This is a genomic window from Acetobacter malorum (assembly GCF_001580615.1).
GTDB lineage: Bacteria > Pseudomonadota > Alphaproteobacteria > Acetobacterales > Acetobacteraceae > Acetobacter > Acetobacter malorum.
Genome location: NZ_LHZC01000030.1, coordinates 1 through 42,806, shown reverse-complemented (window position 1 = coordinate 42,806; position 42,806 = coordinate 1). Strand labels below are relative to the sequence as shown.

Genomic DNA, 42,806 nt, shown 5'->3' with positions numbered 1-42,806 from the left:
AATTGCTTCCGGGGCTTTTTTCTTACCAAACACAAGACCCTGCCGGTGCGAGACCGGCAGAGCTGTCCCTTATTAGCGGGACATCATGTGCAGGGCGGTGTTGTTCATGATGAACATGGTGCCGATGAGCAGAATCACGACGAAACCAACAGTGAAGAAGAAACACATGTTGTTCCAACGCTGCTCGGACCCATTGCCCATATGCAGGAAGTAATGCAGGTGCACGAGCACCTGAATGAAGGCGAGAACCGCAAGACCCGTCAGCGTGCCTGAAGGAGACAGGCTATGGCTCATAACGAGGCCAAAGGACGCTGCCGTCAGGATAACCGCAAGAACGAACCCGATAATGTATGACGATACACTACCGTGGCTTTCACCCGAAGGGGATGTGTGAAGATCGCTCATCAGATCATGCTCGCCAGATAGACATAGGTGAAGACGCAGATCCAGACGATATCCAGGAAGTGCCAGAACAGGCTCAGGCAGGTGAGCTTATTCATCATACGTTCCGGGATCTCAGTCGTGCCCATCAGCTGAACGATGAGGGTCACGAGCCAGATCAGACCACACGTTACGTGCAGACCATGCGTAGACACCAGTGTGAAGAAGGAAGACAGGAACGCGCTGCGGTCCGGCCCATTACCTTCATGGATCATGTGTGCAAATTCATTCAGTTCCAGGCCAACAAAGCCCAGGCCCAGAAGGAACGTTACACCCAGCCACATGATGACTTTGTTAACTTCATTCTTATGGGCGGCAATCATGCCGAACCCATAAGTGATGGAAGAGATCAGCAGCAGGGCTGTTTCCTGCGCCAGTCCGCTATACTCGAACAGGTCACGGCCGCTCGGGCCGCCGTTAACCTGGTTGTGCAGGACTGCAAACACGGCAAAAAGCGAGCCGAAGATAATGCAGTCGGTCATCAGATAGACCCAGAACCCGAACACCACCGGGGACTCGTGATGGTGTTCGTCGTGGCCTGCGGTCTGAACAGTTGTGTCGTGCGCCATTACTCAGCTGCCTGTGCCATGAGTTTACGGGAATGCTCGTTCTCGATCCGGGCAACTTCTTCAGCAGGGATGTAGTAATCGATATCCTTGTTGGCGCTACGGGCAATAACCGTCCCGATCACAGCGATCAGGCCGATGGCTGCCAGCCACCAGATATACCATACTGCAGCAAAGCCGAAGATGAGGCTGAACACACCGATAAGGAACCCGGCAGCCGTGTTTTTCGGCATATGGATCGGAGCATACGGCCCACCAGCACAACGCGTATCAATGCCGTTTTCCTTGTCGTGCATGAACGCATCGAGTTCATGAACGTGCGGGACAATAGCAAAGTTGTACGGCGGCGGCGGTGAAGACGTGGACCATTCCAGAGCGCGACCATTCCACGGATCACCCGTGACATCACGGTTAGCGGGCAGGTTGCGGTCACGAATTGTCACGTACAGCTGGGTCAGCTGACACACGATCCCCAGCAGGATCAGCACAGCACCGACTTCAGCAATCAGCAGCCAGATGTGCCATTCCGGATTGTCGTAGTGGTTCATACGACGGGTCATGCCGTCGAAGCCCAGCACATACAGCGGAACGAACGCAAAGTAGAAGCCAACGAACCAGAACCAGAAGGCACGGATGCCCCAGGACTCGTTCATCTTGAAGCCCATGACCTTCGGGAACCAGAAGTTCATGCCACAGATGTAACCGAAATACACACCACCGATAATCACGTTATGGAAGTGAGCAATCAGGAACAGGGAGTTATGCAGAACGAAGTCAGCACCCGGAATTGCCATCATCACACCGGTCATACCACCGATGGTGAAGGTCACCATGAAGCCAACGGCCCAGTACATGCAAGCATGGAACTGAACGCGACCCTTATACATGGTGAACATCCAGTTAAAGAGTTTCACACCTGTCGGGATCGAGATGATCATGGTTGCAATGCCGAAGAAGGCATTCACATCCGGACCAGCACCCATCGTGAAGAAGTGGTGAACCCACACGATGAAGGACAGAACCATGATGGAGCAGGTTGCGTAAACCATGGTGCCGTAGCCGAACAGCGGCTTGCCGGAGAAAGCAGGAACAACTTCAGAGAACACGCCAAAGGCGGGGATAACAAGAATGTAAACTTCAGGATGACCCCAGGACCAGATCAGGCTGAGATACAGCATCTGGTTACCGCCACCATCATTGGTGAAGAAGTGCATACCAAAGTAACGGTCCAGACCCAGCAGTGCGACAGCAACGGTCAGCACGGGGAAGGAGACCATGATCAGGATAGAGGAGCAGAAAGCCGTCCAGGTGAAGACAGGCATCTTCATCCAGGTCATGCCCGGAGCGCGCATCTTCACGATCGTCACGAAGAAGTTCACGCCGGTCAGCAGGGTGCCGACACCGGAGAGCTGAATGGCCCAGATATAGTAATCCACACCAACGCCAGGGCTGAACTGAGACTCAGACAGCGGAGGATAAGCCAGCCAGCCACACTGTGAGAATTCACCGATGAACAGGGAGACGTTCACCAGGATGAATGCAATGGCGGTCATCCAGAAGCTGAGGTTGTTCAGGAACGGGAAGGCAACGTCGCGGGCACCGATCTGAAGCGGCACAACGAAGTTGAACAGCCCGGTCATGAAAGCCATGGCCAGGAAGAAGATCATGATCGTTCCGTGAGCGGAGAAGATCTGATCGTAGTGATGCGGCGGCAGATAACCGGGGTTGCCAGCATAGGCCATGGCCAGCTGGGTACGCATCATGATGGCGTCCGCAAAACCGCGGAACAGAGCAACCAGCGCCAGCACGATGTACATGACAGCCAGACGCTTATGGTCAACGGAAGTCAGCCACTCTTTCCAGAGGTAGCCCCACTTGCCGTAATAGGTAATCAGCCCCAGAACCGCGAGACCGATGATGGCAACGCCCAAGAACGTGCCTACCAGGATCGGCACATCCAGCGGGATGGCCGAGAACGATAGTCTCCCTAGCATAGATCCTATTCCTTCATATTCATGTCGGACATCGCGGACTGCACCTGAATCATCTTGCCAGTGCTTTTGTCCATGACCATGCCGTTGTTGTATTTGGCAACGATCGTGTTGAACATTCCGGGTTCAACATGCGCGAAATATTCGACAGGATTGGCTTCGCTCGGCGCAGCCAGCTTCGGATAGGTCTGACCATCCAGCTGCTCGGAGGAAGACTTTACTTTATCAACCCATGCATTGAATTCATCACCACTGACAGCCAGCGTGCGGAATTTCATGTCAGAAAAGCCACGGCCGCTGTAGTTGGCGGATTCACCCAGGTAGTCACCCGGCTCGTTAGCCATAAGGTGAAGCTGAGTCTGCATACCGGCCATTGCGTAAATCATGGAACCAAGACGCGGGATGAAGAAAGAGTTCATCACGGAATCAGAGGTGATTACGAAATCGACGGGGGTGTTAACCGGAATAGCCAGCTGGTTGACGGTCGCAATACCCTGTTCCGGGTAGATAAACAGCCATTTCCAGTCCAGAGCCACAACTTCAACATGAAGCGGCTTGGTGGTTGCTTCGGCTTCCAGCGGTTTGTACGGGTCAAGAGAATGACACGTCTGGTAGGTGATCACCGCAAGAAAGAGAATGATCAGGGAGGGCACGCCCCAGATGATCAGCTCGATCTTGTTAGAATGAGACCACTTAGGAAGATATTCTGCACTGGTGTTCGACTGGCGATAATGCCAGGCGAAATACACGGACAGAATGATGGTCGGAATGACCACAATCAGCATTGCGATTGTAGAGGTGGCGATCAGTGATTTCACCCCATCGCCAACCGGGCCTTTCGGATCCAAGACATCCATCTCACACCCGGCAAGCAGCAACGCTGACGATAGGCCGCCCAATCGCGCCATTCTCGCCAGTAACTTGTTTTTCATCGCACGCCTCTTGGTTCTGACATCTACTTAGCCTCACAAAGACTCTTCGCTCCTGCTGCCATAGAAGCCCGACAACAGCAAGAAACCGCGCTCCGGCTCCCTTGGGTGCCAAAATGCCGGCAACCCTGCACAGACTGCCATCTCCTCCGGAAAAGAGATGGAAAAGCCTGAGCCGGAACGACAGTTCAACAGGCTCCTCGGGCAGCGAAAACGCCTTGCGCCCTACTTTATTCCTAAAGCGCAGATTCTCAATGTCCGAAAAGTTCCATCAGCCTTTCGTCACAGTCGATCTATTCCCTAAAGAACATTTCGTTCCTGTGTTATTTCGCCGAATTTCGAGGGTGACAAGACTTCACTATTTATTACTGAATATTACATACCAAAAATGTCCTGATTTTTTTTCTCTTTCAAATCAGGGTGTTATAGCACCATCCCTCAAATCACAGATCTGTGAACCACTTCATCACGCTCAACATAAGTCTTATTTTGAACGCATTCTGAATGGGCAGACGCCCTTTCCTTCACTGCATAGCTGGCCACACAAAAAAGCCCGACCTCTGCAGGCCGGGCTTTCCAGATTTATTCAGACTCCCCGGATTAAGGAGTCTGCACCTCTCATTCCAACCTTAGTCGTTGGAGTTCCGCACACCCATGAACTGGAGCAGGAACTGGAAGAGGTTGATGAAATTCAGATACAGGCTCAGCGCATCATAGACGCTGCGTTTGGCTGCTTCCTCCGGACCTTCATACGCCGCGAATTGCGGGTAGGTGACGCGGATACGCTGGGCGTCAAACGCACTGAACGCGGTGAAGATGAACACCCCGATAATGCTGTAGACAAAATAGACTGCCGAGCTTTTCAGGAAGATGTTCACCAAACCGGCAATCACCAGACCAAATAGCCCCATCATCAGGAACGAGCTGAACTTCAGCAGGTTAGCCTTGGTGGTGTAACCCCACAGGGAAGTTGCCCCGAAGGTGCAGGCCGTCACCAGAAAGACGCGCACAACGGAGACACCGGTGTAGACCAGAAAAATGCTGGCCATGCTGGCGCCCATGGTTGCACAGAAAGCCCAGAAAAGACCCTGCGCCCCCTGTCGGGACAGGCGGTTAACCCCAAAGGACATCACCAGCACAAAGCCGAGCGGGGCAATCATGGCGAGGTCACCCAGCAGCGTGGGGCGCAGCGCCAGACCACCCGCCGTGGGGGTCAGATGGAAAAACAGGTTCCGCAAGCCGGTAAAGGCTACGGCGTAGGCCACGATGCCTGTCAGCAGCAGGCCTGAGGCCATCCAGTTATAAACGCGCAGCATGTAGGCGCGCAGACCTGCATCCAGTGCGCCGGCCTGGGCATTTAAGCCCGCAGCTGCTGTGGGTGAACGGTAGTCGTGACTGAACGACATCTTTTCCTCTCCTTGTCCGGACAAGCCGGCGTTGCTTTATACTTGTGGCTGCCCTGCCCCTGCGTCAAGGGTTAGCAACCCCTTTCATGACCAGCCTGAGAGATGACGAAGGTCTGACGATGTACCTTATAATTGGCGCGACACTCCCTGCGGAACTCCGGACAACCCTGCTTGGGCTTCAGGCTCATTTTCCAGACAAGAGCTGGGTGCCGGAGTCTTTCCTTTTTTTGCCGTTCTGCGCGGTGGGAAACATTACCGACCCCACAGTTCTGGAAGAAATTGATCACGCTTTGCGGAACATTTGCCCCCGTATGCCGCTTCCCTTCACGATAGATGGATTTGAAGTCTCTCTGCGCAAGGACCGAATCTCACTCGGAATAAAAGTACAGTCCTCACAGATCGATCACCTTTCCGTGAAAATCCGTTCGGCCATGCAACGGGCGGGGGTGCAAAACCCAAAACTTTATACCCCTCTGACCATTCCTTTAGCGGGGGTTACGGACGTCCCTTCCCTTAACGTCAGTCAGTGGATTCAGATGCATCATCCACAGACATTTTCAGAACAGGCCATTTCCGAAATTACCCTTTTCAGCTCTTGGAAAAACGAGGAAACACCCCTCATCATTCCGGAGGAGGAATATCATTTTAGCGGGAATATTTAAGTCATCTGCTCACGCGTTATAACATAGGCTATTACAGTTCGTGATCACGCAGCTACAAGATAAGGCACCGCCTCTACGCTGCTGTAACGGCTAGATAATCTCCATGAACATGGAGGCAGCTATTCATCTGGCGTGATTGACAGAAACAGGGCCTCTTGGCTGATTGTGAGAAACCGGCCTGCCGGCTTTTTTCTTCTTTCCTCACCTTAATATCAGTCGAGGACGCTAACGCATGACCCGCCCCGCCTCCGCCAAGAGACGTTCGCTGCTAGGAATTCTCGCGGCTGGAACGATCTGCGCCGCATCACTGCCGTATGCGGCAGTGCCTGCCTACGCTGACGCCCAAAGCAACACAGGGGAAGCGATTATCCATGCGGATGATCACCCTGAAAACTGGCTCTCTTACGGCCGGACCTACACGGAACAGCGCTTCAGCCCGCTGGAGGACATTAACCGGTCCAACGTTGGTAACCTGAAGCTGGCCTGGTTCTACGACCTGGACACAAACCGCGGGCAGGAAGGCACGCCCCTGGTTGTGGACGGCGTGATGTATGCCACCACCAACTGGTCCAAAATGAAGGCGCTCGACGCCGCAACCGGCAAGCTGCTGTGGGCCTATGACCCGCGCACGCCGGGCAACATTGCGGACAAAGGCTGCTGTGACACGGTTAACCGTGGTGCGGCATACTGGAACGGCAAAGTCTACTTTGGCACGTTTGATGGCCGCCTGATCGCACTGGATGCCAAAACCGGCAAGCTGGTGTGGAGCGTGAACACCATCCCCAAAGACGCCTCTCTGGGCCAGCAGCGTTCCTATACGGTTGACGGCGCTGTGCGTGTTGCAAAAGGTCGCGTTCTGATCGGCAACGGCGGGTCCGAATTTGGCGCCCGTGGTTTTGTGACCGCCTACGATGCCGAAACCGGCAAGATGGACTGGCGCTTCTATACGGTTCCCAACAACAAGAACCAGCCGGACCACGCAGCATCAGACTCCGCACTGATGAGCAAAGCCTACAAGACCTGGAGCCCCACGGGCGCCTGGACGAAGCAGGGCGGCGGCGGCACGGTCTGGGACTCCATTGTCTATGACCCCGAAGCCGATCTGGTTTATCTGGCCGTCGGTAACGGCTCCCCCTGGAACTACAAATATCGTTCCGACGGGATTGGCGATAACCTGTTCCTGGGCAGCATTGTAGCCGTTAAGCCTGAAACCGGCGAATACGTCTGGCATTTCCAGGAAACGCCGATGGACCAGTGGGATTACACCTCGGTCCAGCAGATCATGACGCTTGATCTGCCGATCAATGGTGAAAAGCGCCACGTGATCGTCCATGCGCCGAAAAACGGCTTCTTCTACATTCTGGACGCCAAGACGGGTGAATTCCTGTCCGGCAACAACTATGTGTACCAGAACTGGGCACAGGGTCTGGACCCCAAGACGGGTCGTCCGATCTATAACCCGGATGCGCTCTACACCCTGAACGGCAAGGAATGGTATGGCATTCCGGGCGATCTGGGTGGCCATAACTTTGCTGCCATGGCCTACAGCCCCAAAACGGGTCTGGTCTATATCCCGGCACAGCAGGTTCCGTTCCTGTATAAAAACCAGGTTGGTGGCTTTAAAGCCCACCCGGACTCCTGGAACCTGGGTCTGGACATGAACAAAGCTGGCCTGCCCGACACCCCCGAAGCCCGCACGGCCTTCATGAAAGATCTGAAGGGCTGGATTGTGGCCTGGGATCCGAAGAAGCAGCAGGCTGCATGGGTTGTTGACCATAAAGGCCCGTGGAATGGCGGTCTTCTGGCAACAGGCGGTGACCTTCTGTTCCAGGGTCTGGCTAACGGCGAATTCCACGCCTACGACGCCACAAACGGTGCAGACCTGTTCCACTTTGATGCCCAGAGCGGCATTATTGCTCCGCCGATTACCTATAAGGCAAAAGGCAAGCAGTACGTTGCTGTGGAAGTGGGCTGGGGCGGCATCTATCCGTTCTTCCTGGGTGGTCTGGCCCGTACGTCCGGCTGGACAGTCAACCACTCCCGCGTTGTGGCCTTCTCTCTGGATGGCAATGCTGTTCTGCCGCCGCAGAACGACAAGGGCTTCCTGCCCGTCAAGCCGCCGGCACAGTATGACACCAAGGTGACGGACAACGGTTACTTCCAGTTCCAGACCTATTGCGCCGCCTGCCATGGCGATAACGCAGAAGGTGCAGGCGTTCTGCCTGATCTGCGCTGGTCCGGTTCCATCCGCCATCAGGATGCCTTCTACAACGTTGTCGGTCGCGGTGCTCTGACTGCCTACGGCATGGATCGTTTTGATACGAGCATGAAGCCTGATGAGATCGAGGCTATCCGCCAGTTCATCATCAAGCGCGCGAACGAAACGTATCAGCGTGAAGTGGATGCTCGTAAGAATGACAAGGGCATTCCTGAAAACGCGACCCTCGGCATCACGCCGTAATGGTCCGGCAGAGTCATGACGTCATTCGGCACACAAGCGATACAGTGGTAAAAACGATGATCAAAGGACTAAAAGCCGCTCTTGGAGCGGTCACTGTCGGGCTTCTGGCAGGAACTTCTCTGGCCCATGCCCAGAGCACTGATGATGCACTGGTTAAAAAAGGTGAGTATGTCGCCCGTCTGGGTGACTGCGTGGCCTGTCATACAGCGCTGCATGGCCAGAAATACGCGGGTGGTCTGTCTATTCAGACCCCCATTGGCACCATCTATTCCACGAACATCACGCCGGACCCGACCCACGGGATTGGCACCTACACGTTCAAGGAATTTGACGAAGCCGTTCGCCACGGCGTCCGCAAGGATGGCAGCACGCTTTACCCCGCCATGCCTTATCCGTCCTTTGCACGGATGACGCAGGACGACATGAAGGCGCTGTATGCGTACTTCATGCACGGTGTGAAGCCGGTTGCCGAAGCCAACAAACCGGCTGGCATCTCCTGGCCCATGTCCATGCGCTGGCCGCTGTCTATCTGGCGTTCCGTGTTTGCTCCGGCACCCAAGGACTTCACCCCGGCTCCGGGCACGGATGCTGATATTGCCCGCGGTGAATACCTCGTCACGGGTCCGGGCCATTGCGGTGCCTGTCATACGCCGCGCGGCTTTGGCATGCAGGAAAAAGCACTGGACGCTTCTGGCGGTGCTGACTTCCTGGCCGGTGGCGCTCCGATTGATAACTGGATTGCCCCCAGCCTGCGGAACGACCCGGTCATGGGTATTGGTCGCTGGTCTGAAGAAGACCTCTACCAGTTCCTGAAATCTGGCCGTATCGACCACTCCGCTGCGTTTGGTGGCATGGCAGACGTGGTGGGCTGGAGCACCCAGTACTTCACGGATGCTGACCTGCACGCCATGGCGAAATACCTGAAGGCCCTCCCCCCGGTTCCGCCGGCACGGGGTGACTACAAGTATGATCCGTCCACGGCACAGGCTCTGGACTCCAACAACACGTCCGGCACCCCCGGTGCCAGCACGTATGTTGACCAGTGCGCCATCTGTCACCGTAACGATGGTGGTGGTGTGGCCCGTATGTTCCCGCCGCTGGCTGGTAACCCGGTTGTCGTGTCTGAAAACCCGACATCTGTCGCCCACATCATTGTGGACGGCGCGGTTCTGCCGCCGACCAACTGGGCTCCGTCCGCTGTCGCCATGCCGGGCTACAAGAGCGTTCTGTCTGACCAGCAGATGGCTGACGTCGTGAACTTCATCCGCACCTCCTGGGGTAACAAGGCACCGGCTAACGTCACCGCCTCCGATATCCAGAAGCTGCGCGTTGATCACGCTCCGATCTCCACCGCTTCCTGGGGCTTTGGTGGGAGTGACTCCGCAACATGGGGTGTCTTCCATCCGCAGCCTTACGGCGCTGGCTGGACGTTCTCTCCGCAGACCCACTCGGGTGAAGACGCAGCACAGTAAGCCGCATCTTCCCTCACTCTGCCCCTTAACCGGGGCAGATCTTAAAACACCGCACTGGTCCTGCCAGTGCGGTGTTTTTTTATGCGCAGCACGCTTCGGGAAAGCCGCATATTGTGGAACGCGATACCCCACCACATATCCTTGGCATGGCCTCTCTCTTTTCCAGACACACTTCCGCCTTTCCCGCAGACAGCACCGCTGCGGAACAGGACGAAATTCTCGCCGGTTTTTTGAAAGAACTGCGAGGCTGTCAGGCCTGCGCGCACAAACTGCCGCTGGGGCCGCGCCCGGTTGTGCGCCTTTCTCCCCGCGCCCGGCTTTTGATTGCCGGACAGGCCCCCGGCACCCGTGTGCATAATACCGGCGTGCCGTTTAACGATGCGTCTGGTGAGCGCCTGCGCTCCTGGCTGGATATGAGCCCGGATGTTTTTTACGACACAGAGCAAGTCGCTATTGTGCCAATGGGCCTGTGTTATCCGGGCGTTTTACCTAAAGGGGGAGACCGGCCACCGCCGCCAGAATGCGCCTCCCTCTGGCGGGAACGCATCCTGTCCTTCCTGCCCAACCTGCGCCTGACGCTGCTTGTCGGGTCTTACGCGCAGAATTATGCTTTGGGAAAAGGGAAGGTATTTGAAAGGGTTTTGGATTTCCGTTCTTACCCTCCCAACATTTTCCCACTTCCGCACCCCTCATGGCGAACGGGGGCGTGGGAGCGAAAAACGCCGGAATTCCAGAACGTCGTTATTCCGGCTCTGCGAGAGGCCGTGAAACATGCTCTGGAAGACTGAGTGTAAAAACCGCCTTTTATAAAACCAGAATCAGGCGAATATCATTCACATTGGTCAGCGTTGGACCGGTTATTACAAGGTCATCAAGATTTTTAAAGTAGCTGTAGCTATCATGACGTTTTAGAAAATCTTCGGCACTCAGACCCAACACAGCCCCGCGGGAGAGGGTGTGCGGGCCAATCAGAGCGCCTGCGGCGTCTTCCGTCCCATCAATCCCGTCACTATCCCCGGCCATACCCCAAATACCCAACTCACCAGCCAGACTTTGCGCACAGGCAAGCAGGAATTCCGTATTACGGCCCCCTCTGCCCGGTTTTTCACCCGGCCTGATCGTCACAGTCGTCTCGCCGCCACTGAGCAGCACAGCTGGAGCCGCTACAGGCTGACCGTGCTGTTTCACGGATCGCGCCATGCCAGCAAACAGCGTCCCGGCTGAACTGCTTTCCCCTTCCAGCGCATCCCCCAGAATGATGGGGGTCACACCCGCCCGGCGTGCCACATCTGCGGCGGCTTCCAGCGCGAAGAAGGGCGTTGCAATCAGTGTCAGGCTATTGCCCTCCGCCACGGGCGGATTGGCGTGTTTTTCTGCATCAGCCTCCCGTTGCAGCAGGGCCTGTGCGGCAGGGGGTAACGTCAGATCATATTTGTGGAGAATGCGCAGCACATCCTGCGCCGTCGTCTCATCCTGCACAGTCGGGCCGCTGGCAATGACGGACGGGTCATCCCCCGGGACGTCGCTGATCACCAAAGACACAACCCGCGCCGGATACGCCGCCTGCGCGAGCCGACCACCCTTGATGGCGGACAAATGGCGGCGGACGGTGTTCATCTCTGTAATGGTCGCGCCGGAATGCAGGAGCTGGCGGGCAATCTGCTTTTTCTCATCCAGTGTAATGCCCTCAGCCGGGAGTGCCAGAAGAGCCGAACCACCACCAGAGATCAGGGCGATAACCAGATCATCCGCCTGTAGGCCCTTCACCGTTTTCAGAATTTCTCGCGCAGCCTGCTCACTGCGTTCATCCGGGACGGGGTGTGAAGCTTCCAGCACTCGGATGGACTGGGTCGCCATGGTATGACCATCCCGCGTGACCACCACACCTTCCAGCGGGACATCCGGCCATGCAGCCTCCAGCGCCGCCGCCATGGACGCCGCGGCCTTACCGGCCCCCACCACAACACAGCGTCCCTTGGGTTTTTCCGGCAGGAACCGCGCCAGCACATGGAACGGGCTGGCGCTGGCCACGGCGGCATCAAACATCTCGCGCAGAAAAACCCGCACCCGGGTTTCCGACCACTCTTCCGCCGGGGAGGACGACGCTGTGTTGAACGACTCTGACATAAAGGCTGCCTCTTATTTTTCGTGCATCATCCCATGATGTTCCGGAGATGAACTCAAGGAATCAGGATCACATTTTACCGACTAACGCGTGACCTGCCCCAAGGGTTACAAAAAACACCGGGACGTGAGGGCGCTTACGTTCAAAGGGTCTTTTCAAAATCCAGACCAAAATCGAGTGCTTTGACGGAATGCGTCAGCCAGCCGACGGACAGCAGATCCACCCCGGTCCCGGCAATGGCCGCTGCCGTCAGCGGTGTAATACCACCGGAGGCCTCGGTCAGCAGGCGGCCCTTAATCATCTCAACACAGGTGCGCAGCATAGGCACCGGCATGTTGTCCAGCAGTACGGCGTCCACCGGTTCACCGGCCAGCACGTCCTGCAACTGTTCGGGGGTATCGACCTCAACTTCAATTTTCACCATATGGCCCGCCGCCTTGCGCGCCCGCGCTACGGCTTCCTGCACGCTGCCCACCAGCGCAATATGGTTGTCCTTGATCAGAATGGCATCATCCAGCCCCATACGGTGGCTGATCCCGCCACCGGCCCGCACGGCGTATTTCTGCACCGCCCGCAGGCCGGGCAGTGTTTTACGCGTGCAGCACAGGCGTGCCTTTGTGCCCGCCATGCTAGCCACAATCTGCGCCGTGGCGGTGGCAATGCCGCTGAGGTGGGAGAGGAAGTTCAGCCCCACCCGCTCGCCCGTCAGAATGGAGCGGGCAGAGCCTTCCACCACAGCCACTACATCACCGGGTTCCAGAGGCGCGCCCTCCACTTTCAGGCGCTCGAACAGCAGAGACGGGTCCATCAGGTGAAAGGATAATCTCGCCAGATCCAGCCCGGCCAGCACGCCTTTTTCCCGGCAACGCAGGGTCACCCGGACGCGCTCGGTCCCTTTCAGAACGGCGCTGGTCGTCAGATCCCCTCCGCGCCCAAGATCTTCCAGCAGTCCGGCCCGCACCAGCGGTTCGAGCATGATATCAGGCAGAGCAGGCAGCATGGATCGTCTCGTTCTCTTCTTCAAAAATCGTGAGGGGAAAGCGCCTTAAACTGCCAGCATCCGCTCAATGGACAGGCGGGCGCGGTCTGCCACGCTGGGATCGACCGTCACTTCTACTTCCATCTGCTCCAGAGATTTGCGGATGGCGGAGAGCGTGATGTGCTTCATATGCGGGCAGAGGTTGCAGGGGCGGACAAACTCTACCTCCGGATGCTCCACGGCCAGATTGTCGCTCATGGAACATTCCGTCACCAGTAGCACGCGCCCGGCTTTTCCAGACGCCACGAAGTCTGACATCCCGGCGGTTGAGCCGGAGAAATCGGCTTCCGCCACAACCTCTGGCGGACATTCCGGATGCGCCAGCACCACAAGGTCCGGCCACGCCGCGCGCCACTGGCGGATTTCTTCCGGCGTGAAGCGCTCATGCACCTCACAATGGCCTTTCCAGGTAATGATTTTCACCCCGGTTTCATTGGCCACATTCTGCGCCAGAAACTCATCGGGGATCATAATCACTTCATCCACGCCCAGACTTTCAATCACCTTGCGAGCATTGCCGGAGGTGCAGCAGATATCGCTTTCTGCCTTCACATCGGCGGACGTGTTTACGTACGTCACTACCGGCACGCCGGGGTAACGGGCGCGCATCAGCCGGACATCCGCCGCAGTGATGGAATCCGCCAGTGAGCATCCGGCTTCCACAGACGGCAGAAGCACCTTTTTAGACGGGTTCAGCAGCTTGGCAGTCTCAGCCATGAAGGCCACCCCCGCCATAACGATTATATCTGCTTCGACTTCCTGCGCCTTACGCGCCAGAGCGAGGGAATCCCCCGTGACATCCGCCACACAATGGAAGATTTCCGGCGTCTGATAGTTATGCGCCAGAATGACGGCGTTATGCTTTTCTTTAAGGGCCAGAATAGCGGCAATATCTTCAGAAAAAGCGGGCCACTCCATGGCCGGAATAACATGGCTTACCCGTGGGTACAGGCTGTTTGCCTGCTCTTGCCAGAATGACGTCTGAAGGGAGGCGGTCATTTTGCTGTATCCGTCTGAACAGAAAGGGGCCGGGGCATCGCCTTTTCCATGCCTGCTGGCACAGGAAGAGTCAAAACACAGTCAGGAAAACGCCTTGTCCAGATACGGGGAGGACGCATCAAAGAAATCCCGGTTCTGCTCCAGCTCCGTTTCAATCACCCGCAAGCTGGCAAGGGCGCGCAGCATTTCCACCCGCACGGACAGGTTTGTTTCCACCTGCTCCCGTTGCACCAGATACTGCACAGCCAGATGCGTAGCCCGCGCCGTGCGCCCGTATTGGCCGCCATAACGACCTGTAAACCGCTGCATCCGGTTCATCATGGCCTGCGTGGCTCTTTGTGCGCCGGGCGGCAGCACACCCTGTGCCAGAATGGCCCGCAACCGCAGCACATTCAGCCCAATGGTCATGCCCGACAGCACGCCACTCAGATAGCGATTGAGCACAAAAGACTTTTTATCCGGCGTCATGGTGGACAGGCGCACAAAGCCATCCACGCTGCGCCCCACCACCTCAGACGGCAGTTCCGGCACGCGCTGGCTGGCCAGCCGCCGCAAGCCCCGCAGAATGTTCAGCCGCATGTCCCACCGCAGACCGTCCGGGTCAAACGGCAGGAAAACCCGATACATCCACATGGCAAACACCATGGCCAGCAACAGCGGCAGAGCCGTGTTGAAATACATGACCTCATCCATCCGGCCCTGATTGAGCGGCCCGACCAGAATGGGCAGGAACAGATTATAGGCCACCGCCGCCAGCACCAGCGGCACATAGGCAAAGGCCAGTCCGCCCAGCAGCATGGGGATGGAAAGGCACATGGCCAGCATTTCATACGTGGTGGGTTGGGCCATCACCCACAAATCCAGCAATCCGCACATGCCGATGACGCAGATGGTGCCGTGCAGGAAGGCCTTGGTCGCCAGAGCCGGCTGTTCCAGCGTGGAGAACAGGGCGCAGACAATGGAGACAAACATCATGAAGGTCAGACCATCCGGCCAGGCGGTGGCGACCCAGATCAGCCCCGAACAGAAGATGGTGACGGAGGCCCGGAGGCTGTTGGTAAACGCCATCCGCCAGTCCCGGTAAGACCGCATGGCATAGCGGAAGTGGTCGTGCGGCTGCGGGGTGCGGCTCATGTCGAACTGCTCAAGCGCCAGCCGCAGCTCGTCCATCATTTCTCCCAGCTTGTGCAAAAGCTGGCCCTGACGGGAGATAACGCGCTCTTCGCGCAGATCAACCGGCGTATGAGTCGCCGCAACCATTTCCTCATCAAGGCAGGAGGCTGCAAGCTGGCGGCAGGTCGCGCATAAGGCATCCAGATCCCGCAGGACGGGTGCGACAGGCTGATCCTGATCGACCCGCCCCGGCAGCGTTTGCAGAAAGCGGCTTACCTCCGCAGCGGTCTGCTGATAATGGCCACCCTCGCTGTCTGGCACCTGCAACAAGGCTGCCAGATCCAGCCCGCGCGACATCAGGACCGTCATGGCCGCCAGGGCTGCGCGCGCGTGGTCGCCTTCATGCTTGTGTTTGCCCATCTCAATTTCAGCAAACTCCACCTGATCGCTCAGCGTCAGAATGGTGGAGAACACCTCTGGAGACGTGGAAACAGAGCTACGGTCCCCTTGCAGCAGGCGGCCGAGTGTGCGCGTCACCCCGTCCAGCGCCTGCACAAAGTTACTGGCCAGCCGGTTTCTGGCGCGGTTTTCCAGCCGATACTGGAACAGGGAGGAAATGGTGGTTTCCACCACAATGCCCAACGTGATGTAGGTGGCGCGGGCCATGGCGATTTCAAAAATATGGTCCGGGGCCAGCACACCATCCAGCGCGATAATGGCGTAGGTAAAGCCGGACGCCCGCATACCGTGAATACGGTAGTTGGTCATGGCAGCCGGGCCGGGCAGCAGCGTGCCGATAAAGCAGAACGCCCCGATCCCTCCGGCCAGACAGAACAGATACAAGAGTGGTGCCTGTGGCATGCAGGCGACCAGCACAATGGCGCAGATGGTGCCCACCACCATGCCGAACATATGCCACCGCGCCTTGGCGATGGATTTACCGCGCGTACCCTGCGCCACCATCCAGACCGTCAGCGCGGCCCATTGCGGGCTGCCAAGCTCCCACCACAGAGCAATACCCAGCGCGATCAGAGCAGAGATAGTGGTCCGCAGCGCGTAACCGAAGGACAGGAGATCCGGCGCATACAGCCAGCGAAAATGGTCAAGTTTCCGCGGCGGGCCGTCGCCCAGCAGGGTCTGGCGCGCCATTTGCGCAAACGCCTGCCAGAGCTGGCCTAAAGAAAGTGCTGCACTCCTCATGCAGCACGCAGCCAAACGTATTTTACGGAAATACCTGCCATGCAGCCTTCATAGCTTAGGGCAGAGTAAAAACGTATTCACACCTTACTATGCCCGCTATGCCTGACAGGCAGGCGTCACAGGCACAGCAGGGCGGGCCGTGTTTTATTCGTCGTAAGACAGCAGGGTTTTAACCGGCGCATCCACTTTTGCGCGGCCGCCAAGACCAGTCAGTTCCACCAGCACAGAGGCACCGACCACGTTGGCTCCCGCTTTTTGCAGCAGCGTCACAGACGCGGCCAGTGTGCCGCCGGTTGCCAGCAGATCGTCCATTACCACAACGCGCTGGCCGGGTTTGATGGCGTCGGCCTGAATCTGCAGCGTGTCACTGCCATATTCCAGATCATACGTATGGGAGATGGTGGCACCCGGCAGCTTGCCCGGTTTACGCAGCATCAGCATGCCACAGCCAAGGCGGTCCGCCAGCGGTGCGGCGGTCAGAAACCCGCGGGATTCCACAGCAGCCAGCATATCGGGCTCCCACGGTGCAATCTGGCGTGCCAGACGGCCCATGGTGATCTGCCAGGCATCCGGCTCACGCATCAGCGTGGAAATATCGTAAAACAGAATACCCGGTTTCGGAAAATCCGGAATGTTCCGAATATAACGCTTCAGGTCGATATCCTCGTGCTGCGTCATGGCCCGTGGTGTCCTTTCCGATGGTTTTGCGGCACACGCTCTAGCCCGCCCCTCCCCCTTCCGCAAGAGAGAAGGATGGGAGTCAGGCTCTCGCCCGCGCGCTCAGAGCCGCTGTGACGGCCTCCATCAGGCCATCTCTGCGGAAAGGCTTGGGCAGTAGACGCGCTCCGGCCAGCGCACCGGGCGGCGGGGGGCTGTCTACCGTGAGTTCACCAGACATATAGACCACTGCCAGCCCGGCATCCCGCCCGGCCAGCACGCGGGAAAGTGTTACGCCATCCAGCGGGCCGGGGAGCTGAATATCCGTCACCAGCAGATCAATCCGCCCTTTGGCGGCAGCAGCCACGTCAAACGCCTGCTCACCGTCCCCGGCTTCCAGCACCCGGTGCCCGGCCATACCCAGAATGGTGACGACAATATCTCGAATGGCGGCATCATCTTCCACCACCAGAACCTGCATCTGTCGCTCCTGCACCGGGGCTGCCGGTGCGCATTTGGGCAGCACAACCTCCTTCACATCCGTCACGGCGCGAGGAAGCCACAGGGAGACCTCCGTACCGCAGGATGCGCCGGTTGCCACCACGACGCGCCCGCGCGCCTGCTGAGAAAAGGCCAAAACCATGGCCATCCCCAGCCCCGTGCCCGCGCCCTCACTCTTGGTGGTAAAGAAGGGTTCAAACAGATGCGACAAAACCTCTTTTGTCATGCCACTGCCGCTATCAATCACATCCAGCCGCACCCAGTCTCCGGCGGTCAGCGGCGTGGGGTCTGACACCACACGCATTGTGCGGCCTTCCTCCACCGGAAGGCTCATCAAATCGGCATTGACGGGGAAGGTGACATTCCGCGCCACAATGCGCAGACGCCCGCCTGTCGGCATCGCATCCCGCGCATTGATGGCCAGATTCAGCACAGCACTTTCAAGCTGGGCCGGGTCTGCCCGCACGGACCACACGCCCGAAACATCCCCACATTCCACCACAATACGGGAACCGATAATCCGCCCCAGCAACCCGCTCAAAAAAGAGAACAGATCGGACAGGGACAAAGAATCCGGCGTGGTGCTCTGCCGCCGCATGAAGGAGAGCAACTGGCCCGTCAGCGCCTCGGACCGCCGCCCGGCATGGGTGGCGGCGGAAAGATATTCCTGCCGCTGCTCCACATGGTCCGGCTGGTCATGATCCGCCGCCAGTTCCAGATTACCCAGAATTACGGTGAGCAGATTTTTGAAGTCATGCGCAATGCCCGCAGTCAGCTGGCCAAGAGCACGGAGTTTCTGGGCTTCACCCAGAGCGCGCTCACTGCGCAGACGGAGGGTGATGTCGGCGGCTGTCAGCACAAAGCCCCGGCGTTCGGCGGCCCCATCCGGCGCAAAGAACAGGGTGCGGCACAATTCCAGATCCGCGCCATTAATCCCGTTACATTCCACCATGACCGGCGGCGCAGATTCACCGCGCAGCAGGCTGGCTTCAATATGCTCAAACGGCTCCAGCAGGGGCACGCCCCCCACCACAAGAACGGCACTAAGCTCTTCATAAGAAAGGCCGAGCTTCAGGAAATCCTTTTCCAGCCCCAGCACAGTGCCCAGCTGCTCGTTCCAGTGCCAAAGGCGGCCATCCGCGCCAAACACCGCAACCCCCAGACTCAGGCTGTCCAGCGTGGCGCGCAGACGTAACGCCAGATCACGCGAGGACGCTTCTGCCCGCGCTGCGGCCAGAGAAGACCGATCCAGAACCCAGCCTGCGGAAATCAGGCTGAGCACACCGGTCAGAATACCAAGAAGTCCCAGACGCCGCTGCCAGCTGGTATTACGCAGCATATTAGCCACGCGATCAGCCTGATCCAGCGTGCTGACGCGGCTGAGAACGGAGAGATTATCATCAAGAGTGGCCAGAACCTGTTCACCACCCTCCGGCATGGCTCCGCCGGCGGTCTTCCATGCGGCCACCTGCGTCAGGCCATTATCGACCGCACTCAGAGGTTCTGAGCGCTCACTGCCTTGACGCTTCTGAATGGCTTTGAAACCGGCAAAATCCTGCCGGGCCGCGCCGAGCTGGGCAATGGCGCGTTCATAACAGGTCTGGTCCCGCTCCTGCCCCTTGGCCAGCCAGGCGTAATGGCAGATCCGGGCCTCACTAGTCGCATGGTGCAGGTTGCGCAGGTAACTGCCCGCAGCAGTGCTCCGGCGATCCAGATCACCATGGCGGGCCATTTCATTGCCAAGCTCAATGCCCATCGTCCCGAACGTGACAATAAGCAGACCGGCACCAATCAGTGCCAGAATATGGGCCCGTCTTGCGGGATGCCGTGCCATGCCGTCCTAGCTCCGTTTCACGTTGCCTGCGGCGTCAGGGCACAGCGCCCGTATTTGCCTCAGTCGCTCTAGTGGCCGCTGGTGCTGCGCAACCCTCCGGGCCGGAGTGCACACATGGCCAGCATCATTAATGTACCAAAAAACATACAGCCCGCCATAGGCAGAGCCGACGTTGTGGGGAACATCCCCAGCACGGCCCCGGCCAGCGCGCCCAGCACATACTGCATGGTGCCCGCCAGTGCAGCCGCTGCCCCCGCCAGACTGGGGTGGTCCGCCAGCGCGCCCATCATGCCATTGGGGAAAATAAAGCCCGTCGGCGCGAGGGTGAGCACCATTGTGGCAATAAGGAACCACACTTCGTAATGTTTGCGCCATTCCGCACTCGCATACCAATCCCCCCACAGACTGACAGCCACCACCAGCGCGCCCCCCAGCACGGCCACAAGCACCGCCATAACCAGCAATCTGGCCGAGTCGATCCGCCCCACCAGCACCCCGTTCAGCTGGGATGCGCCGATCATGAACACGGAAAAAATGCCAAACAGCATGGAGAAGCGGAACGGCGTGAACCCAAAAATCTTGATGAAGACGAAGGACGCAGCCGTCAGATAGCTGAACTGCATGAAGGTGGAAAAACCCGTGATCAGTGCATGGGAGCTGAAAGACCGGTCCCGCAGCAGGGTAAGATAGCGGGTGACCAGTGTCATGGGGGACAGGGAGACACGCCTCTGGTACGGCAGCGTTTCCGGCAAGACCCATACGACCAGCAGCACGCACAGCAGCCCATACACCGCAGACGCCCAGAAGATGATGCGCCATGAGGTGACGGCCACCACCATCCCGCCCAGCATGGGAGCCAGAATGGGCACAACGCCCATGACCATCACCAGCTGAGACAGCATTTTAGCCCCGGCATTCCGGTCCGGCACAATATCGCGCACGCAGGCCGTGGGAATAACCAGACTGGCAGACGCCCCAATGGACGCCACAAACCGGGCAATGGAAAAGGTGATGATATCCGGCGCAAAAGCGCAGACTGCGGAGGCCAGACCGTAAATCAGATTGCCCGCCAGCATGGGCCAGCGCCGCCCGTAACGATCCGCCAGCGGCCCCATGGTAATCTGCCCGATGGCCAGCCCGACAAACCAGATAGACAGCGTCATCTGCACATTGCCCGCCGTGGTGTGCAGAGACTGCTCCATAGCGGGGAAGGCTGGCAGATAAATATCCGTGGAAATGGGGCCAACGGCGGTCAGAAACCCCAGCAGGAGGGGGAGCCAGCCCGGCACCCCGTTAGGGAAAATGGCAGAAACAGGCTCTCGTGAGACGGTGGCAGATGCCATCGTGGCGCTCCGGAAAGAAAAAGAGGGGCAAAAAAGAACTGAACAGGACATCGGCCTGACAGGACAGAGGCAAAAACGAAGAACAGAAATGCAGCATCTTTGTGATGCCGCTCCCGGGAGGCTGGCTCCTAGGTATCTGGCTGGTCGGCCCGGTCTGTATCCTGCTGCACTATGCGGCCCACCTGCGCCCGGCGCAGCAGCCACACACCGAGCACGCCCGAGGCAACAAACAGGCCCCCGCCAAGCACAAACTGCCACACAGCGTCAACCCGCACCCCGGCTCCCAGCAGCACCGCCACCACATTCTGCGGCAGGCCGCCCAGCACGGTGGCGGCGGCAAACGGCACCACGCCAATACCTGAAACGCCCCCCAGCAGGTTCAGCAACAAGGCAGACCCCACCGGCAGCAGACGGAGTGTGAGAATACTCAGAAAAGGCTGGCGGCTCAGCATGGCATCCAGCCGGGCAAAACGCGCCCCAAGCCGGGCCTGCGCCCAATGCCTGCCGCCCCAGCGCGCCCAGAAAAAGCCAGCCACACATCCGGCTGTCGACGCAACAGTAATCAGCACCGTGCCCTCAAGGGCACCATAAGCAAGCCCGGCGGCAAATCCCGCCACCTGCCGGGGCAGGCCAAACGCACACCAGACGGATGCCCCGGCCAGAAACACAATGCGCCCCCATGCGCCATCGCGCAGCAGGGCTGTACTTTCCAGCACATGCCGCAGGCCCGGCACCGCGCGCAGCAACACGGCCCCCGCGACCAGAAAGGCCAGCATCAGAGCAGGACGCAAAAACCGGAAAACAGGCCGCGCGGCGGAGGGAGGTATCTGTTCCATCCTGCCGGCTGGTACCATCTTCTTGCCGCCAGCCGCAAGCAGGGTTTAAACCCTGTTATATCCAGACACAACACAGGCCAAAGGGTGCCATGTCCTCCTCTCCTCCGCGCTATGCCGATATGGCCCCCAACCACCGCCGCCTGATTTCCAACTGGCTGTTCCTGCTGTGCTTCATGCTGCTGGGCATGATTGCCATTGGCGGGGTAACGCGCCTGACCGGCTCCGGCCTGTCCATTATGGACTGGCAGCCTGTCAGCGGGTTTATCCCTCCACTGTCTCACGCAGAGTGGGAGCGGCTGTTCGCGCTGTATCAGACTATCCCGCAATATCACCTTCAGCATGAAGGCTTCGGGCTGGAAGGCTTCCAGAGGATTTTCTGGGCCGAGTGGATTCACCGCTTCTGGGGCCGCCTGATGGGCCTTGTGCTGCTGCTGCCGCTCATCTGGTTCACCATCCGGGGCATGATCACCCGTGCGCTGGCGCTGCGCCTGTTTGTGTTTTTTGTTCTGGGCGCCATGCAGGGGGCCATTGGCTGGTTCATGGTCGCGTCCGGCTTCCGACCGGACAGCACGGCGGTGGAACCGGTGCGTCTGGTGCTGCATCTGAGCGCCGCTCTCGCCCTGTATCTCGCCATTCTGTGGACGGCTCTTTCCATCCGCTGGCCCACCCCGCAGGTGGTCACACCCTCTGCCGAGGGCACCCGCACCAAGCGGCTGGTCTGGCTGGCACTCTGCCTGATCTGCATCACCATTGTGGCCGGCGGCTTTACCGCAGGCACGCATGCGGGCTTTGTTTACAACACCTTCCCGCTGATGGATGGCCACCTGATCCCGGCTGAATACGCCCGTCTTTCCCCGTTCTGGATGAATCTGGTGGACAACAAGGCCGCCATTCAGTTTGACCACCGCCTGCTGGCCACCCTGACGGCCCTGAGCATTGGCGCGGTTCTGCTGTTCGGCCTGCGCAGCGCCACCCTTGGCAGCAAAGCCCATAACGCCATTATGCTGCTGGGCTGGGCGGTGCTGGTCCAGTATGCGCTGGGTGTGACTACGCTGCTGCTGGTTGTGCCGGTCTGGGCCGGGGCTGTGCATCAGACCTTCGCTGCCATTCTGCTGGGCGTCATGCTCTACACCCTGCATTGCCTGCGCGGTCAGCGCGCAAACTAGAGTTGCTTTTACAAAATCCGTCTGTATGGTGCCCGCCATGAATTCCGTCTGGTTCACGTCCGAGTCTCTGCTGTGCCGCAAAGCGGCGCAGGCGGGCGGCGTGGCCACACGTCTGGACCTTCTTCTTCGACTAATCTGCCCCTGAGCGATCTGGGCGGCCTTGTGCTGTCGCGCTTAGGGGGAAGACGAACGAGCCTTTGTATCCATAGCGGATACCGGCGTGCCTGACCCGCATGCCAGAAACCAGACAAGACCGATTTCAAGGACAGTTTCCGATGTCAGCCAGCTCCACCATTATCAATCATCCCTCCTTTGGCCGCCTGCCTGCCGACCGTGTCATCATTTTTGACACCACGCTGCGCGATGGCGAGCAGTCCCCCGGTTTCTCCATGAATCTGGCGGAAAAGCTGCGCATGGCGGAAGCCCTCGCAGCACTGGGCGTGGATGTGATTGAGGCCGGCTTCCCCGTCGCCTCCAAAGGGGACTTCGAATCCGTCAACCAGATTGCGCAGCACACCAAAGGCTCCGTAATCTGCGCACTGGCCCGCTCCGGTGGTGCGAAAGACATTGCTGCCGCGGGTGAGGCTCTGGCCCCGGCGGAGCGCAAGCGGATTCACAACTTCATCTCCACCTCCCCGCTGCACATGAAATATAAGCTGCGGATGGAGCCGGAGACGGTTCTGGATCTGATCACCACCGGCAACACCGCCGCCCGTAACCTGACGAACGATGTGGAATGGTCCGCAGAGGATGGCTCCCGCACGGAGCCGGACTTCCTGTGCCGCTGTGTGGAAGCCGCCATTAAGGCCGGTGCCACTACCATCAACATCCCCGACACCGTGGGCTACGCCACGCCGGAAGACATGGAACGTATTTTCTCCATGCTGGTGGAGCGCGTGCCGGGAGCGGATCAGGTCATTTTCTCCGCCCATAACCATAATGACCTCGGGCTGGGTGTGGCCAATACGCTGGCTTCCGTGCGCGGCGGGGCACGGCAGATTGAATGCACCATCAACGGCATTGGCGAACGGGCAGGTAACGCTGCGCTGGAAGAAATCGTCATGGCTATCCGCACGCGGCATGACCAGTATCCCTTCACCACCGGCATCCATTCGGAAAGCCTGCTGAAGGTCTCCCGCATGCTCGCCACCATCACCAGCTTTGACGTGCAGCCCAACAAGGCCATTGTGGGCCGTAACGCCTTTGCGCATGAAAGCGGCATCCATCAGGACGGCGTGCTGAAAAACGCTGCAACCTATGAAATCATGACGCCGGAAAGCGTGGGCTGGTCCCGCTCATCCCTGATTATGGGCAAACATTCCGGCCGCGCGGCCTTCCGCGACAAGCTGAAAGCGCTGGGCTATGGCGATCTGGATGATGCCAAGCTGAATGACGCCTTTGCCCGCTTCAAGGATCTGGCCGACAAGAAAAAGGCCGTTTACGATGAAGATATCGTGGCACTGGTGGACGACGAAGTGCGCGACAACGAGCATATCCGCTTTGGCGCACTCAGCCTGACCTCCTGCTCCGGCAAACCCTCCAACGTCACCCTGTCCCTCCAGGTGGACGGCAAGACGATTGAAGCCGAAGCAACCGGCAACGGCCCGGTGGATGCCGCCTTCAACGCCCTGCGCATTGCCTTCCCGCATGAAGCCCGTCTGGCGCTGTTCTCCGTCGGTGCGGTGACGGAAGGGACGGACGCGCAGGCCCGCACCACCGTGCGTCTGGAAGAAAACGGCAAACTGGTGGATGGTCAGGGTGCGGATGCCGATACGGTGGTGTCTGCCGTGCGCGCTTACGTGCATGCGCTGAACAAACTCCTGGTCAAACGAGACCGTGCAGAACCCGAAGAACTGACTGCTTAAAAACGATTAACCAGCCCGGTTCTGTTATACCAGACCGGGTTGGTATAATTTTAGGCAGTTTATTGCCTCAGGGTCTTGTCTGGGTGGTTGCGGCCCGGTAATCCCTGCCCCCATATAGAAGCTGATTATCTTAGAGTGTGGTTGTTTGCGCGCCTGCGTTCAGGCGCGTGCATTACCCTCTCAAGCCAGGAGTGCTGGATGTTCTCTCGTTTGCTCGGTCTCATGTCCGCCGACATGGCTATCGACCTGGGTACCGCCAATACCCTCGTCTATGTCAAAGGACGCGGCATTGTGCTCAATGAGCCGTCTGTGGTGGCCATTGCCGAGGTGCGGGGCAAGAAGCAGCTGCTGGCCGTGGGGGATGAGGCCAAACTGATGGTTGGCCGGACTCCGGGCAACATCACCGCCATCCGCCCGATGCGGGATGGCGTGATTGCCGATTTTGATGTCGCGGAAGAAATGATCAAGCATTTCATCCGTAAGGTCCATAATCGCCGCGCCTTTACCAGCCCGCAGATTATTGTGTGCGTGCCCTCCGGCTCCACCGCTGTTGAGCGCCGCGCCATTCAGGAAAGTGCGGAGAGTGCCGGTGCGCGCCGCGTCTTCCTGATTGAAGAACCGATGGCTGCCGCTATTGGTGCCGGTCTGCCGGTTACGGAACCGTCCGGCAGCATGATTGTTGATATTGGTGGCGGCACCACGGAAGTGGCCGTTATTTCTCTGGGCGGCATTGTCTATGCCCGCTCCGTGCGTGTGGGTGGGGACAAGATGGATGAAGCCATCATCTCCTACATCCGCCGCACTCATAATTTGCTGATTGGCGAAAGCTCCGCCGAGCGCATCAAGATCAATCTCGGCTCCGCCATGATGCCGGATGACCCGGAAGACCCCGGCCCGTGGCTGGATGTGAAGGGCCGTGACCTCATTAACGGCGTCCCGCGTGAGGTTCAGGTCTCTCAGGCCCAGATTGCAGAGAGCCTTCTTGAGCCCGTCAGCCAGATTGTGGATGCCGTCACCACGGCGCTGGAAAACACCCCGCCGGAACTGGCGGCGGACATTGTGGACAAAGGCATTGTGCTGACCGGCGGCGGTGCGCTGCTGCATCGCCTGAGCGAAGTGCTGCGTCTGGCCACCGGCCTGCCCGTTACCGTTGGGGAAGACCCGCTGTCCTGCGTAGCGCTGGGCACGGGGCGCGCGCTGGAAGAAATGAAGCGCCTGCGCAACGTCCTGACAACCATGTATTGATTGTCATGTTTTTCTTCTAAAACGCGGGACAAAACGTCAGCCCGGCTGATGGAAAGGATGCATGCCACTCCATGTGGAGAACACGCAGACACGCCCTGAACGCACACACAGGGGCTGACCGCCTGAAAGCTGTGGAGGCCGTATGATTCCCGTCTCCATCCAGATGCGTCAGGCATTGGGCAAGCTGGTGCTGCCCCTGCTGGTTCTGTTGTCCATTGGCATCATCATTGCCGGTCAGGCAGACCGCAAACTGGCTGACCAGGCCCGCATGACGGTCGCTGATGGTCTGGCCCCTTTGTGGGGGCTGATGACCTCCGCGCAGCACCGCGTGCAGGCCATCAACACCAATCTGCGTGAGGCCGGACGCATGGCGTCCGAAAATGCGCGGCTTCAGACAGAAAATGAAAATCTGCGCCGCTGGTATGATGTCGCCGTTTCCCTGACGCGGGAAAACGATTCGCTAAAAACTGCCCTGCACTGGATCCCGGAACCCACACCCGCCTTTGTCACGGGCCGTGTGGTGGCGGATAGCGGCGGCATTTACGCCCGCGCCGTCCTGCTTGTGGCCGGCACGGACAGCGGCGTGCATGTGGGCAATGTGGCGCTGGCCGCCAATGGTCTGGCAGGCCGTGTGACGGAAACCGGCGCACGCTCAGCCCGCATCCTGCTGATTACCGATATTGCCAGCCGCCTGCCCGTCATGCTGGACGCCAGCCATGCTACCGCCATCATGGGCGGGGATAATACGCCTCTCCCCCGGCTGATGTATTACGCTCAGGATACCCGGCCCATTGAAGGTGAACGAGTCGTGACGAGTGATCAGGCTGGCGCTTTTCCCGCAGGACTCCCCATTGGCACGGTGCATTATCTGCACCCCGGCCAGCCGGTGGTGGTGCCGTTTGCGCAGCTTGACCATTTGAGCCTGCTGCGGGTGTTTGATTTTGGTCAGGCGTTGATAGACCCGCCCGATGCCCCCGGCCATGTGCCTCTGGCCCACCCGCGCAAAACACTGACCCTGCCCCTCAAAACCCTGCTTGGTCAGGGCTGAGGGCAGACGCGGATGATGCCAGATCCTTCCATGAGCGCGTGGGAGCCGGAAATCCGGCCCCGCCAGACCGTGTGGCAACGCCTCGACCACGGGGCGCGCCGCCTGCTGCCCTCTATCTTTATCGCGCTCATCATTATCTTTTTCTCAGCGCCACTGAACATTCCGGGCGCTGCGGAACTGCTGCCCGCCATTGTTATCGCCACGGTTTTTTTCTGGTCGTTCTGGCGGCCCACCGGCATGTCCGGGGTGGCAGTGTTTCTGCTTGGCCTGTTCATGGATCTGGTCGGCTTCACGCCGCTCGGGGTCAGTGCGTTTATCCTGCTGCTGGTGCACGGCGTGGCGTTTTATGCCCGCTTTGGCCTGATGCGCCTGAACTTTCTGCTGGTCTGGGGCGTGTTTGCGCTCGTGGCCGTAGGGGCCTGCCTGTTGCAGTGGGGGTTGGCCTGCCTGTTCCGGCTTGCTGTGCTGGACATCGCCCCGGCTTTGTTCGAGGCTCTTCTGACAATCGGTGTCTATCCTCCGCTTTCGGCCCTGTTCTCATGGGTTCTGAATAAGCTGGACGAAAAGGAAGACCCCTGATGCTGTCGGGAGGCATGTCATGCGGCTGAGGCGTCGCAGGCGGGAAAGCAGCCGCCTGATGCCCATCAAGAACCAGAAGGACCCCGGCCGCGGTGTTTTTACGCGTCGGGCTTTGCTGTTCATGGCCCTACAGGCAGGCGCGCTGGGGGAACTGGCGCACAAGCTCTACCAGCTTCAGATCAAGGATGGGGACCGCTACGCCCGCATGGCGGCCAGCAACCGCGTAAGCAAACGCTATCTGGCCCCGCCGCGTGGCCGGATTGTAGACCGCTACGGCGTAGCTCTGGCCAACAACAAGGAAAACTGGCGCGCCCTGCTGATGCCGGAAGAAACCACCGATGTCAGCGGCACCATTGAGCGGTTTTCCACCATCATTCCGCTGGATGACCGGGACCGCGCGCGGATTGCACGCGAAATGCGCCACCAGCGCCGGTTTATCCCCGTTATGCTGCGTGACTTCCTCTCCTGGGAGGAAATGGCGCGGATTGAACTCAACGCCCCCTCCCTCCCCGGTGTGCTGATTGATGTCGGCACCCGGCGCGTCTACCCGGAAGGAGAGCTGCTGGCGCATCTGATCGGTTATGTCGCACCGCCGAACGAGCGGGACGTGGCCCGTTCCGCCCTGCTGGCCCTGCCCGGCATGCGCGTGGGCCGTGCGGGTGTGGAGCAGAGTCAGGACGAAAAGCTGCGCGGCACCGCTGGCTCCGTGGAAATGGAAGTCAATTCCGTGGGCCGCGTCATGTCCGAGCTCAACCGGGTGGAAGGCGTGCCCGGTGCGGAAATTGGCCTGACCATTGACCGGGGCCTGCAACAAAAGGTTCTGAGCCGCATTGGCGAGCAGACAGCCTCTGCCGTGGTCATGGACTGCCGCAACGGGGAAGTGCTGGCCATGGTCAGTACTCCCTCGTTTGACCCCTCATTGTTTGATAGTGGCGTCAGCCACGCCCAGTGGATTGAGTGGACCAATAACGAGCGCACGCCGCTGATCAACAAGGCTGTGGCGGGCGTGTATCCCCCCGGCTCAACCTTCAAACCCGCCGTCGCCATGGCCGGGCTGCAATCCGGCCTGTTCTCCCCGACTGACCGCGTCTTCTGCCCCGGCCATCTGGACGTGGGCGGCACGCGCTTCCACTGCTGGTCCCGCTGGGGGCATGGCTCCGTGGACCTGCATCTCGCGCTCAAATATTCCTGTGACGTCTATTTTTATGAAATGGCCCGCCGGGTTGGCATGGACCGTATTGCCGAAACAGCCCACCAGTTCGGATTAGGCACGGCGCTGGATATTGAACTCCCGCATACCCGCACCGGGCTGATCCCCACCCCCACATGGCGGCAGGCACACCACCACCACTGGAACGGGGGTGATACTATCGTCAGCGGTATTGGGCAGGGGTTTGTGCAGGTCACACCGCTGCAACTGGCCACCTATACCTCCCGCCTTGCCACAGGCCGCGCCGTGCAGCCGCATCTTGTGCGCGCCATGAATGGGGATCTGGGTCCGGAAGCCACGCCGGATCACTGGCCCGAACTCGGCATGCCCGACAAATATCTGGCAGCCCTGCGCTCGGGGATGTTTGCCGTGGTGAACGAGCAGCACGGCACAGCCCCCAAGGCGCGTCTGGGGCTGCCCGGCATCACCATGGCGGGCAAGACCGGCTCGGCACAGGTGCGCCGCGTCTCCCGTGCGTTGCGTGAGAGCGGGCACTTCAACTCCGCCAATCTGCCGTGGGAATATCGCCCCCATGCGCTGTTCATCTGCTTCGCGCCGTATGACGCACCGCGTTATGCGGTGTCAGTAGTCATTGAACATGGCAATACCGGCGCTGATGCTGCGGCCCCGCTGGCGCGCGATATCATGACCGACACCCTGCTGCGGGACCCGGTGAACCACCTCACCCCGCCCCCGGAAAGTGTGGCGAACGCTGAGACACCGGACGCCGATACGCCCCCAGCGGACACGCCGGAATAACCATGAAATTCCACAAACGCCTCCTGCGCGCCGAGCCAAGCTTCCGCCTGCTCTCCAAACTCTGGAGCATTAGCTGGCTGTATGTGCTGCTCATCTGCACGCTGGCAGGTGTTGGCTATGTCACGCTCTATTCCGCAGGCGGTGGCACACCCTATCCGTTTGCAGCCCCACAGGCCGCCCGGTTTGCGGTGGGGCTGGTGCTTATGATTACCGTGGCCATGCTGCCACCCAAAATGCTGGTGCGAATTGCGGGACCACTTTATGTGCTCTCCATCATCCTGCTGGTGGCCGTGCTGCACATGGGGCATGTGGGCAAAGGCGCAGAACGCTGGCTGATGATTGGCGGCCTGCAGGTTCAGCCCTCCGAATACGCCAAGGTGGCGCTGGTGCTCGCACTGGCCGCCTGGTTCCATCGCATCAGCTACGCCCGGATGGGCAATCCTCTCTGGCTCATCCCTCCGGCCTTCCTTGTGCTGCTGCCGGTTGTGCTGGTGCTCAAGGAGCCCAATCTGGGCACCGCCGTGATTATCGGCGGGATCGGCGCATCCATGTTTTTTGCTGCTGGCATGCGGTTGTGGCTGATTACCCTGCTCGTGCTGCCAGTGCCGTATCTGGCCAAATTTGCCTATGCCCATCTGCATGACTATCAGCGCGCCCGCATTACCACCTTCCTCAACCCGGAAAGTGACCCGCTGGGAGCTGGCTACAACATCATCCAGTCCAAGATCGCGCTTGGATCTGGCGGTATGTGGGGGCAGGGCTATCTGCACGGCTCACAGGGGCAACTGAACTTTCTGCCGGAAAAACAGACCGACTTCATCTTCACCATGATTGCGGAAGAATGGGGCTATGTGGGCGCTGTCACCGTCATCGGCCTGCTGTTGCTGCTGATTCTGGGCGGCATGCTGATGGCCATCCGGAGCCGCAACCGCTTCGGGCGACTGGTGGCTCTGGGCATCAGCATGAATTTCTTTCTGTATTGTCTGGTCAATCTGTCCATGGTGATGGGCGCCATTCCGGTGGGGGGCGTGCCCCTGCCTCTGGTGTCCTATGGCGGCTCGGCCATGCTGAACGTCATGCTCGGGTTTGGCCTGCTGCTCTCAACCTGGGTACATCGGGATTCCCGCTTTGGAGAGAGTGAAAATCAGGATCAGGCCTGATTCCGTTTAACGAAAGATATATTTATCCGGCATTTTGTGGCATTACCGAGAACATCCTGAAGCTGGGGAGCCTATAAAGGATGAACCGGCCCGGTCACGACAAGCACAAATGCGCCAATAATAATAATCTTCTTAACGGAAACCCTTAACCCCCATGCAAAACCAGCCTTCAGTCGAGACAGAGAGCGACTCATCCTCTCAACTCCGCACCATTATTATTGGTATTCTTGCTGCAACTGGCGGCCTTATGTCTGGTCTGGACATTGGCGTTATTTCCGGCGCACTGGATTTTGTTGCGGAGGCTTTCCATGCCTCCACCTTTGCGCAGGAATGGATTGTCAGCGCCATGATGGCGGGTGCTGCCATCGGGGCCATTCTGGCCGGCTGGCTGGCACGGCTGGGCGGGCGCAAATGGGCACTCGTCATCGGTGGCGTCATCTTCATCATCGGGTCTGTCGCCTGTGCGCTGTCCTGGTCTGTTGCCAGCATGATCGTCGGCCGGGCCCTGATGGGGCTGGCCATCGGGATCGCCGCCTTTACCTCTCCGCTCTACCTGTCCGAAATTGCGAGTGAAAACACCCGCGGGGCGATGATTTCCACTTATCAGTTGATGATTACGGTGGGCATTTTCCTCGCCTTCATCAGCGATACGCTGTTCAGCTACCACGGCCAGTGGCGCTGGATGTTTGGCGTCATTGCCATCCCCGGCGTGCTGTTTGTCATCGGGGTACTGTTCCTCCCCTACAGCCCGCGCTGGCTGATGATGAAGGGCCGCCGGCAGGAAGCGCTGGCTGTGCTGACAGACCTCCGCCCCACCGCGCATGAAGCCCGTGCCGAAATCCGCGCCATTGATGAGCAACTCAAGCAGCGGCAGGGTGGCCTGGGACTGCTCTGGCAGAACGCCAATTTTCGGCGCTCCATCCTGCTGGGCATGCTGCTGCAGGCCATGCAGCAGTTCGCTGGCATCAATGTGGTGATGTATTACGCGCCCAAAATCTTCGCGCTGGCCGGGTTTGTTGGCACCGCGCAGATGTGGTGCACGGCCATTATCGGTTTTGTGAATGTGCTGGCCACGGTGGCTGCCATCGGGCTGGTGGATCGCTGGGGCCGCAAACCCATTCTTTACGCTGGCTTTACCACCATGACCGTCGCCATGGGCGCGCTCGCCCTGCTCAACGCAAATGGGCTGGACAGCCAGACGGCCAAGCTGCTGTGCGTCTTCCTCATCATGATCTTTATTGCCGCCCACGCCATGTCCGCCGGGCCGTTGATGTGGGTGCTGTGTTCGGAAATTCAGCCAATTAAAGGCCGGGATCTGGGCATTACCCTGTCCACCCTGACCAACTGGATCTCCAATATGATTGTCGGCGTCTCGTTCCTCAGCCTCCTGAACGGGTTGGGCGCACCGCTAACGTTTGGCCTGATTGCTGCGCTCAACGCCGTCTTCTTCGTGTTTACCCGTCTGCTTGTGCCCGAAACGAGGGGTGTCTCGCTTGAAGTGATCGAGCAAAACCTCATGGCTGGCAAAAAACTGCGCGATATTGGCCGCTGACGCTTTTCAGATGGCTTGACTAGCCCGCTAACGCCTTTTAGCTTACGCCTGAAACGGTAACACTTAGTACTGTTTCAGGCTTCCATATTTTGTTTTTTGATACGCGTCATCCTTCTGCACGCCCTGAGTCCCGTCCTTGAGTAAGGTACATCAGGCGCATCGGAACCGGTGTTCGCGTCCTTTTTCGTTTTTCTTTGTTTTCCAAAGGCAGGATCCGCCAGAGTGACAATGCATCCCCTCCCGTTCCGCCCGGTCCTGCTCTCTGCTGTCGCTTTGCTGGCGCTGTCCGGCTGTAACCGCAAAGCTGCAACCCCCGCCATGCCGCCGCAGCAGGTCGGGGTCATCACGCTCCACGCGCAGTCGGTCAATGTGCATACAATCCTGCCGGGCCGCACAGATGCTTATGAAATTGCACAGGTCCGCCCGCAGGTAACCGGCGTTATTCAGAAGCGCCTGTTTACTGAAGGCGCGGACGTGCAGGCCGGCCAGCAGCTTTATCAGATTGATCCCTCCCGCTATCAGGCCGCGTATGACACCGCCCGTGGTCAACTGGCTCAGGCCGAGGCAGGGGAAGTTACCGCCCGCGCCAAACTCCAGCGCTATAAGTCCCTGCTGCAGGCGCACGCCGTCAGCCATCAGGATTATGACGACGCCCTCGCCGCCGAAAAAGAAGCACAGGGCCAGATTCTGACCGCCAAAGGGCAGGTTGAAAACGCTCAGGTGGATCTGGGCTATACGCGCATGAATTCGCCCATCACGGGCCGCATCAGTCGCAGCATCATCACCGTAGGTGCGCTCGTTACAGCCAACCAGACGGACAATACGGCCGTCGTCACGCGGCTGGACCCCATTTATGTGGACGTAAATCTGCCCGCCATCACCCTGCTGCGCCTCAAGCGTGAAATGGCAGAAGGTCGCATTACGCGTCAGGCCAACGGTGAGGTGCCCGTCACCCTCACGCTGGAAGACGGCACCACTTATGAACATACGGGCCGCATGGCGCTTTCTGAAGTGAACGTGGATACGTCCACGGCCTCCGTCGTGGTGCGTGCCCTCATGCCCAACCCGGACAAGCTGCTGCTGCCGGGTATGTATGTGCATGCCCAGCTTGATGAAGGTGCGGACCCCAACGGGCTGCTCGTGCCGCAGCAGGCCGTCAGCCGCAATACGCACGGGGACCCGCAGGTCTGGGTGGTCAAAGCGGATGATACGGTGGAACTGCGCCAGATCCAGATCGGTCAGGCCGTGGGCACAGACTGGCTGGCAACAGGCGGTCTGAAAGCCGGTGAACGCATCGTCACCGTTGGTCTGCAAAAAATCAAACCCGGTGCAAAGGTCAAACCCACGGAAGACGCAGCCGCGCAGGCAGCATCCGACGCCTCCAGCCAGAACAAAGGGCAGTAACCCGGATGTCTCTTTCGCGTTTCTTTATTGACCGCCCCATTTTTGCGTGGGTGATCAGCCTGATCATCATGCTGGTGGGTGGTCTGTCCATTTTCCGGCTGCCCATCTCGCAGTATCCGAGCATTGCTCCGCCGCAGATCGCCATTTCCGTGACGTATCCCGGTGCCTCTGCGGATACGGTGAACGATACGGTCGTGCGCCCCATCCTCCAGCAGATGTTCGGGCTGGACCATCTGGAATATATTTCTGCCCAGTCCTACGCCTCGGGCATGATGGAGATCGACCTCACCTTCGCGCAGGGGACCAACCCCGATATTGCGCAGGTGCAGGTGCAGAACAAGCTGCAGTTGGCCCAGCCCAAGTTGCCGCCGGAAGTGACGGCTCAGGGCCTGAGCATCACCAAGGCCGTGAAGAACTTCATGATGGTTCTGGCCTTTATCTCCACCGATGGCAGCATGACCGGCAGTGATATTGCCGATTACGTTGCCTCCAGCATTTCCGACCCGCTCAGCCGCGTGTCCGGCGTGGGGGATCACACTCTCTTCGGGTCCGAATACGCCATGCGCATCTGGATGGACCCCGGCAAGCTGTACAGCTACGGCCTGACCATCAAGGACGTTCAGACCGCCATCCAGACCCAGAACATTCAGGTGTCCTCGGGTGAACTGGGCGGCCTGCCTGCCAAAAAGGCCATCCGTCTGGATGCCACCATCATCGGCCCGACGCGTCTGACCTCACCCGAAGAATTCCAGAAGATTCTGCTCAAGGTGCAGCCGGATGGGTCTCAGGTCCGCATCAGCGATATCGCCAAGGTGGAGCTGGGCCCGCAGACCTATAATACCAACTCATTCTACAACAACCTGCCTGCCTCCGGCATGGCGCTGAAGCTCGCGCCCGGCGCCAACCAGATGCAGACGGAAGCGGCTATCCGCGCCGAAATCACCCAGCTTGAAAAGTTCTTCCCGCCGGGGCTGAAAACCGTCTACCCGCTGGATACCGAGCCGTTCATCGTTCTCTCTATTGAGGAAGTCGTCAAAACCCTGCTGGAAGCCATCGCGCTCGTCTTTGTGGTGATGCTCATCTTCCTGCAAAACTTCCGGGCCACCCTTATCCCGACCATCGCCGTGCCGGTCGTGCTGCTCGGCACGTTCGGGGTGCTCAATATTCTGGGTTACTCCATTAACACGCTGACCATGCTGGCCATGATTCTGGCCGTGGGGCTGCTGGTGGATGATGCCATTGTGGTGGTGGAAAACGTCGAACGTGTGATGACGGAGAAGAAGCTTTCACCCGTGGATGCCGCCCGCGTCTCCATGGATGAAATTTCCGGCGCACTGGTCGGCATCGTACTGGTACTGACCGCCGTCTTCCTGCCCATGGCCGCCTTCTCCGGCTCCACGGGCGTGATTTATCGCCAGTTCTCCGTCACTATTGTTGCGGCCATGTGGCTGTCTGTTCTGGTGGCGATGGTGCTGACCCCAGCCCTGTGCGCCACTATGCTCAAGCCGGGCGGGCACGAGAAAACAACCGGCCCCGCTGGCTGGTTCAACCGCCAGTTCAACCGCCTGACCAATGGCTATCTGCGCGGTGTGCAGTTCCTTATCGGCCGGACCGTGCTTTCCATGCTCGGGTTTGTTGTCATCACAGCTCTGGCCGTGTTCCTGTTCATGCGCCTGCCCGGTGGCTTCCTGCCCGATGAAGATCAGGGGCTGATTTTCGGGCAGATCACCATGCCGCCCAACACGCCGATGGCGGAAACAGAGGCCGTTAACCACGAGGTTGCCGACTATATTCTCAAGTCCGAAGGCTCTCTGGTTGAATCTGTCTATGCCATTAACGGCTTCAACTTTGCCGGGCAGGGCCAGAATTCCGGCGCGTTCTTCATCCGTCTGAAAGACTGGGAAGACCGCCCTCTGGCCTCCCAGACATCGTCCGCCATTGCCGGACGAATCATGAAGCATTTCTGGTTCAGCCCCAAAGCCCAGATTTTTGCCATCAACCCGCCAGCCGTGCTGGAACTGGGTAACGCCACCGGCTTTGACCTTGAGCTGGAAGACCGCGGTCACCTCGGCCACCAGAAGCTGCTGGAAGCCCGGAACATGGTGCTGGGTCTGGCCTCTAAAGACCCGCGCCTGATGGCCGTGCGCCCCAACGGCATGGAAGATGCCTCCCAGTACCATCTGGATATCGACCGGGAAAAAGCCAACGCGCTTGGCATCACCATCGATGACATCAACACCACCATTCAGGGGGCGCTGGGGTCCATCTATGTGAACCAGTTCACCCGGAATGACCGTGTAAAGCAGGTCTATATTCAGGGCGTGCCGGAAGCCCGTATGCTGCCGAGCGATCTGGACAAATGGTACATCCGCAACGCCCTGCAGACCCTCACCCCGCTGAACGCTTTTGCAACAGGACACTGGGAAGTCGGCCCGCAGAAAGTGGAAAACTATAACGGCCTGAATGCCTTTGAAATTCTGGGCCAGCCTGCACCGGGTTACAGCTCGGGCGACTCCATCGACGCCATTAAAAGCGTTCTGGCCAAGCTCCCGGCTGGTGTTGGCTATGAATGGACCGGCCTGTCCTTCGAACAGGTTGCCTCCGGCTCCTCCACCGGCCCGCTCTATGCGCTGGCGCTGGTTGTCATCCTGCTCTGTCTGGCAGCTCTGTATGAAAGCTGGGCCATCCCGCTGGCGGTGATGCTGGTCATTCCGCTGGGCGTTCTGGGGGCCATTGCCGCAACGCTGTGGCGCAACCTTGATAACGACGTCTACTTTCAGGTGGGGCTGCTGACCACGGTCGGTCTGGCCGTGAAAAACGCCATTCTGATTGTGGAATTCGCCAAAATGGCCTTTGAACGCGGCGAGTCCCTGAGTGACGCGGTGCTGACGGCCGCCCGCGAACGTCTCCGCCCTATTCTGATGACCTCGATTGCGCTGGTCGTCGGCGTGTTCCCACTGGCCATTGCGACAGGTGCGGGCAGCGCCTCCCGCGTGGCCATTGGCACGGCAGTGGTGGGTGGTATGGCCACGGCCACCTTGCTGGCGGTCTATTTTGTGCCGGTTTTCTTTGTGGTGGTGCTGCGTCTGTTCAAGGTCAGACGCATCAGCGAACGTCAGGAAACCCCGTCTTCTGCCCCGTCAGTTCCCGGAAACGAGTAAGCGCATGTCGTCACACGTCCCCTCACACTCCTCGCGCCGCTTCCGTGCTCTGAGCCTGACTCTGGCTGCCGGCCTGCTGTCCGGCTGCACCATGATTCCCAAATACACGCGGCCCACACCGCCGCTGGCCACCACGTATCCCGCGTATCAGGCCACCGGGAATCTGCGTCTGGCACAGGCAGCTTCTGACATTGGCTGGGAAGATTTCTTTACCGACCCCCGGCTGAAAGCCCTGATCACCATCGCCCTGCGTGAAAACCGGGATCTGCGGATCTCCGCAGCCAATATTGCGCAGGCACAGGGGCAGTATGATGTGCAGCATGCTGGCCTCTTCCCCACCATTTCCGCAACGGGCGGTCCGATGTATCAGGCTCCGGCCAGTGCATCGGGCCTCACCTTTGCTCCGGGTCTGGAGCAGAACAGGAGCGATGAACCCTTTGGTGGGGGCCGCGTCTTTAAATACTACCAGGGCGGAATCGGCTTTTCTTCGTACGAAATTGATCTGTTTGGCCGTATCCGCAGCCTGACGCAGGAATCCGCCCAAAAAGCACTGGCTCAGGAAGCCTCCCTGCGCAGCATGGTCATCAGCATCATCTCACAGGTCGCCACCGCGTATGTCACGTGGTTAGGGGATCGGGATACGCTGGCGCTGGCAGACACGACGCTGGCCAACCAGCAGGACACCCTGAACCTCACCCGCACAAAATATGACCACGGGGAAGAAAACCTGCTCACCGTCCGTCAGGCGGAAACGCAGGTGCAGCAAAGTGCAGCACTCCGTGCCGACTCCCGCCGGAAAGTGGAGCAGGATGAAAACCTGATTGCCCTGCTGATTGGCGCGCCCATCCCAACGGATCTGCCGCAGCCCCGCTCTTTAGGGCAGCAGACTCTTCTGGCAGATCTGCCCGCAGGCTTGCCTTCAGACCTGCTGGAACGGCGGCCGGACATTGTTTCTGCCGAGCACAACCTGCTGGCGGCGCAGGCCGATATCGGCGCGGCCCGTGCGGCCTTTTTCCCACGCCTGACGCTGACAGCAACAGACGGCGTTTCCAGCCTTCAGTTCCACAAACTGTTCACGGCAGCGGCCACGACGTGGGGGCTTAATCCGTCCCTGCAAATCCCGCTCTGGACGTGGGGCATGAACAGCGGGAACCTGAAAGCCTCCAAAGCCGCGCGTGACGTGCAGATTGCCACGTATGAAAAGACGGTGCAGAGCGCCTTCCGTGAAGTGGCGGACGCACTGGCCGCGCGTGAAGCCTATCTGGACGAGAACAAGCAAGCGGATGATCTGGTGGTCTCCTCTGCTGATGCATTCCGTCTGGCAAAAATGCGCTTCAACGCGGGGTCGGATTCCTATCTGACCACACTGGAATCACAGCGCTCTTACCTGCAGGCCCAGCAGATGCAGATTATGGTGGCTGTCTCCAAATACCAGAATCTGATCACCATCTATCGCGCTCTGGGTGGCGGCTGGAAACAGCATACGCAGGCCTCCGCCCAGCAGCCCACCAGTGTTGTGCGCCAGACTAACGCTGGCTGACAAAACCCTTAAAGGCCGCGTTGCATTGCGCAACGCGTGCCGGGCGGGAAGCCGCAGGTTTCTTCTTCCTCAAGAATAGCCCGCAGGTCACTGCCCAACGCAGCCTCCTCCAGATAGTCAAAACCCATTTTATGGTAAAAGGGTGCGTTCCAGGGGATGTCCCGGCAGGTGGTGAGCGTAACCCGCTTAAGCCCAGTCTGCTGCGCCGCCTGAAATGCCGCCGCTAGCAGGGCTTTCCCCACCCCACGCCCCTGAGCCTGCGCCTCTACCGATATTTCCAGAATATGAAGCCGGTCCTGCACGCGTTCGGCAGTCAGAAACCCCACAGGGCGTTCCTGCTCCGCCACAGCGACCCAGCACGCCCCTGCTTCCAGACTTTCCAGATGCGTGTCGATGGGGAGGCACGCCCCCTCAGCAATCCATGCCAGAGAGGGGATTGTTCGGAAGCTTTGTGCTGCGGAACGCTCAATCTCGGGCAGCAAAACCACGTCCTCATACCGCGCCAGACGCACGGAAACACGGGCAGGATTTTCATTGGGAGACGCAATGGAAGAACACATGCCCCCGCTGTGCCACCCGCAAACCGGCTCCCACAAGAGAAATCTTCTGGCAAAGATCCCGCACAGCCTACCGCAGACCTGTGAAACGCTGCGGGCAATAAAAAAGGCCGTCTGAAGAGACGGCCTTTTCCATACCCGGAGAGGGTTAACTGCTTTTATTTGGCAGCAGAGAGTTTCAGCACCCAAAGCTGAGCAATGTCCTGCGCGCCGCCGCCACCTTCAACAGTTTTGAACGTGGCAATGGCATCTGCCTTTTTACCGGCTGCCAGCTGAGCCAGACCGTAGTGGAGACGGGCCACATTCATGTCCGTCACACCTTTGGTCATTGCCTGCTGCATCAGGTCCAGACCTTTATCAGCCTGCCCGAAGGTGACGTAATTGTAGCCAACCGTCAGCAGGTCATCGCCGGTCTTCTGCTTGAGCGCTGCCGCTTCATCAGTCGCGATGGAGGCTTTTTTGTCGGCAACGGATTTCTCAACCATGGCTTTCAGGCGTGCCTGACGCGGGGCTTCTGCCCCCTGCCCCAGCACATTGGCCTGATAACCCTGATTCATCAGGTCCAGCGCCAGCTGCGGCATGCCGGACTGCATGGCGATTTCCGTCATCTCCATAAAGTCACGTGCCTGAGACACGTTCCCCGCAGCCAGACGGATACGATAAACGTCCAGCTGGAGTGACGTCGGAATCTTGGGGTTCACAATGAGTTCGTGCAGCAGCAGCGCCCAGTATTCCTGTTTGGGATAATAGGTGGCCAGCAGCACATACGCATGCGTGGTTGTGGCGGAATCCTTCATGGCGGTCGCACTGGCGCCCAGCATCTGCAGCTGAGATTCTGCCGGCGTTTTCTTCGCCTTGATTTCCTGATCGATCTGCTGCTTCAGCACCCGAACGGAATTCGGATAATCTTTCTGAAGGTAGTAGGACTGCGCCAGAAGCGTATCCATTGTGGGATTGGACCCAACTTCCTTCTGGTAGCGCTCAATGGCTTTAACCGCGCGCGGGTAGTCCTTTGCGGTGTAGGCCATTGTTGCTTCAGACATCAGCATCTGGTGCTTGGTGTCTTTAGGCGTGCGCGGAGAAGCAATCAGCTTGTCATAAGCCTGTGTTGCCACATCCAGATTGCCGCCCTGTGTCGCCACAGCGGCGCGCATCTGGGTGATGGTGTAAGACTCGTAGTCACTCTTGCCCTTTACCGCGTCAGCGGCATTCACCGCGGCCATGGCCTTGGTGTAGTCGTGAGCGGACAGAGCGGATTGTGCCTGCTGCAGCGCCTTGCCAACATCCGCCCCCAGCACATCCTCAGCGTGAGCTGCGGGGTAAGAGAGAGCGAATGCAGCGCTTGCGAACAGCGCGACGCGTAAAAGACGAGATGACATCAGATCACTGACCTTCTGCGAATTGTTCCTGCCCGACGATACCAAGCTTGGTCACGCCAAGTCGCTGGGCGTCTGCCATAACATGCACCACAGTTTTGTAATCGGCCAGACGGTTTGGCTGCAGGTGCACTTCCGGCTGCTGGTCTTCCGGCCCAGTGGCGGCTTCACGCAGGCGGGCCTGCAGATCATCCTCACTGGTAATCGGCTGACCGTTCCAGGTAATGCTGTTGTCAAAATCGACAGCCAGCGTCACCACGGGGGATTCAACCGTGGAAGGCGGGGGGTTGCCCTGCGGAAGGTCAATGGAAACGGCCTGGGTCTGCAACGGAATTGTGATGATAAGCATGATCAGCAGAACCAGCATCACGTCGATCAACGGCGTGGTGTTGATATCGACAATGCCTTCGTCTTCCGTCGTGCTTTCCGATCCGACATTCATGCCCATGGGGTGTCACTCTCTCAAACTCTGGTTCCACGGCACGGTCCAAACCAGGCCGGACGCGGGATAGTGGACTGAAGCCCGCCTGCCCTCCCGAGGGAGAGAAGGCGGAACCTCCCTGCTCGGTCAGTTGGTTTTTGGCCGCTCGGTAATAAAGTCGATATGATAGATACCAGCTTCCTGGCAGGCCTCGACCAGCTTGCCGACAGATTCATAGCGGCTCTTTACATCGCCACGGATCTGAATCTGCGGCTGCGGTTTCTGGACCGCCGCCTTTTCAAGCCGATCCAGAAGATCGGCCCGGCCCTTGAGCGGCGTTTCGTCCCAGTATGCCTGTCCGTTTTCCGCCACTGCAAGCACGACGTTAGACATCTTTGTCTGTGTCGGCTGGTTCATATCCTTCGGCAAAGTTACCTTGACCGTGTGGGTTGCAACCGGAATTGTGATCAGAAAGATGATCAGCAACACCAGCATGACATCAACGAGGGGAGTTGTGTTGATCGCCGATACGACGTCGTCTTCGCCCCCGCTGTCTCCGACAGACATACCCATGATTAACCTACCCGGTTAGAGACAGTTGAGGTGGTGGGGGAGTTGTCGGCACGGACAACGATGCTTTCTGCACCGGCACCATGACGCAGACCACCAATCAGGATGGACTGAAGATCAGCCGCGAAGTCACGCACGCGGTCCATAGCCCCTTTGTTACGACGCACCAGCAGGTTGTAACCCAGCACGGCCGGAACAGCGGTCGCCAGACCGATAGCCGTCATGATCAGGGATTCACCAACCGGACCAGCAACTTTGTCGATGGACGCCTGGCCGGCAATGCCGATGGCGGTCAGGGCGTGATAAATACCCCAGACGGTGCCGAACAGACCAACGAACGGAGACGTGGAACCCACGGTGCCCAGGAAGGCCAGACCAGACTGAAGGCTGTTCTGGATGTTGTTCACCGAACGCTGAATGGACAGAGACGTCCAGCTGTTCAGGTCGATGGATTCCTGCATCGTGCCTTCATGGTGTTCAGCAGCAACAATGCCGGTGTCAGCAATGTAGCGGAACGGAGAGGTCGACTTCAGGGCAGCAGCGCCTTCCTGAATGGTGCTCTTCGTCCAGAACTGTTTGGTGGCTTCTTTCGCTGCAGCGAACAGACGAGCCTGTTCGATGAACTTGGTGATCATGATGAACCAGGTGCCCAGGGACATGACCAGCATGATCATCAGCACGCCACGTGCGATGATGTCACCGTTGGACCACAGAGCGCCAAGACCGTACGGGTTGGCTTCTTCTTTAGTGGCCGGAGCAGCGGCTGCCGGAGCAGGCGCATCAGCTGCCGGGGCAGCCGGAGCGGAAGCGTCAGGCGTCGGGGCGGCAGGAGCAGCCGTATCAGTCGGAGCCGGAGCGGCGGCATCGGGAGCAGGAGCGGCAGGCGCTGCGGTGGAATCCGTAGCAGCAGGCGCTGATGCAGCAGGAGCAGATGCATCCTGAGCCAGAGCCAGAACCGGTGTCGCCGTGCCCAGCATGACCGCGAGGGCCGGAACCGCGAGACCCGACACTGGAAGACGAGACAGTCTGATCATGTACCTAAAAATCCTTATCTTTGTCGGCCTGGTGGCGGAAGCGTCCCGCCACCAGACAGTTTTCTGCAGAGTTCGGCTAAACGCCGGGATCAGTCATCCAGTCTGAACCTGATCACATACACCTTGTGAAGCTCCTTGACGGGCGCACCGTTCTTCATAGCCGGGCGATACCGGGCCTTGTGAACGTAATCCAGAGCAGCCTGCGCGAAGGATTGTCCCCCCTGCACGGACTGAACAGAACAATTGCTCGTCATCCCCGTTGTCTCCACATCACATGCAACAGTCACACGGCCTTCAATATTGTCTTCCTCCATATCAGGCGGATAGACGGGCCGGGCGTTGTTCAGCGGCGATGTACCAGCCGAAGTATCCGGCGAGTTGGACGGTGCCGCAGTGGATGCCGGTTCGCTTGACACGGGCGGTGCCGGAGCCGTTGTCGTCTGCGGGGGCGTCGCCTGTTTGGGCGGCGTCCGGGCCACATGCTTGATCGGCGGCTTCGGCGGCGGCGGCAGCTGTATCTTCGGCGGAGGAATATACGGCGGCGGCGGAACCGTCATGACCGGCGGCGGGGGCGGCGGCGGCGG

Annotated in this window: 34 protein-coding genes; 15 read left to right on the top strand and 19 right to left on the bottom strand. The window is 59.2% G+C overall.

What is annotated here, in order from left to right:
• Positions 1–72: 72 nt before the first annotated feature.
• The 5 genes from cyoD to AD930_RS01445 form a co-directional block, all read right to left on the bottom strand.
• Complete coding sequence (gene cyoD, locus AD930_RS01465; RefSeq protein ID WP_061491281.1) at positions 73–405, bottom strand: cytochrome o ubiquinol oxidase subunit IV; 333 nt, start codon at positions 403–405, stop codon at positions 73–75.
• Positions 405–1,010: a cytochrome o ubiquinol oxidase subunit III gene (gene cyoC, locus AD930_RS01460; protein ID WP_043549225.1), complete on the bottom strand. Its 606-nt coding sequence runs from the start codon at positions 1,008–1,010 to the stop codon at positions 405–407. The genes cyoD and cyoC overlap by 1 nt, the downstream gene beginning before the upstream one ends.
• A complete protein-coding gene (gene cyoB / locus AD930_RS01455) occupies positions 1,010–3,001 on the bottom strand; it encodes a cytochrome o ubiquinol oxidase subunit I (RefSeq protein WP_043549227.1) in 1,992 nt (663 codons plus the stop codon). The genes cyoC and cyoB overlap by 1 nt, the downstream gene beginning before the upstream one ends.
• 5 nt (positions 3,002–3,006) lie before the next feature.
• Entirely contained in the window at positions 3,007–3,930 is a 924-nt protein-coding gene (gene cyoA / locus AD930_RS01450) for a ubiquinol oxidase subunit II (RefSeq protein ID WP_043549228.1), read from the bottom strand.
• A 626-nt stretch (positions 3,931–4,556) separates the two neighbouring features.
• Positions 4,557–5,333 (bottom strand): Bax inhibitor-1/YccA family protein, encoded by a 777-nt coding sequence (locus AD930_RS01445; RefSeq protein ID WP_061504844.1) that lies wholly within the window; start codon positions 5,331–5,333, stop codon positions 4,557–4,559.
• 86 nt (positions 5,334–5,419) lie between these two features.
• On the opposite strand from AD930_RS01445, the gene AD930_RS01440 reads away from it, so the two are divergent.
• From AD930_RS01440 to AD930_RS01425, 4 genes are all read left to right on the top strand, one after another.
• The gene (locus AD930_RS01440) at positions 5,420–5,995 is read left to right on the top strand and encodes a 2'-5' RNA ligase family protein (RefSeq protein WP_061504843.1); all 576 of its coding nucleotides are present in this window, start codon (positions 5,420–5,422) and stop codon (positions 5,993–5,995) included.
• 232 nt (positions 5,996–6,227) lie between these two features.
• Positions 6,228–8,456, top strand: coding sequence for a PQQ-dependent dehydrogenase, methanol/ethanol family (locus AD930_RS01435; RefSeq protein ID WP_043549232.1), 2,229 nt, complete (start codon positions 6,228–6,230; stop codon positions 8,454–8,456).
• 56 nt (positions 8,457–8,512) lie between these two features.
• Positions 8,513–9,928: a c-type cytochrome gene (locus tag AD930_RS01430; RefSeq protein ID WP_043549272.1), complete on the top strand. Its 1,416-nt coding sequence runs from the start codon at positions 8,513–8,515 to the stop codon at positions 9,926–9,928.
• A gap of 113 nt (positions 9,929–10,041) precedes the next feature.
• On the top strand, positions 10,042–10,716 hold the full coding sequence (locus AD930_RS01425; protein ID WP_373320439.1) for a uracil-DNA glycosylase family protein: 675 nt from the start codon (positions 10,042–10,044) through the stop codon (positions 10,714–10,716).
• Between the two features lie 16 nt (positions 10,717–10,732).
• Here the strand turns inward: AD930_RS01425 and AD930_RS01420 are convergent, their stop codons facing one another.
• From AD930_RS01420 to AD930_RS01385, 8 genes are all read right to left on the bottom strand, one after another.
• Positions 10,733–11,974, bottom strand: a complete 1,242-nt coding sequence (locus AD930_RS01420) for a glycerate kinase type-2 family protein (RefSeq protein ID WP_244150458.1) — start codon at positions 11,972–11,974, stop codon at positions 10,733–10,735.
• A 221-nt stretch (positions 11,975–12,195) separates the two neighbouring features.
• Positions 12,196–13,053: a carboxylating nicotinate-nucleotide diphosphorylase gene (nadC, locus tag AD930_RS01415; protein WP_061491578.1), complete on the bottom strand. Its 858-nt coding sequence runs from the start codon at positions 13,051–13,053 to the stop codon at positions 12,196–12,198.
• A gap of 45 nt (positions 13,054–13,098) precedes the next feature.
• Positions 13,099–14,091, bottom strand: coding sequence for a quinolinate synthase NadA (nadA, locus tag AD930_RS01410; protein ID WP_061504841.1), 993 nt, complete (start codon positions 14,089–14,091; stop codon positions 13,099–13,101).
• 81 nt (positions 14,092–14,172) lie between these two features.
• Positions 14,173–16,404, bottom strand: coding sequence for an FUSC family protein (locus AD930_RS01405; protein ID WP_061504840.1), 2,232 nt, complete (start codon positions 16,402–16,404; stop codon positions 14,173–14,175).
• Positions 16,405–16,548: 144 nt separating this feature from the next.
• Positions 16,549–17,082: an adenine phosphoribosyltransferase gene (locus AD930_RS01400; RefSeq protein ID WP_043549235.1), complete on the bottom strand. Its 534-nt coding sequence runs from the start codon at positions 17,080–17,082 to the stop codon at positions 16,549–16,551.
• A gap of 82 nt (positions 17,083–17,164) precedes the next feature.
• On the bottom strand, positions 17,165–19,396 hold the full coding sequence (locus AD930_RS01395) for an ATP-binding protein (RefSeq protein ID WP_043549237.1): 2,232 nt from the start codon (positions 19,394–19,396) through the stop codon (positions 17,165–17,167).
• Positions 19,397–19,464: 68 nt separating this feature from the next.
• Positions 19,465–20,739: a multidrug effflux MFS transporter gene (locus AD930_RS01390; RefSeq protein WP_061490908.1), complete on the bottom strand. Its 1,275-nt coding sequence runs from the start codon at positions 20,737–20,739 to the stop codon at positions 19,465–19,467.
• Positions 20,740–20,867: 128 nt separating this feature from the next.
• Complete coding sequence (locus tag AD930_RS01385) at positions 20,868–21,575, bottom strand: TVP38/TMEM64 family protein (protein ID WP_244150456.1); 708 nt, start codon at positions 21,573–21,575, stop codon at positions 20,868–20,870.
• Between the two features lie 119 nt (positions 21,576–21,694).
• Between AD930_RS01385 and AD930_RS01380 the strand changes: the two genes are divergently transcribed.
• From AD930_RS01380 to AD930_RS01330, 11 genes are all read left to right on the top strand, one after another.
• Positions 21,695–22,741, top strand: a complete 1,047-nt coding sequence (locus AD930_RS01380; RefSeq protein ID WP_156102402.1) for a COX15/CtaA family protein — start codon at positions 21,695–21,697, stop codon at positions 22,739–22,741.
• A gap of 275 nt (positions 22,742–23,016) precedes the next feature.
• Complete coding sequence (locus AD930_RS01375; protein WP_061504839.1) at positions 23,017–24,606, top strand: 2-isopropylmalate synthase; 1,590 nt, start codon at positions 23,017–23,019, stop codon at positions 24,604–24,606.
• A gap of 198 nt (positions 24,607–24,804) precedes the next feature.
• Positions 24,805–25,851: a rod shape-determining protein gene (locus AD930_RS01370; RefSeq protein WP_043549245.1), complete on the top strand. Its 1,047-nt coding sequence runs from the start codon at positions 24,805–24,807 to the stop codon at positions 25,849–25,851.
• 142 nt (positions 25,852–25,993) lie between these two features.
• Entirely contained in the window at positions 25,994–26,899 is a 906-nt protein-coding gene (gene mreC / locus AD930_RS01365; protein ID WP_043549246.1) for a rod shape-determining protein MreC, read from the top strand.
• Between the two features lie 12 nt (positions 26,900–26,911).
• Positions 26,912–27,478, top strand: a complete 567-nt coding sequence (locus tag AD930_RS01360) for a rod shape-determining protein MreD (protein ID WP_244150455.1) — start codon at positions 26,912–26,914, stop codon at positions 27,476–27,478.
• 19 nt (positions 27,479–27,497) lie between these two features.
• The gene (gene mrdA, locus AD930_RS01355; protein WP_061504838.1) at positions 27,498–29,447 is read left to right on the top strand and encodes a penicillin-binding protein 2; all 1,950 of its coding nucleotides are present in this window, start codon (positions 27,498–27,500) and stop codon (positions 29,445–29,447) included.
• A gap of 2 nt (positions 29,448–29,449) precedes the next feature.
• Entirely contained in the window at positions 29,450–30,607 is a 1,158-nt protein-coding gene (gene rodA, locus AD930_RS01350; protein ID WP_043549251.1) for a rod shape-determining protein RodA, read from the top strand.
• Between the two features lie 154 nt (positions 30,608–30,761).
• The gene (locus AD930_RS01345; protein ID WP_043549252.1) at positions 30,762–32,159 is read left to right on the top strand and encodes a sugar porter family MFS transporter; all 1,398 of its coding nucleotides are present in this window, start codon (positions 30,762–30,764) and stop codon (positions 32,157–32,159) included.
• Between the two features lie 228 nt (positions 32,160–32,387).
• Positions 32,388–33,563 carry an efflux RND transporter periplasmic adaptor subunit gene (locus AD930_RS01340; RefSeq protein WP_061504837.1) on the top strand — a complete coding sequence of 392 codons (1,176 nt, stop codon included), beginning with the start codon at positions 32,388–32,390 and terminating at the stop codon, positions 33,561–33,563.
• A gap of 5 nt (positions 33,564–33,568) precedes the next feature.
• A complete protein-coding gene (locus tag AD930_RS01335) occupies positions 33,569–36,724 on the top strand; it encodes an efflux RND transporter permease subunit (RefSeq protein WP_043549255.1) in 3,156 nt (1,051 codons plus the stop codon).
• 4 nt (positions 36,725–36,728) lie between these two features.
• Positions 36,729–38,264 carry an efflux transporter outer membrane subunit gene (locus AD930_RS01330; protein ID WP_061500619.1) on the top strand — a complete coding sequence of 512 codons (1,536 nt, stop codon included), beginning with the start codon at positions 36,729–36,731 and terminating at the stop codon, positions 38,262–38,264.
• An 8-nt stretch (positions 38,265–38,272) separates the two neighbouring features.
• Here the strand turns inward: AD930_RS01330 and AD930_RS01325 are convergent, their stop codons facing one another.
• The 6 genes from AD930_RS01325 to AD930_RS01300 all read right to left on the bottom strand — a co-directional run.
• The gene (locus AD930_RS01325) at positions 38,273–38,824 is read right to left on the bottom strand and encodes a GNAT family N-acetyltransferase (RefSeq protein ID WP_082781601.1); all 552 of its coding nucleotides are present in this window, start codon (positions 38,822–38,824) and stop codon (positions 38,273–38,275) included.
• Positions 38,825–38,979: 155 nt separating this feature from the next.
• A complete protein-coding gene (locus AD930_RS01320; protein WP_061504836.1) occupies positions 38,980–40,200 on the bottom strand; it encodes a tetratricopeptide repeat protein in 1,221 nt (406 codons plus the stop codon).
• A gap of 4 nt (positions 40,201–40,204) precedes the next feature.
• Positions 40,205–40,645, bottom strand: a complete 441-nt coding sequence (locus tag AD930_RS01315; protein WP_043549259.1) for an ExbD/TolR family protein — start codon at positions 40,643–40,645, stop codon at positions 40,205–40,207.
• Between the two features lie 120 nt (positions 40,646–40,765).
• Entirely contained in the window at positions 40,766–41,191 is a 426-nt protein-coding gene (locus AD930_RS01310) for an ExbD/TolR family protein (RefSeq protein ID WP_043549260.1), read from the bottom strand.
• 2 nt (positions 41,192–41,193) lie between these two features.
• Positions 41,194–42,222, bottom strand: a complete 1,029-nt coding sequence (locus AD930_RS01305) for a MotA/TolQ/ExbB proton channel family protein (RefSeq protein ID WP_081894044.1) — start codon at positions 42,220–42,222, stop codon at positions 41,194–41,196.
• Positions 42,223–42,311: 89 nt separating this feature from the next.
• Positions 42,312–42,806 (bottom strand): energy transducer TonB (locus AD930_RS01300; RefSeq protein ID WP_061504835.1); only part of this gene is annotated, 495 nt, incomplete at its 5' end.

What these genes read in the sequence shown, in the direction of transcription:
- AD930_RS01380 (WP_156102402.1), top strand. Translation starts at nt 21,695, where the DNA reads ATGGCCCCCAACCACCGCCGCCTGATTTCCAACTGGCTGTTCCTGCTG.
- AD930_RS01315 (WP_043549259.1), bottom strand. Translation starts at nt 40,645, where the DNA reads ATGGGCATGAATGTCGGATCGGAAAGCACGACGGAAGACGAAGGCATT.
- AD930_RS01370 (WP_043549245.1), top strand. Translation starts at nt 24,805, where the DNA reads ATGTTCTCTCGTTTGCTCGGTCTCATGTCCGCCGACATGGCTATCGAC.
- cyoD (WP_061491281.1), bottom strand. Translation starts at nt 405, where the DNA reads ATGAGCGATCTTCACACATCCCCTTCGGGTGAAAGCCACGGTAGTGTA.
- mrdA (WP_061504838.1), top strand. Translation starts at nt 27,498, where the DNA reads ATGCGGCTGAGGCGTCGCAGGCGGGAAAGCAGCCGCCTGATGCCCATC.
- AD930_RS01430 (WP_043549272.1), top strand. Translation starts at nt 8,513, where the DNA reads ATGATCAAAGGACTAAAAGCCGCTCTTGGAGCGGTCACTGTCGGGCTT.
- cyoC (WP_043549225.1), bottom strand. Translation starts at nt 1,010, where the DNA reads ATGGCGCACGACACAACTGTTCAGACCGCAGGCCACGACGAACACCAT.
- AD930_RS01310 (WP_043549260.1), bottom strand. Translation starts at nt 41,191, where the DNA reads ATGGGTATGTCTGTCGGAGACAGCGGGGGCGAAGACGACGTCGTATCG.
- AD930_RS01340 (WP_061504837.1), top strand. Translation starts at nt 32,388, where the DNA reads ATGCATCCCCTCCCGTTCCGCCCGGTCCTGCTCTCTGCTGTCGCTTTG.
- AD930_RS01360 (WP_244150455.1), top strand. Translation starts at nt 26,912, where the DNA reads ATGATGCCAGATCCTTCCATGAGCGCGTGGGAGCCGGAAATCCGGCCC.
- AD930_RS01440 (WP_061504843.1), top strand. Translation starts at nt 5,420, where the DNA reads ATGACCAGCCTGAGAGATGACGAAGGTCTGACGATGTACCTTATAATT.
- AD930_RS01385 (WP_244150456.1), bottom strand. Translation starts at nt 21,575, where the DNA reads ATGGAACAGATACCTCCCTCCGCCGCGCGGCCTGTTTTCCGGTTTTTG.
- AD930_RS01390 (WP_061490908.1), bottom strand. Translation starts at nt 20,739, where the DNA reads ATGGCATCTGCCACCGTCTCACGAGAGCCTGTTTCTGCCATTTTCCCT.
- AD930_RS01435 (WP_043549232.1), top strand. Translation starts at nt 6,228, where the DNA reads ATGACCCGCCCCGCCTCCGCCAAGAGACGTTCGCTGCTAGGAATTCTC.
- AD930_RS01400 (WP_043549235.1), bottom strand. Translation starts at nt 17,082, where the DNA reads ATGACGCAGCACGAGGATATCGACCTGAAGCGTTATATTCGGAACATT.
- AD930_RS01420 (WP_244150458.1), bottom strand. Translation starts at nt 11,974, where the DNA reads ATGTTTGATGCCGCCGTGGCCAGCGCCAGCCCGTTCCATGTGCTGGCG.
- AD930_RS01335 (WP_043549255.1), top strand. Translation starts at nt 33,569, where the DNA reads ATGTCTCTTTCGCGTTTCTTTATTGACCGCCCCATTTTTGCGTGGGTG.
- nadA (WP_061504841.1), bottom strand. Translation starts at nt 14,091, where the DNA reads ATGACCGCCTCCCTTCAGACGTCATTCTGGCAAGAGCAGGCAAACAGC.
- rodA (WP_043549251.1), top strand. Translation starts at nt 29,450, where the DNA reads ATGAAATTCCACAAACGCCTCCTGCGCGCCGAGCCAAGCTTCCGCCTG.
- cyoB (WP_043549227.1), bottom strand. Translation starts at nt 3,001, where the DNA reads ATGCTAGGGAGACTATCGTTCTCGGCCATCCCGCTGGATGTGCCGATC.
- mreC (WP_043549246.1), top strand. Translation starts at nt 25,994, where the DNA reads ATGATTCCCGTCTCCATCCAGATGCGTCAGGCATTGGGCAAGCTGGTG.
- nadC (WP_061491578.1), bottom strand. Translation starts at nt 13,053, where the DNA reads ATGCTGCCTGCTCTGCCTGATATCATGCTCGAACCGCTGGTGCGGGCC.
- AD930_RS01375 (WP_061504839.1), top strand. Translation starts at nt 23,017, where the DNA reads ATGTCAGCCAGCTCCACCATTATCAATCATCCCTCCTTTGGCCGCCTG.
- AD930_RS01345 (WP_043549252.1), top strand. Translation starts at nt 30,762, where the DNA reads ATGCAAAACCAGCCTTCAGTCGAGACAGAGAGCGACTCATCCTCTCAA.
- AD930_RS01325 (WP_082781601.1), bottom strand. Translation starts at nt 38,824, where the DNA reads ATGTGTTCTTCCATTGCGTCTCCCAATGAAAATCCTGCCCGTGTTTCC.
- AD930_RS01395 (WP_043549237.1), bottom strand. Translation starts at nt 19,396, where the DNA reads ATGGCACGGCATCCCGCAAGACGGGCCCATATTCTGGCACTGATTGGT.
- AD930_RS01330 (WP_061500619.1), top strand. Translation starts at nt 36,729, where the DNA reads ATGTCGTCACACGTCCCCTCACACTCCTCGCGCCGCTTCCGTGCTCTG.
- AD930_RS01305 (WP_081894044.1), bottom strand. Translation starts at nt 42,222, where the DNA reads ATGATCAGACTGTCTCGTCTTCCAGTGTCGGGTCTCGCGGTTCCGGCC.
- AD930_RS01445 (WP_061504844.1), bottom strand. Translation starts at nt 5,333, where the DNA reads ATGTCGTTCAGTCACGACTACCGTTCACCCACAGCAGCTGCGGGCTTA.
- cyoA (WP_043549228.1), bottom strand. Translation starts at nt 3,930, where the DNA reads ATGAAAAACAAGTTACTGGCGAGAATGGCGCGATTGGGCGGCCTATCG.
- AD930_RS01320 (WP_061504836.1), bottom strand. Translation starts at nt 40,200, where the DNA reads ATGTCATCTCGTCTTTTACGCGTCGCGCTGTTCGCAAGCGCTGCATTC.
- AD930_RS01405 (WP_061504840.1), bottom strand. Translation starts at nt 16,404, where the DNA reads ATGAGGAGTGCAGCACTTTCTTTAGGCCAGCTCTGGCAGGCGTTTGCG.